The following is a 57671-nucleotide window of genomic DNA, read 5'->3' on the forward strand; positions in this document are numbered from 1 at the left end:
GACCATGCCCGGCCGGCCGAGCGCGACGACGACCATGCCCGGCCGGCCGAGCGCGACGACGACCATGCCCGGCCGGCCGAGCGCGACGACGACCACGTCCGACCGGCCGAGCCCGACGACGACCTCACCCCCCTGGAACGGGCTTTCCTCGCCGCTTCGCTCGCCGCCCGGGACGCCGAGCGGGAGGGCGAGAGCCGTGCCGCGCGGCGGACGCGTTTTCTCGCTGTCGGGCTGTCCGTGGTCCTCGTGCTGGCGCTCGCCGCCGGCCTGGTCGCCTGGCAGCGTGACCGGGTGAGTGAGGAAGAGGCCGCAAAGGCCACCGCCCGCCGCCTGGCCACCGTGGCCGATAGCCTCCGGTCCACCGATCCGCGCACGGCCGCCCTGCTCGGGGCCGCCGCGTGGCAGACGGCCCCGCTCACCGAGTCCCGCTCGGCGCTGCTCGGTGCTCTGGCGCAACCGGAACGCGACGCCTTCACCGACCCCCGGGTCGGCAGAGACGTCCGGCGCTTCCTCACCGACGGCGGCCGGACCCTGCTCAGCGTCGACGACGGCACGGTGACCGTCCGGAACGTGGCCGACCACAAGGTCACCGCCACCCACCACCTGCCGAGCGGTACGGACGTGGCCGCTGCCGGTCCCGACTCCCGCTTCCTCGACGTCACGGGGCCGGACGGGGACGAGGAACTGTGGAATCTTCCCCGGGGCAGGTCCGCAGCCGATCTGGGCGATGTGTCGTTGCAGGGCAGCGCGGACGACGGGAGCGCGTACCTCACCGGTTCCCTGGACGGGCCGGGCCCGGTCCGGCTGCACCGGGCGAACGACGGCAGGGTTGTTTTCAGCACCGGCATTCCGCGCCCCCTCTCCTCGGGGGCCGTCGGCCCCGGCGGACGCCTGCTCGCCCTCTGCCCGGCCGACGGGCCGCTCCAGCTGTGGGACGCAGCCGGCGGGAAGCGACTGCCGGGGGACTGGGAGAAGGCCGACAAGACCCTGTGCGGGACCGGCACCGGCGCGGACGGCGGCTCGCGCCTGCTGCGGTTCAGCCAGGACGGCAAGCGGCTGGCCGCCGTCTACGGGACGACGGCCGTGGTGTGGGACGTCGCCAGTGGCCGCACACTCGACGACTTCACCAGTGGCGGTGACGCCGGCTTCACGCAGGCGGGTCTCTCTCCCGACGGGGAGTTCCTGGCCACGGCGGACGACCACGAGCTCGCCGTATGGCGGCTGGCCACCGGCGGCACCCAGGTCTTCCACCGGCCGCTGTCCGGTGCGGACATGAGGGGCCTGACCTGGGACGCGGGCAGCCATCGCCTCCTGCGCTACCTCGACGGAGCCACGGTCCACACCCTCGACCTGACCGACCGCCTCGCCCCGCGGTGGCAGAGCACGCCGGCCGACGGGAGCCTGCTCAGCCCGGACGGCGCCGCCCTGGCCACCGTCACCCGGTCCGGCGGCGGCTACCGCTTCGAGCTGCGTTCCACGCGCACCGGCACCGTCCGCGCCCAGGCCGCGCTCGGCCCGCTGTCGAACCTGTCCGACGAGGAAACCCCGCTGCTGGCGTTCAGCCCGGACGGCCGTGCGCTGGCGGTCGCCGACACAGTGTCGTCGCACGGTTCGCTGCGGCTGCGCTTCACGGTGTGGGACGTGGCCGGGCACCGGGTGCGTGCGGTCCTCGACACCTCCGGCGCGGCGGACCGCCCGGCCACCGCCCTCGCCCTGGGGCCCGGCGGCCGCACGCTGCTGGCCGTCCGCGACGCTGCCGGCAGCTCCGCGACGGAGGTCTGGGACACCCGGACCCATCGGCGGTCGCGGGCCATGCCCGGTCCGTCCGGCGCGGCGCTGGCGGTACGGCCGGACGGAAGTCTGCTCGTGGGTTCCGACGACCAGTACGCCGATCCGGTGTCCGGGAAGGTCACCGGGCGGGCGCTCGCCGACGGCCGTGAGGTCACCGCGCTGGCCTTCAGCCCCGACGGCTCCCGGCTCGCCGTCGGTGACACCACCGGGCACGTCACGCTGTGGGACGACGGCCTCCGGCACCGCGCGGGCGCCCTGACCGGCACCTCCGACACGGTCTCCGAGGGCGAGCCGGAGGCGGTGGACGCGCTCGCCTTCTCCTCCGACGGAAGGACGCTGGCCGTGGGCGGCGCGAACGGGACCCTGCGGTTGTGGGACACCGAGGGCCGGCAGCTCCTCGGGTCGGACCTGCCCACGCCCGGCGACGAGATCCGGTCCCTCGCCTTCGCCGAGGACGGCGGCACCGTGTACGCGAGCGGCCCGTACGTGCCGCTCCAGCGTTTCCCCGTCGCCCCGGACCAGGCCGTCCGGAGCATCTGCGCCCGTACCGGTGGCGGACTGACCGAGGCGCAGTGGCACACCTACGTCCCTGACGCGCCGTACGAGCCCGTCTGTGGGGCTTGATTTTTTTTCACAGGCCCTTCCGGGTCGCTGAAAAACGCCTCTGACCTGCACGCTCCATGACCAGAACGACCGCGGCGTCCCGTCGGCGGTGCCCGCGAATCCCCTCAGTCAGGTTCTGGTCACACTCATGCGCATTTACCCCTTGGTCCCCTCCCTTCTGCTGCTCGGCACCCTCTCCTTCACGGCGGCCTGCTCGTCCGGACCGGGCGGACCGTCCGGGTCCGCGGGCGCTGCCTCCGCGCAGCCCGGCCCCGCCCCCGGTCCCTCACCCGTCCGCGGCGTCGACCCGTCGAAGATCAAGGGCCTGGAGATCGTCAACGACAGCAGCGAGGACAAGTCCTGCCCCTTCGCGACGAGCTATCCCGACGTGCCCGGCGCCGACGCGATGACGGCGGCGATGAAGACGCACGTGGAGCGGCGCCTGGCCGCCTTCCGCTCGGACTCGGCGATCTGCCAGGACGGCACGGGCGACGCGGAGAGCGGCGAGCTCAACATCAGTCACCAGTTCCTGGTCGCCTCCGGCGACGTCCTCGGCGTCCGGCTCAGCACCCAGGACCCCGGCAGCGCCGGGTCCGGGCAGTCGGCGACGACGTACTGGTACGACGGCAAGGCCGGCGCGTACCGAACGGCCCTCGGACTCGTCGCCGACGGCTCCCGCGACGCCTTCCTCGGCGCCTTGAAGGACCGGCTCAAGGGACGCGAAGGCGTGGACGCCGCCTCCCTGGACGACACGTTCTCCGACCCGGCCTCCCGCGCCGGCGCCCTGGACGACATGGCGTTCACCGCCGACGGCGCACTGCGGGTGGCCTTCGACCGCGGCGACGTGGCCGTACCGCCAGCCGGTGCCGTCACGGTGACTCTCCCCAAGGAGACGGTCACCACCTGGCTGTCCGCGTTCGGGAAGCGCGCCCAGGAGCAGACGGTGACGCCCAGCGGCTCGCTCGACCTGGGCGCGACGCACGTCCCCCCGCAGGCCGTCCCCACCCACACCGCTCCCGGAGACGACGACACCGACTGCAAGAAGGTCCGGTGCGTCGCGCTGACCTTCGACGACGGACCGGCAGCGCCGGAGACCGCGACCCTGGTGACCTACCTGGCGCGGTACAAGGCGCGCGCCACCTTCTTCACCGTCGGCCAGAACGTCGCCGCCCACCCGGGCCTGGTCCGCGCCGCCGCCCGCGCCGGGAATGAGATCGGCAACCACTCCTGGAACCACCCCGACCTCACCAAGCTCGCCCGCGGGCAGGTCGTCTCCCAGCTCAACCGCACCAGCGCCGCCATCGAGGCCGCCACCGGCAGGGCCCCCACCCTCTTCCGCCCGCCCTACGGTGCCGTCGACCGCCGCGTCCGGGCCGCCACCCGTCTCTCCCCGGTGCTGTGGGACGTGGACACCGAGGACTGGAAGTACCGCGACGCCGACAAGGTCGCGCGGACCGTCATCGACAAGGTGCGGCGCAACGACGTCGTCCTGATGCACGACATCCACCCCACGTCGGTCGCCGCGGTCCCGCAGATCCTGCGCACCCTGACCGCCCGCGGCTACCACTTCGTGACCGTCAGCCATCTGCGCGCCACCCTCTGAACCGCCAGTACGGCCCTGACGGCCTCGCATTGCGGGTCGTCCAGACCGCGGCGGAGACTGAAAGCAAACGGCGGCATCCCGGAAGGGCCAGGGGCGATGGGTGACTATGTGGAGCTCCCCGGCGTCAGGACGTGGTACGAGACCGACGGCGCCGGTGACCCGTTGCTCCTTCTCCACGGCGGCCTCTGCACGAACGAGACGTGGCAGGCGCAGCGGCCCGATCTCGCGGCGAACTTCCGTGTGCTGCTTCCCGAGCGCCGTGGGCACGGGCACACGCCCGATGTCGACGGGCCGCTCTCCTACCAGGACATGGCCGACGACACCGTCGCGTTCATCGAAAGGGTCGTCGGCGGTCCCGCCCATCTCGTCGGGTGGAGCGACGGCGGGGTCATCGCCCTGCTCGTCGCCATCGCCCGCCCCGACCTGGTCCGGAAGGTCGTAGCCATCGGGGCCAACTTCCTGCCGGGCCCGGAGAGTGGTGCGGCACCGGAGACGCTCGACCAGATTGCGCCCGACGCACCCGACCTGACCATGTTCCGCGAGGCGTACGAAGCCGTGTCGCCCGACGGTGCCGCCCACTGGCCGGTCGTGGTGGGCAAGCTGGCCGCCATGTTCCGCACCGAACCGAACATCCGCACCGAGGACCTGGCTCGTATCACGGCGCCCACGCTCGTCCTGGTCGGGGACGACGACCTGATGACCCTCGAACACACGATCGCCCTGTATCGCGCGATCCCCGGCTCCCAACTGGCCGTCGTGCCGGGAACGTCGCACGCGCTGCTCATGGAGAAGCCCAGCGAGGTCAACCGCATCATTCTCGACTTCCTCACCCAGGAGCCGATCCAGACGATGCTTCCCCTACGGCGTTCCCCGGCGGCAACCACTGGGGGCAGCGGGGCCACCGCGGGCACCGGGGGCGGCACTCCGGTGGACGCTACTCGTCGGAGAGCGTGAGGTCGGGGACCCGCCAGGCCGCCAGCGCGAAGGCCGCCAGGGACACCGCGGCGCCCACGAGGAAGACCAGGCGCATCGAGGTGACGTAGCCCTCCAGGAACGGCAGTGCCGTGCCCGGGTCGAGGGTGCGCAGGAAGGCGGAGTCCTCCAGATCGACGCCGCCGCCGGGCCGGAGGACGCCCGACAGGGCGTGCGCGGTGTCGGGTCGGCTCAGAAGATGCCGGTAGGCCGGGTCGCTGCGGGCCTCGGCCAGTCGCTCGGCGATGCTGCCGGCCGCCGTGGTGAACAGGATCGACAGGAACGCCGCGGTGCCGACCGTGCCGCCGTTGGAGCGGAAGAAGTTGACGGACGCCGTCGCCGCGCCCATGTCCGTACGGGGCACCTCGCTCTGCGCCAGCGTGGTCAGCGTCTGCATCGACGCGCCGAGTCCCGCGCCCATCAGGGCCATGCCGAGCGCCGGGTGCCACAGCGGGCTGTCCACGCGCAGCGTGGCGAACACGAGCATCGCGGCGGTGAACGAGCCGATACCGGCTACGAGATGGAGCTTGAACCGGCCGGTCCGGGAGATCATCCGGCCCGTCAGCAGCGTCACCGCAAGGTTCGCGGCGACCGTGGGCAGGGTGGCCAGGCCCGCCTCGATGGGGCTCATGCCGCGCACGAGCTGGAGATAGAGCGGCACCGTCGTCATCGCGCCGAACATGCCGATGCCGACGACGAAGTGCAGCCCGACGCCCAGCCGGAAGGTCCGGATGCGGAACAGGCGCGGCGGCAGCAGCGCGGCGTCGCCCGACCGCCGCTCCACCGCGATGAACACCGCGAGCCCTGCCCCGCCGATCGCGTACATCAGCAGGGCCCGGGGCGAGTCCCACCCCCAGACGCGGCCCTGCTCGGCGACCGTCAGCAGCGGCACCAGGCCCACGGCCAGGGCGAGCGCCCCGGCGTAGTCGAGCCGGTGCCGCACCCGCCGGTGCGGGAAGCGCAGCACGCGCATGATCGCCACCGCGGCCGCGGCGGCGAGCGGCACGTTGATCAGGAAGATCCACCGCCAGCCCGCTGTGCCGAGCAGCTCGGCCCGGTCCGCGAACGCCCCGCCCACCAGCGGCCCGACGATGCTGGCGCCGCCGAACACGGCCATGAAGTAGCCCTGGTAGCGGCCCCTTTCACGCGGGGTGGTGATGTCGGCGACGATCGTCATCGCCAGCGACATCAACCCGCCGCCGCCGAGACCCTGTACGGCGCGGAACGCCGCGAGTTCGTAGATCGACGTGGCACCTCCGCACAGCAGCGAGCCGACGGTGAACAAGGCGATCGCGGCGAGGTAGACGGGCCTGCGGCCGTGGATGTCGGAGAGCTTGCCGTAGAGCGGCGTCGCGATGGTGGCGGTGATGAGATACGCCGTGGTCACCCACGCCTGGGCGGTCAGCCCGTGCAGATCGTCGGCGATGGTCCGCAGCGCGGAGGAGACCACCGTCTGGTCCAGTGCCCCCAGGAACATGCCGAGCACCAGCCCGGACATGACGGTGGTGATCTGCCGGTGACTGAGCCGCGGGGGCATGTCCCCGGCCGCGCCCTGTTGATGGGTGTCGGAGAAGGTCACGTGTCGTCCTCGGGGTGGGGCGGGTAGGGCGCGCGGGCGCGGACCACCCCGGGGTTCCGGAGCGGCCCGCGCCGGGGCTGGGGAGAGGCGGCGGGCCGACTTTGCGGAGCCCGGCCGGACTGCCTGCCTCGTCAGGGAGGCGGGCAGGAGCTGCCGGGGCGGCAGGCAGGCGTCGCCGGGGCTGCCGGCAGGCGTCACCGGGGCGGCCGGCAGGTATTGCCGGGGCGGCCCGCAGGCGTTGCCGGCGTGGCTAGCCTGTGAGGCCGGCCAGGTCGTCGACCGCCTGCTCGACATCCGGCAGTGTCAGCATCGCCAGCTGGGCCGCGCGGGCCCGCGCCCGGGGCCCGGGATCGGCGAGGAGCTTGCGGCACACCTCGGCGATGCCGGCCGCGCTGCGGTCCGCGATGCGCCGGCCCAGGCCCAGCTCCTCCACGCGCTCCGCGTTGGCGGGCTGGTCCCCGAAGTGCGGCAGGACCGCCAGCGGCGTGCCCGTGCGCATGGCCTCACGGATGCTGTTGAAGCCGCCGTGGGTGATGAACAGGTCGACCGCCTCCAGCAGCAGCGGTTGCGGCACCCGCTCGGCGACGCGGACGTGCCCGGGCAGGCCCTCGGTGTCCACCGCCAGTCCGGACGTCGACACGACCACCGTGCAGTCGTCCAGCTCGGCCGCCGCCCTCACGATCGCGCCCAGGCTCTCGCGGGCGTCCGGCAGCTTCACGGGCAGAGGCGTCTGCCCGTCCTCCATGCGCGCCCGCATCTTCGGCAGGGCGGTACCGATCGCGGCGTACACCAGCGGCCGGTCCGTGGGCAGTGCGGCGGCCCACTCCGGCAGCACCGTGCCGTGCTCGACGTCCACCGTCTGCCGGTACGCCCACGTCCTGGGCAGGTGCCGGGCGAAGGAGAAGGCGGGCGGCGCGTAGTCGACGCGGCCGTGCGGCACGAGGGACAGCGGGTCGTCCCGTACGGGCAGTCCCAGCTCCTCCCGCCGCTCGTTGAGCTGCGGCAGCACCTCGGCGGGATCGAGGACGTTGCTGAACCCGGAAGGCGTCGGCAACTGCGGCACGCCGAGCAATTCGGCGGTGAGCACCGCGCCCATGTCCATACCGTCCCGCAGGATCACATCGGGCCCGAACTCCCGGGCGAGAGGGAGCAGGACGTCCAGGTGCGGCTTGATCCCCGGCCCGGCCACGTTGCGCATCAGCAGCCGTGCCAGCGCGTCGGTCGGCTCGGTCAGGTCGGGGGTGTCGCCGAGCTCGGCGAGGTAGGGGCCCATCGCGGCGAGCGGGTCGAACTCCGGTAAAGCGGCGGTCACTTGTACGTCGTCGTCACGGAAGACGGGGACCAGGGCCTCGGTGGTGACCACCAGCACCTGATGCCCGGCTCTGGCGAGGGCGCGCAGCAGGGGCAGCTGAGCGCGCCCGTGGGAGGGACTGCCGAGCGTGGTGCACAAAACCCGCATGGGTGAGCCTTTCTCTCGGATTTCTTCTGGGACTTGTCTTCTCGCGCTTGTCTTCGTCCGCGGAGGCGGGGAGGAAGACGTCACGCCACCCGCGCCGGTGCCTGCGCCCGCCCGAGGCCCTGCCAGTTCAGCCCGGCCCGCGCGAGCCGGTCCGCGTCCAGCAGGTTGCGGAAGTCGTGGACCTCCCGGCCGGACATCCGCGCGGCGATCGCCGCCCAGTCGAGGTCGCGCAGCTCGGGCCACTCGGTGAGGACGAGGCAGGCAGCCGCTCCCTCCGCCGCCCGCACCGGGTCGTCGACGAGGTCCACGAGATCGCTGAGGTCGGGCCGCTCCTCGCGCAACGCCGGGTCGTACGCCGTGAGTTCGGCGCCGCGCTCGCGCAACAGCCGGGCGACGCAGAGCGCGGGCGAGTCGCGCAGGTCGGAGGTGCCGGCCTTGAAGGTCAGGCCGTACAGGGCGAGTCGTACCCCCTGGAGCGAACCGTCCGCGCCGTGTCCGCAGGCGGCGGCGACCCGGTCGACGAGCTGCCGCTGATGGGTGACGTTGGTCTCGATGGTGGCGCGCAGCAGGGGGAAGTCGACCCCGGCCAGCTCACACACGGTCAGCAGGGCGTGGGTGTCCTTGGGCAGGCAGGAGCCGCCCCAGCCGGGCCCGGGCCGCAGGAACGCGGAGCCGATGCGCGGGTCCCGGCCGATGCCCTCGGTGACATCGTTGATGTCGGCGCCGAAGCGGTCGCAGACCGTGGCCAGGTTGTTGGCGAAGGACAGCTTCATCGCCAGGAAGAAGTTCGCCGCGTACTTGGTCAGTTCGGCACTGGCGGGGTCGGTGAGTACCAGCGGAGCGTCCAGCCCGGCGTACAGGTCGGCCACGCGCCGGGCGGCGTCCCGGTCCGCGGCGCCGATGACGATCCGGTCGGGGTGCAGGAAGTCCTGGACGGCGCGGCCCTCGCGCAGGAACTCCGGGTTGCTCACCATGGCCACGTCGTCCCGGCCGAGCAGCGCGGCGACGCGCTCGCACGTTCCGACCGGCACGGTCGACTTGTTGACGACGACGCAGCCGGGCGGCAGGACGTCGCGGATCTGTGCGGCGACGGCCTCCACGGCGGCGAGATCGGCGGCGCCGCCCGCCCCCATGGGCGTGGGCAGGCACAGGAGCACGACCGCGGCCTCGGCGACGGCGGCGGCGGTGTCGCCGGTGAAGTCGAGCCGGGCCGCGTCCAGGGCGTCCCGGACGGTCTCGGGCAGACCGGGCTCCAGGATGTCCACCCGGGCCTCGCGCAGTCGCTCGACCTTGAGCGGGTCGGCGTCCGCGCACACCACGGAATGCCCGAGGGAGGCCAGGCAGGCGCCTGTTGTCAGTCCGACGTAGCCGGTGCCGATCACGGTGACGCGTCGAGCAGGCACAGAGGATCACCTTTTCCGGTCGGTGGGGGTGCCCGCGTGCGACGGTCCGAGGGCGCGTGAGGGCGCGCTCGATCGCGTCGTACGGGCGGACCTGGAAGGGCCGACTCCGTCGTGCGGCCCGGGCAAGCGAGGACTCAAGTCATCAATCGTTGACCTGAGTCAGGTATCGCACGCGGCGAGAACGTAAGTCAACGATTGATGACATCGGTCGGTGACTTTGAGACAGGCGCCGCAGACTGGACCATGGGCGGATGGCCAGAGGGCCGTGGACCACGGAGGTGCGGTACGTGACCGGAGTACACAACGGCGAGGCGGCCGAGGCGGTGGCCCGCCGGCCCGCCCGTAAACGTTCGGCTTCGGCGACGCGCACCGCGCTGCGGGCCGCGGCGGCCTTCCGCTTCGGCAAGTACGGCTACGAGGGCACGAGCGTGCGCGACATCGCGGGCGACGTGGGTGTGGACGCCGCCCTCGTCTATCGCTACTTCGGCTCGAAAGAAGCGCTGTTCAACGACGTTTCGGGGACGGGCAAGATATTCGAGCCGCTGCTGGACGAACCGGTCGAGGCGATCCCCGACTGGTTCTGCGCGCTGCTCATGGGGCCGCCGAGCGAGGGAGACTTCCCACACCCGGTGCTGTCCGTGCTGCGCTCTTCCGGCCGGGACGAGGCGGTGGCACGGCTGCGGGCCGACTTCACGGACGTGTTCTCCCACCGGCTGGCCGCCCGCCTCGACGGCCCCGACGCCGACCTGAGGGCGGAACTCCTGGCGGCCTGGATGCTCGGAACCAGCCTGATGCGCACGGAGATACGCCCGCCTGCCCTGGCGTCGGCGCCGGACGCCACACTGGAGCGCTATCTGCGCGCGGGCATCGAGGTCCTGCTGGGTCCGGCACCCGAAGGCGACGACGTGCCGACCGGGGACGAGGAACGCGCCGCCGGTTGCGACTAACGCGAGGGGGCGGCACGGTGACGGCCCGTCGGGCAGCGGGTCAGTCGTGTGGCGCTCCAGCCGCCGGCCAGTGCTGGGGCCACATCGCTCGCTGCGGATGCATGTGTCTGCCAGGCCCGGAAATGAACCGATTCAAAAGGTAACGAAAGTCGCAGGGTCCGGCGGGGCGCGAGAGTGGGGGAGAGCGTCACGCCGCGGGGACGGACAGTCCGGCCACGGCGACCGCTGTCGGGCGGCATCACGCCGATGGTGCAGTTCTGCCCGCGCAGGCCCCGGGCGCCCGCGTGCGGCCGGTAGTCCAGCTCGTCGATCGCCCGGCGCACCTCGGCGCGCATCGCCGGGCTGGCGCCGTAGGTGGCGCGCGGCACCTTGGGCGCAGCGGTGGTGGACACCTGGGCGTGTTTGCCCCTTGGGGAAACGGGTGCCGCCGAGTGTACGCCGGGCCTCTTGACGTCACTCCGGCCGCTCCCTAGGGTCTGGCCACACGCCTTTGGGAAACGTTACCCAAAACAGCGATTCTGAATCGATTCAGACAGGCGGGAGCCGACTGTGCCCGATGTCCCCAGCGGAGCGCTGAGCCGTAGACAGGTGGTCGGCACCGTGGCCGGACTGGCCGTGCCCGCCCTCTCCGGGCTGCCCGTACCAGCGGCTCACGCCGCTGAGGCGCCACGGAAGGGGAGCGAGGGTCACCGGCCTCGCCGTCGACATCCACCGCCGCCAACCCTCGCCCGGTCGGCGGGCTCACCCGCGCCGAGGGCAGCTACCGCACGCCGTACGGCGTGGTGTCCGCGCGGTGGTCCCGCGAGAACGGCACCTTCCGGCTCGATGCCGAGCTCCCGCCCAGCACCACGGCGGAGGTGCGGCTGCCTGGCGGTGCCCGGCACCTCGTCGGCTCGGGGACGCACACGTTCACCAGCCGCGATCTCCCGGCCGATGACCGGACAACCGAAAGGAATCAGAGGTGAGGCATGAAGGGCACAGTGCGGCCGGAACCGGCCGGGAGGCGGGCGAGGGGAATCCTCCCCGCGCGCGCAGCACGGAGGTGCGTCGTCGCACCGTCCTCGCCGCGACGGCCGGTGTCATGTCGGTAGGGGCCGGGGCCGCTGGAGGCGGCACGAGCGCGGCGGCGGAGCCGGCCCGCGCTCCGGAAGGCGCCGCGGTGTGGGGGCTGACCGTCGAACACCGCACCAACCCCCTCGGCATGGACGCGAACAGGCCGCGCTTCGGATGGCGCATGCGGTCGGCGACCCGCGGCCGGAGCCAAGGGGCGTACCGGATCCTCGTGGCGAGCTCCCCGGACAAGCTCTCCACCGCCCGCGCGGACCTCTGGGACAGCGGACGCGTCCGCTCCGCCGACTCCGTGGCCGTCCGCTACGACGGCGAGCCGCTCAGCTCCTCGACGCGTTACCACTGGACCGTCACCGTCTGGGACACCGAGGACCGTCCGGTCGGGGTCGCCGCCCCGGCCACCTTCGAGACCGGCCTGATGAGCACCGACGGCGTGACCGGATGGGACGGCGCGCAGTGGATCGGGATGCAGGGGAAGGCCCCCGGCTCGGCCGGCGCTCCCATGCTGCGCAAAGAGACACCCCTCGATGCCGATGGCCGGCGGCAGGTGCGCGAGGCACGGCTGTACGTGTCTGCCCTCGGCGTCTACGACGCCCACGTCAACGGGGAGCACGTCACCGTGCCGCAGGACGGCGGCACCACGATCGAGCTGCTGCCCCCGGGCTGGACCAACTACGACAAGCGCGTCACCTACCTGACGTACGACGTCACCGACCTCGTGACGCGGCAGCGGACCGTCGCCCTCGCCTTCGTCCTGGGCAACGGCTGGTACAACGGCCGTGTCTCCGAGGGCAGCACGTACTACTCGAAGGACGGCAACGCCCTGGCCGTGAAGGCCAAGCTCCTCGTCCGCTACACCGACGGCACGGCGCAGACGGTCGTCACCGAGCCGGACGGCGGCTGGAAGGCCACGGACACCGGCCCGTACCGGGCCGACGACATCTACGACGGCCAGACCTACGACGCCCGCAGGGAACTGCCCGGCTGGACGGCGCCCGCATTCGACGACAGCGCGTGGGCGGACGTGGAACGCGTCGCGTTCGACGACAGGTACCCGGAGGCGCGGCTCCTCGCCTACCCGGCCGAGACGGCACGCCTGATGCCGCGGGGGGACCGGCGGCCGCGGTCGATCACCGTCGCGACGGGAGTGACCGGCCAGGACGGCAGTCCCAACGGCAAGGGGCGCATCGTCGTGGATCCCGCCCGGACGGTGACCGACCCGGAGCGCGCGGCCTCCGCCGCCGTCACCATCGGCAGCGGCGAGACGGCGATCTTCGACCTCGGCCAGAACATGGTCGGCGTCGCCCACTACGGCCTGCGCGGCCCGGCCGGCACCCGGGTCGAGTTCAGGTTCGGCGAGATGCTCAACGACGAAAGCGCCGGCGCGGACGGCCCCGAGGGCTCCGTCTACCGGGCCAATCTCCGCAGCGCCAAGGCCACCAGCACCTACATCCTCAAAGGCGACCGGCACGGCGAGACGCACCAGGACGCCCTGACCTTCTACGGCTTCCGCTACGTCTCCGTCACCGCGGCCGACACCGTCACGATCACCGGTCTGACCGGCAAGGTCGCCACGTCCGCGATCCGCGAGACCGGCACCCTCACCACCGACGACCCCGACATCAACCGGTTGATGAGCAACATCCGCTGGGGCCAGCGCGGCAACTACCTCTGGGTGCCGACCGACTGCCCGCAGCGCGACGAACGCCTCGGCTGGACCGGCGACACCCAGGTCTTCGCCACGACCGGGCTGTTCAACGCCGACGCGGGTGCCTTCCTCGGCCACTTCCAGACCACCGTCGTCGACTCCCAGGCCGTCTACGGCACGGACGGAGCGCAGTTCACCGGCGTGGCCCCCGGCGGCCGGTACAACTTCCCCGGCGGCGGCAGCGGCTGGGCGGACTGCGGGGTGATCCTCCCGTGGACCGTCTGGCAGATGACCGGCGACGCGAGCATCGTCGAGGACAACTGGCCCGCGATGACCCGCTACCTGGACTGGATCCACGAGGAGACCGGCGACGCCCACACAGGGCAGGGCTCCCTCACCGGCGACTGGCTGGCACCGCAGAAGACCAGCGCCCAGCTCATGAGCGACGTCTACTACGGCTACTCCGCGCGGCTGATGGCCCAGATGGCCCGGGCGATCGGCCGGACTGCGGAGGCGGAGGAGTACCAGCGCCTCTTCGGGCGGATCAGGCAGGCCTTCATCAGTACGTACCTGGACACCTCGGACGGCCGGGTCACGGTGAAGTCCAGCCTGGGCGACGCCTCCCCGATCGAGCCGGGCGCCGACCCCGACCAGAAGACGGAGGACAACAGCCAGACAGCACTGCTGTGGGTCCTCAAGCTCGGCTTCTACGAGACACAGGCACAACGCCGGGCCTTGCTCGGGCACTTGGCCGACAACATCGGCAACGACGCGGCCTACAAGGCGGCGAACCCGGACAGCAGCCGGGTCCGGTACGCCGAGAACACCCTGTCCGTCGGTTTCCTCGGGGTCAACGTCCTCGCCCCCGTCCTCACCGACGAGGGCCGCGCCGACCTGGCGTACGCACTGCTGCACCAGGACGCCCTGCCGTCCTGGCTGTACTCGGTGCGCAACGGCGCCACCACGGTCTGGGAGCGCTGGAACTCCTACTCCGACGACGCCGGCTTCGGCCCGGTCAGCATGAACTCCTTCAACCACTACGCCTACGGCGCGATCATGGAGTGGATGTACACGCACATGGCCGGCATCACCCCCGACCCGGACAGCCCGGGATTCCGGCACTTCCTGCTCCGGCCGCACCTCGATCCCACGGGAAGGATCACGCGGGTGTCGGGCTCGTACGAGTCGCCGTACGGCGAGATCAGGAGTGCCTGGGAAGTCGTCGAGGCGGGCCGGACCCTGGTGTACGACGCCGTCGTGCCCGCCAACAGCGAGGCCACCCTGCGTCTTCCGGCGACCTCCGCCGACACCGTCCGCGAGGGACGCACGCCGCTGGCCCGGGTGCACGGGGTGCGTTTTCTCTCCGCCGCGGACGGGGTCTGCTCGTACCGCCTGCCGTCGGGGCGGTACCGGCTGTCCGCCGCGCTGCGCTGACCGGGCCCGCCGGGCGGGCAGCACGGCGGGGTCACCTCACGGGGAAGTGATCCGGGTGTTCATCCGCCGCATCCAGTCCCCGTCGGTGTGCCACATGGGGTGGTGGGGTGCCGCGTTGGACGTCAGGACGACGCCGTGGAAACCCGCCGCGAGGCAGCACGTCGCCGACACGGCCGAGGGCACGATTTTCCGCTGCCGGGTCGATCCCGTCTCGGGCGGCCTCATCGGCGGCCCGGATACCTTCGCCCGCCTGCGCGAGGGCGAAGGAAGCCCCGACGGAATGACCGTCGACGGGGAGTTGCTGTCTGTGGGGCGCCGGCGCGGTCCGCCGGTACCACGCCGACGGCCGCCTGCTCCACACCTTGGCCGTGCCGGCCCCGCACCCGACGTCGGTCTGCCTGCACCCCGACGACAACGGCCTCCTCGTCACCACTGCCCGGTACGGCGTGAAGAACCCGGACGCGACCTCCGGTGCGGTACTCAGTGTCCCCGTACCGGTCAAGGGCACGGCGGCGTGTTCCTGGCGAGGCTGAACACGGCATCCGCCACTACGCGGAGCCTGCCCCGGCTTCCGTGAACTGGTTGGTGTCGAAGAGCCGGTTGATGTGGCCGCCGAGCTCGGACCAGTGCCGGCCGGAGAGTTCGGCCGCGGCGCGGGCGTCGCCGCCGGCGCAGACGGTGATGAGTTCGTCGTGGTGCTCGATGGTGTTGCGGCCACCGAGGAGGCCGGAGAACTTCCGGTAGAGGATGCGGTGGATCTGCGGGTGGAGCTGCTCGACGATCCGGCTGAGGACGGGGTTGTCCGCCGCCGCGATGGGGACGGCGTGGAAACGGTCGTCGGCGGCCAGAGCGGCGTCGGTGTCGTTGGCCGCGACGGCCCGTTCGAAGTCCCGGTTGGCCTCGCGCATCCGCTGAAGATCCTGTTCGGTCATGGCGGGCACGGCCGTCTCGACGGCGAGCTGGTCCAGGGAGCGCAGCACAGCCAGGGTCTTCTCGACGTCGCGGCGGTTGAGGGTGGTGATGCGTGTGTAGACGCCGGGCTTCGCCTCGACCAGGCCGATGTCCGCGAGCCGGGCGAGCGCCTCGCGCACCGGTGTGCGGCTGAGACCGAGGCGCTCGGCGAGTTCACCGTCCTTGACCTTTTCCCCGGGGGCGAGTTCTCCGCGCACGATGGAGTCGCGCAGGCGGTGGAAGACCTCGTCGCTGAGGAGGCGGCGGGAGACAGGACTGTCCAGTGACATATTGCGTACAGTACATCGGCTAGGCAGCCTCTCCGGCTGTGGTTCCGTTTCTGACCCGGCGGACGAGTGCCTGGGCCAGGATCAGCGCCGGGTCGACGAGGGGGACGTCCACGGCGTCGGCGGGCAGGCCGAGGGGGATCTCGGTGCAGCCCGCGATCACCGCCTGGGCGCCCTGTTCGACCAGGCGCCGCGCGGCGCGGTCCAGGGCAGCGGCCGCGCCGTCCCGGTCACCGGCCTTCACCGCACGGATGCCGGCCATCACCTCACGGTCCTGGCTGCCGTCGTCGGGCAGTACGAGGCGGATCCCGAAGCGGTCCAGCCACTCCTGGTACAGGCCCGCGCGCAGGGTGCCGGTGGTGGCGAGCAGTCCGGCGGTGTGGATGCGCGGGCTCACGGTGGTGAGGTGCCGGGCCACTTCGCCGATCATGTGGACGATGGGCAGGCCGACATGGTGGGCGATGCGCGGGACGAAGGCGTGCGCGGTGTTGCAGGGGATGGCGATGACGGTGGCGCCGGCCTCGCGCAGGACGCGGCTGCCGTCGAGGAGCCAGGGCGTGGGATCGGGGCCGTCGCCGAGCAGGGCGTCGGTGCGGTCGGGGATCGTGGGGTCCGACCAGATGACCGTACGGAGGTGGTCCTGGTCGCTGCTGCCCGGAGTCATCGACACCAGCTTGGCGTAGAAGTCGGCGGTGGCCGCCGGCCCCATGCCGCCCAGGATGCCGATGATCTCCGAAATGGGGGTGGTCACTGGGCGGGTTCCTTCTCGAAGGACGGGGCGTCGGCCTCGGCCGGCCCGGCGGAGGTGTCATGCCCGCCGCGTTTCACCTCACGCCGCTTCTCGGAGCTGTCGACGACGGCGGCGGCGAGCGAATTGCCGATGACGTTCACGCCGGTGCGGGCCATGTCGACGATGAAGTCCACGCCGAGGAGCAGGGCGATGCCCTCGGCGGGCAGCCCGACGGAGTTGCCGGCGGCGATGAGGACGACGATGGACGCGGAGGCGACCCCGGCCATGCCCTTGGAGAGGATCACCAGCACGCCGACCATGAGGAGCAGGGCGGGCAGGGACGTGTCGGCGCCGTAGGCGTTGGCGAGGAAGACCAGGGCGGCGGCCTGGTAGAGGACGGAGCCGTCGGTGTTGAAGGAGTAGCCGAGGGGGACGACGAACGAGGTCGTCGAGCGGTTGAGGCCGAACGCCTCGAGCTTGCCCATGAGCGGTGCCAGGACGGACTCGGAGCTGCGGGTGACGAAGGCGATCCCGGCCAGCCCGGCGATCGACTTCATCAGCTCGACGTAGCGGATGCGGTAGAGCGCGGCGATGAGCGGGAACAGCACGCCGACGACGATGGCCAGGCCGGCGTAGACCACGGCGATGAACCCCAGCAGGCTGCGGAGGTTGCCGAAGCCGTAGTGGGCGACGTCGTAGGAGATGAAGCCGAGCACGCCCAGCGGCGCGATGCGGATGACGTAGCCGACGACCTTGAACATCACCGCGGCGACGGACTCCAGGACGGAGGCGAAGGGCTCGGACTTCTCCCCGATCGCGGCCATGGCCACGCCGACGAGGAGGGCGAAGACGATCGCGCCGAGCAGGTTGCCCTCGCTGAACGCGGCGAAGATGTTCTTCGGTACGGCGTGCAGGAGCAGTTCGTGGAAGTCGATGCCCTGGCTCATGCCGTCCAGGTCCTTGGCGTCGGCCCCGTGCACGGGAGCGCCCTTGCCGATGCCCGTGAGCTTGGCCAGGCCCACGGCGATCAGCAGGATGACGGTGGTGACGATCTCGAAGTAGAGGATGGCCTTGCCGGCGATCCGGCCGACCTTCTTGACCGACTCCATGCGGGCGATGCCCAGCACGATGAGCGGGAAGACCAGCGGCAGGACCACGACCTGCACCAGGTTCAGGAACACCTCCCCGAGGATCTTCATCTGCTCGCCGGCCGTCGGGGCGAGGGTTCCGATCAGGGCGCCGAGGCCGACGGCGATGACCGACTGGACTCCGATCGGCATCCGCAGACAGCGCCGCCAGAAACCCGAGGGCCGGGTCGCTGGAGTGTCCGTGCTGGTGGGGTGAGGGTGAACGCGATTCATGATGCTCCTGCCATGCAATATATTGCGTTCTGCGTGTTGGCCGGTAACACTGAGGGCGGAAGCGGTGACCTGTCAAGGGGCCCGCAAGGACGAGGAGCATCGGATGACGCCGACCACACGCGTGGAACACGACCTGGTGGGGGACAAGGAGGTGCCGGCCGACGCCTACTACGGCGTGCATACGGTGCGGGCGGTGGAGAACTTCGCGATCACCGGGTCGACCATCGCGCAGTTCCCCGACCTGATCACCTCACTGGCCGCCGTCAAGCAGGCGGCTGCCCGGGCCAACCGCGACCTGCGCCTGCTGCCGCCGGACATCGCCCGGGCGATCATCCGGGCCTGCGAGGAGATCGGCTCCGGCCGGCTGCGCGAGCAGTTCGTCGTCGACCCCGTGCAGGGCGGGGCCGGCACCTCGACGAACATGAACGCCAACGAGGTCATCGCCAACCGGGCCCTGGAGATCCTCGGCCACCCCCGCGGCCGCTACGACGTGATCCACCCGCTCGATCACGTCAACCTCGGCCAGAGCACCAACGACGTCTACCCCACCGCCGTACGTCTGGCCCTGGTCGCCTCACTGCGCCGGCTCGGCGCCTCCCTGGGTGCGCTGGCCACGGCCTTCACCGCCAAGGCGACGGAGTTCGGCGACGTCCTGAAGATGGGCCGCACCCAGCTCCAGGACGCCGTCCCCATGACCCTCGGCCAGGAATTCACCACCTACGCCGTCATGATCGAGGAGGATCGCCAGCGCCTGAACGAGGCCGCCGCCCTCCTGCTTGAGTCCAACCTCGGCGGCACCGCGATCGGCACCGGCATCAACGGCCATCCCCGCTACGCCGAACTCGCCTGCCGCCACCTCGCCGACATCAGCGGCGAACTCGTCCGGCCCGCGGGCGACTTCATCGAGGCCACCCAGGACTGCGGCGCGTTCGTCCAGCTCTCCGGCGTCCTCAAGCGCGTCGCGGTGAAACTCTCCAAGACGTGCAACGACCTGCGCCTGATGTCCTCCGGTCCCACCGCCGGCCTCGGCGAGATCAACCTGCCGCCCGTGCAAGCCGGTTCGTCCATCATGCCCGGCAAGGTCAACCCGGTGATCCCCGAAGTCGTCAACCAGGTCGCGTTCGAGGTCATCGGCAACGACCTCACCGTCACCATGGCCGCCGAAGCCGGGCAGCTCCAGCTCAACGCCTTCGAACCCGTCATCGCCTACAGCCTGCTGCGCTCCCTGACCCACCTGCGCGCCGCCTGCGACACGCTCGCCACCCGCTGCGTCCCCGGCATCACCGCCAACCGCGAACACCTCCACGCCACGGTCCACCGCTCCATCGGCCTGGTGACCGCGCTCGCCCCGCACATCGGCTACGCCGCCTCCACCGCCCTGGCCCGCCAGGCCCTCGCCACGGGACGCGGCATCAAGGAGCTGGCCACGGAGGCGGGTCTGCTCACGACGGAGCAGCTGGACACGATCCTGCGCCCGGAGAACCTGACCGGCCGGACACCGCTGCCGGAGGTTCTGACCATGCTCTGAGGGAGGAACGGGACGGGATGACCCGATCGCTAGAGTGGCCGGTATGAGTCCTGGCGCCCAGCAGTCCGACGGTTCCGCCGCCCAGCCGCTGCGCAAGGACGCCGAGCGCAACCGGGAGCGGATCATCGCCGCCGCGCGCTCGGTGTTCGCGCGGGACGGACTGAGCGCCTCCATGGCGTCGGTGGCCCGTGAGGCGGGCGTGGGGATCGCCACCATGTTCCGCCGTTTTCCGACGAAGGAGGCGCTGGTCGACGCCGTCTTCTCCGACCGCATGGACGCTTACGCCGACGCGGTCGCGGCCGCCCTGGACGACCCCGACCCCTGGAACGGTTTCGTCGGTTACGTCGAGGCGGCCTGTGCGATGCAGGCCGCCGACTACGGCTTCGCCGACGTCCTGACCACGACCTTCCCCACCGCCAAGGCCCTGGAGCAGCGCCGCGACGAGGCGTACGAGGCCATGCTGCGCCTCATCGACCGTGCCAAGGCCGCCGGCCGGCTTCGCGAGGACTCCGACCCCTCGGACCTGGTGCTGATCCACATGGCCAACGCGGGTGTCGTCAACGCCACGAGCGACGCCGCCCCGGATGCCTGGCGGCGTGTGGTCGCCCTGATGATCCAGTCGTTGGAGGCCCCCGCCCGCGGCCCCCTGCCCGACCCACCCGAGCACGACGCCCTCTACAAGGCGATGCTCCGCGCCGGCCCGGACGGCCCCACCGCGCCCGCGCCGGACAAGAGCTGACGACCGGGCCGGTCCGCCTACCGCGTGGCGGAGCCCGCCTCCTGAGCGGCGGCCCCATGAGCGGCAGGACGGGCCCTGGCGTCGCACTCGACTGACCGCTACCCCTTCCCGGCCGGCCCGGCCTGCGGGGTGCCGTCGGCCGACGTGACCGTGGTGGCCGTGGTGCGGCCGTCCGGCATGACCCGCAGGACGGGGATCGCCTTGTCCTGGGCGGCGCCGTCGTTGCCGAGGGCGATCCAGCCGCTCGCGCCCGGCAGCGGACCCTCCTGCCGCAGCCGGGCCAGCGTCCGGTGCACGTCGGTGACCGTCGGATCCGGCACCGCGGGAGTCACCCGGACCGCCCGCACCGCGGTGAGCAGGGCGTCGTGCATCATGACGGCCCTGCCGTCCTCCAGGTCGCTGTGCGGGAACACGGCGCCATGAAGGCCGGGGCGCCCACCAGCGCGCCGCTGCGGGTCAGCGCCCGGCTCTGCGCCAGGGAACGGGCGATGCCGAAGTCGATGACCCGTACGCCGTCCTCGGCGAGCAGGACGTCGCGGGCTTCAGATCCCGGTGCACGATGCCCTGCCGGTGGATGTCGCGCAGTGCCTCCGCGAGCTGTCCGGCCAGCCGGACGACGTCGGCCACGGGCAGCGGACCACCGGACCGCACCCGGTCGTCCAGGGAGTCGCCGACGACGTACTGCGTCGCCAGCCACGGCGGATCGCCGTCCGGGTCGGCGTCCAGGACGGACGCCGTGAACGCCCCGCTCACCTTGCGTGCCGCCGCCACCCCGCGCCGGAACCGGGCCCGGAAGTGCGGCTCGTCCGCGTACTCGGGCCGGATCACCTTCAGCGCCACGCGCCGCCCGGCGGCACTGCGCGCGAGGTACACCACCCCCATCCCGCCGGTACCGAGGCGCCGTTCCACGGTGAACTCCCCGATCCGCCGCACCGTGCCAACGTACCGGCGCCGGGAGTCCCGGGTTTCCGCGTTCCGGGCGTACGGCCTCCCTCATCACACCTGTGGGTGACGTGCCGCGCGGCCGCTGACGCGCGGGGCGAGGCGCCGACCGGCTTTCCGGATCGGCGCCTCGCGTTCACCAGGGGCTACTTCGCCGCCATCGGCGTGACGGCGAGCCGGTCGATCACCGGTGCGTACGGGGACCGCTGGTCGTACTGGTTGTAGGTGTCGCCGTTGAAGTCGGGGAGTTCCTCGGCGGTGAAGGTGAGCCGGTTCGTGCCCTTCTTCAGGGTGACCGGGACGGTCAGGTCCCAGAAGTTGTTGAAGTGGAAGGTGGTCGGGAACAGCACCCGGCGGGCCGGTCCGCCGTTGACGGACAGGTCGGCGTGGCGGGCGATCGGGTCGGGGTTGTAGTGGGTGGCGGGTGCCTGCTCGGCGTTGGAGTAACGGATGGTCAGCGCGTGCCGCCCGGCCTTGGCGGCCACCACGTCGACGGTGAGGGCGTTGCCCTTGCCGTCGCCGATGTCCGTGACGGCCTTGCCGTTCGCGGCGAACGGGTAGGCACCGGTGACCTTCGCCGCGCCGGTGAGCGTGCCGTTCTCGGCCTGGTAGACGGTGGGCACCAGGGTGCCTTTCGACGGGGCGACCCGCAGCCGGTCGAGGACCAGGTCGCCCGCCGTACCGGTGACGGTGATCTTGTTGATGCCGCCGGACAGGAACAGCCGGACCGTGTCCGTGCCCTTCCCGGTCCCGCCGGCCAGGGGCAGGTCGAGCTTCTCGCCGTTGAGGGCCAGGCTCGCCCGGCCGCCGCCCAAGTGGTCGACCGACACGGTCGATTCACCGTCGGCGGGGGAGTGGACCCAGAACGTCGCGGAGGCGCCCTTCGGCAGCGGCACGGCACCGGGACCGGAGGCGCCGCGGTGGGTGTAGCCCGGCCTGGTTCCGGAGAGGGTGGCGTACTCGGCCTCGTAGATCGCCGGGGCGGTCACCGTCTCGTCGCGCAGGGACAGGTCGATCTTGTCGATGATCGCGTCACCCTTGGTGACCCCGAGGTCGGGGTCCTGAGCGGCCAGCGTGATCCGGTGCTTGCCCGCGGTGAGCTTCACCGTCGTGTCGGTGTGGCCCCAGACCACCCACTTGTAGCCCAGCGGCAGCCTCAGTTCCTGCGGCTCCTTGCCGTCGACCCGCAGGAAGACGTTGGTCGGGCCCTGCTCCTTCACCAGGTCGTACAGGTTGTAGGAGTTGGCGAAGACGCTCAGGTCGTACGTGCCGTCCTGCGGGACCTCGACGTCGAAGGCGAGGACCCCGTCGGAGCCGGTGCGCAGACCGCCCACGTTGTAGGCGCCCGACGTGGCGAACTTGCCGACGTCGGAGGGCGTGCCCTCGGGGCCGTTCTTGGAATAACCCCTGCCGGTGTAGGTGGCGTTCTCCGCCTCGTACGTCTTGCGCCAGCTGACCGAAGGCGCGGCCGGCGTCGCGCCGTTGCCGCCGGGGGAGAGGATGACCTGGTAGGCGGACATCTCGTTCATGCCGGTCATCGGCAGCGTCACCGAGCCGTCCGCGCCGACCGGCAGCTCCTGGTCCGCGAGCCGCGCCGGCTGGGCGGAGTCGCCGACCTGGCCGGTCCAGGGGATCTCCTGGACGGTGGCGCGCACGGTCTTCCCGAACAGCTTCGGGTCGATGTGGTCGAAGACGATGTCGGCGTCGCCGCTCTTGCCGCCGAAGAGGGCCCGGGACTGCCTCTTGTCCTTGTCGAGGGTCGCCACGCCCTGGAGGGTGTACTGCTGGTTGGGGTGCGGGGCGGTCACCTCGACCGTGTGGCCGGACATCTGCCCGTAGGCGTTGAACAGCCACCACTGGCCGTTGCCCTTGTTGGCCTCCACGGCGGAGTCGTTGAGGTTGCCGTCGATGTTCCAGTACGCCAGGTCGGCGTCGATCTTCGACTCCTCGATGGCGGAGACCCACTGGACGACCTGGCCGGGCACGGACAGGTGGTAGTTGTGCCCGTACTCGTTGACGTTGACCGGCAGCGGGCCGACGCCGACGTCCTTCTCCATCTGGCGGTACTTCGCCACGCTGGTGCGGACCGCGGCGGGCGACGACAGCTCGTGCCAGGTCATCACGTCCGGCACCACGTCGTTGGTCTTGGCGTACTGCAGGAAGCCCTTGACCTGGTCGTAGAGGACGCTGGTGTTGGGGCCGGCGATGCGGGCGTCCGGGTCGAGGTCCTTGATGAGGTGGTAGACCTCCTTCCAGGCCGCGAAGTAGTGCTGCGGGTCGTTCAGCCAGGAGACCTTGTTGTAGCTCCACTCGCCGGTCCCGAACATGTTGCCTTCGGGCTCGTTGAAGGGCACGTAGACGACGTGGTCCTTGTACTCGCCCATGGTCAGGACCTGCTGGACCTGCTTCTTGATCTTCGCCTTGAAGTCCGCGAGCCGCTCGGGGCCGCTCGCGCCCGGCCACTGGTACGGGAAGCCGCGGTAGATGTCGGTCATGTAGACGTAGACGTCCTTGCCGCCCGAGTCCACGAACGGCGGCAGCATCTCCAGCGCGTCCGCTCCCGGGTGCTGCGGACCGTCCTGCGCCTTCGTCGACACCGTGCGCAGGTGCATGCCCTCGATGAGGTTGCGGCTCGGCACGCCGTCGCCGTACACGCCGTACAGCGAGCCGGCGGCGCCGCCGTGGAAGGCGCCGGTGTCGGTGGCGAGGTCGATGACGAGCCGTTCCCGCTCCACGGCCCCGGCGGTGCCCGCGGACGGGCCGGCCAGGAGCGTGGCGAGGGCGGCCGTCGCGACGGCTCCGGCCACAGTCGTTCTGCTTTGTCGCACTGAGGTCTCCGTGGGTTCCGTACTGCTTCGGACGCTGAATCGGACACTGAAGGAGTCGAACCGGTTCGACTCATCCGTGGGACCGCCACCCGTCGAACCGGTTCGCAGGAAGCTAGCACCGGCGAAATCCCCCAGCAATACCCCCGTCGCAGCCCAAGAAGTGCTGTGCGGGGTGTTGACAGCCGCCCGGGCAGTTCCTAGCTTCACTTCACGCGAACCGGTTCGACACTCGCCGGCTCGACAGTCACCGCTTCGGCAGTCCATGCGAGGAGTCCCCGTGAACATCGGTGAGATCGCCCGGCGGGCCGGTGTCTCGCGGAGCACCGTGTCCTACGCGCTGAGCGGCAAGCGTCCGGTGTCGGACGAGACCCGCCGGAAGATCCAGGACGTCATCGACGAACTGGGCTACCGGCCCAACGCCAGCGCACGCGCCCTGGCCAACGGCCGGACCAGCACGATCGGCCTGGTCTTCCCGCCCGCCGGGAACCACTACACCGGCATGCAGCTGGACTTCCTCGGCAGTGTCGTCGAAGCCGCCGCGGCCCACGACTACGACGTGCTGCTGTCCCCGAGCGGCGTGGACAGCGACCGCTCGTTCCAGCGGCTGCTGGGGGAGCGGCGGGTCGACGGCGCGATCCTGATGGAGATCCGGCTGGAGGACGACCGGGTCGACCACCTGGCCGCCCTGGACTTCCCGGCCGTCGCCATCGGCCGCACCGCGCACCCGGAGAGGGGCTGGTGGGTGGGCCTGGACCACACCGCACTGGCGGCGGCCTGCGTGCACCACCTCGCGGACCTCGGTCATCGCCGGGTCGCCTTCGTCAACCGGCCGGAGCAGCTCCTGCGGGCGGGGTACGAGTCCGCGCACCGGGGGCTGGACGGCTTCACCAAGGCGGCGGCCGAGCGCGGGCTGACGGTGCGGACGTACTGCTGCGGGGACGACGCCGCGTCCGGTCAGGCCTGCCTGGAACAGATCCTGCACGACGATCCGGCGACGACGGCCCTGGTCACGCTGAACGAGGCTGCCCTGGGCGGCCTCTACCGAGGGCTCTCCCAGGCCGGCCGTCACGTGCCGCGGGACTTCTCCGTCACCGGAGTCGTCGCCGGCCGGTGGGCGGAGACGGTGACCCCGCAGCTCACGGCGGCGGACGTACCGGCCGAGGAGATGGGCCGCCGCGCCGTCGACCTCCTCATCGAACGGCTCGACCACCCCGGCGCGCCGCCGCGACACCACCTTCTGGCACCGCCCATCTCGCTGCGGGCGAGCACCGGTCCCGCCGGCGGTACGCCCGCCTGATCCTCGATCCCTCCTCGCACCCCCGCCCGACTCTCGATCGCTCCTCGCACTCTCCTCACCTCACCCGGCACCACGCCGCCCCCCGGCGTACCCGCACACCCTCGTCACCCCGCCCACCGCACCCGTATGCCAAGAACGAAGGACCCGCCATGCACAGCTCCTCCAGACGGCGCCTCGCGGCCGTGGCCCTGTCGACCGTCGTCGCCGTCGTCGGCACCGCCTGTTCCTCCGGCGCGGGCAGCACCGACGCCAAGGACGCCGACAGCGGCACGTACACGATCTGGGACCCGTACCCGCAGTTCGCCAAGGGCTCGGCCTGGACGAAGCTGCTCGACAAGTGCGGCAGCCAGGCCGGCGTGAAGGTCCAGCGGACCGGCTTCGACACCAGCGACCTGGCCAACAAGACACTGCTCGCGGCCCAGCAGGGCAACTCCCCGGACGTCCTGATCGTCGACAATCCGGTCGTCTCGACCCTGGCCGAGGCGGGCGTGCTCACCACGACCGACGAGAACAAGCTGGACACCTCCAAGGTGGACCCCAACCTGCTCGCGGCCGGCCAGTCGGGCGGCAAGACGTACGGCACCCCCATCGGCGCCAACACCCTCGCCCTCTACTACAACAAGAAGGTGCTGAAGGAAGCCGGGGTGGACATCGCCTCGGTCAAGGACTGGAAGTCGCTGACGGCGGCGCTGCAGAAGGTCAAGAAGGCGGGCAAGAAGGGCATCACCTTCTCGGCGATCGGCACCGAGGAGGGCAGCTTCCAGTTCCTGCCCTGGTTCTGGGGCGCGGGCGCCGAACTGACCGAACTCGACTCCGCCCGGGCCGTGTCCGCACTGTCACTGTGGAAGGACTGGCTGAAGCAGGGCTACGCCCCCAACTCGGTCATCAACAACACGCAGACGACCAGCTGGCAGGAGTTCGCCGGCGGCGACTACGCCTTCGCCGAGAACGGCACCTGGCAGCTCGCGAACGCCGAGAAGGCCGGCTTCGACTACGGCGTCCTGCCGATCCCGGGCTCCGGCGGGGGCCCGGCCGCCGCCCCGACCGGCGGCGAGTTCGTCACCCTCCCGGTCCAGGAGGACACCGGCCGGTACACCACCTCGCAGAAGCTGGCGACCTGCCTGACCAGCACCCAGAACCTGTACGACACCGACACCACCCTGTCCTACGTGGCCCCCACCGGCGAGGTCCAGGGCAAGCAGGTGGCGGCGAACCCCGCACTGAAGCCGTGGGTCGACGCGGTCAAGTCGGCCAAGGGACGCACCAGCGGCGACCTCGGCACCAAGTACCCCAAGATCTCGGAGCAGTTGTGGAAGGCGGTCCAGTCCGCCCTCAGCGGGTCCAAGTCGCCCGAGGACGCGCTGACGTCGGCGCAGGCCGCGGTCAAGTGACATGGGCCCGATGAAGCAGACGGCACATCCGCCGGACCACCGGCCCGTGCGCACCCCGACCGGGCCGGCGGAGGTATCCGACCCACCGCAGGCCCGTCCCGGAACGCGACGCCGTCCGACCTCCCGGCAATGGGCCGCCTGGGCGTTCCTCACCCCGGTGACCCTCTACCTCGTCCTCTTCTACGCCTATCCGCTGTACCGCAACCTCGACCTGAGCCTGCGCGACTACACGGTCCGCTCCTTCGTCCAGGGCAACGCGCCCTTCACAGGCCTGGAGAACTACGCGAAGGTCCTCGACGACCCGACCTTCGCCCCCGCCCTGCTCCACACCGTGGTGTTCACGGCCGTGTGCCTGGTCTTCCAGTACGCCATCGGCCTGGCCCTCGCGGTCTTCTTCCACCAGAATTTCCGGCTGTCGGCGACCCTGCGGGCCCTGTTCCTGGTGCCCTGGCTGCTGCCGCTGATCGTGTCGGCCTCCACCTGGTCGTGGATGCTCAACAGCGACTCCGGCATCGTCAACGCCCTGCTGAGCACCGTCGGCGTCGGCCCGGTGAACTGGCTGACCTCACCGTCCTGGTCGCTGACCTCGGTGATCATCGCCAACATCTGGATCGGTGTCCCCTTCAACCTGGTCGTGCTCCACAGCGGCCTCCAGTCCATCCCCGCCAGCCTGTACGAGGCGGCGGCACTGGACGGGGCGAACGCCTGGCACCGCTTCTGGCGCATCACCTTCCCGCTGCTGCGCCCGGTGTCCGCGATCACCCTGCTCCTGGGCCTCGTCTACACACTCAAGGTCTTCGACATCATCTGGATCATGACCAAGGGCGGCCCGGCGGACTCGTCCACCACCTTCGCCACCTGGTCCTACCAGCTCGGCTTCGGCAACCTCCTGCCCGCCTTCGGCCCCGGAGCGGCCGTCGGCAACCTGCTCGTCGTCGCCGCCGTGGTGTTCGGCCTCGTCTACATCCGGGTCCAGCGAAAGCAGGCGCTGTCATGAAGCGAAGCACCGGCCGTTCGTGGTGGAAGACGGCCATCGGTCTGCTGCTGACCGGGGTCATGCTCTTCCCCGTCTACTGGATGCTCAACGTCTCCCTCACCCGCGACCAGGACATGCGCAAGAGCCCGCCGGACCTGCTGCCGCTGAACGGCACCCTGGCCGGCTACCGCACCGTCCTGGACGAGCAGTTGCCCTACCTCGCGACCAGCCTGGTCATCGGCTTGGGCACGGTCGTCCTGACCGTGGCGCTGGCCGCCCCCGCCGGCTACGCCCTGGCCAAACTGCGCCCGCGCGGCGGTGGTCTGCTCGGCTTCCTCCTCCTGGTCGCCCAGATGATCCCCGGCATCATCATGGCGATGGGCTTCTACGCGATCTACCTCCAGCTCGGCCTGCTCCGGTCCGTGCCCGGCCTGATCGTCGCCGACTCCACCCTGGCCGTCCCGTTCGCGGTGCTCATCTTCACGGCGTTCATGTCCGGTATCCCCGGCGAACTGCTCCAGGCCGCGACGATGGACGGCGCCGGGCCCCTGACCACCTTCCGGTCCATCGTCCTGCCGATGAGCCGCAACGCCGTCGTCACGGTGTCCCTGTTCGCGTTCCTGTGGTCGTGGTCCGACTTCGTCTTCGCCGGCACCCTCGTCAACGGCGGCGCCCACGAGCCGATCACCCTCGGCATCTACCACTACATCGGCAACAACAACCAGGAGTGGAACGCCATCATGGCGACGGCCGTCGTGGCCTCGCTGCCGGCCGCGGTGATCCTCGTCCTGGCCCAGCGCTACGTCGCCGCCGGCGTGACCGCCGGTGCCGTCAAGGACTGACCTCCCGCGGACCTTCCCTTCCGCCGACGATCCCCGCTCCAGCCGACGATCCCTGCTCGAGAAACGAGTCACGCCTCCATGACCGCCGCCCCGTCGTCCGGACCTGCCTTCTCCGTCCACGACATCCCGTTCAGCACGTTCGGATCCTGGTTCGGCATCTCACCCGTGGTGGCGGAGAAGACGTACGCCGAGGACCTCCACCTCGTCTCCCACCAGAACGGCATGCACGCCGTCCTGCGCCTCGTCCCCCTGGACCCGGAGACGGGCGAGCGAACCGGCACCCGTGTCGAGGCGACTGTGGGACTGCTCAGCTGGGTCGGCCCCGCCGGGCGCGTCGACCTCGCCTACGAGTCGCCGGACACCGTGCGCCTGCGGGGCAGCGGACTGGGCCTCGGCGTCCGTGCGGCCGCGCAGGTCCTGACGCCGTTCAGCGGGACGTACTTCTTCCACGACCCGGCGGCGGACGCCCACGTGTTCACCTCGTACGAGACGGGACGCCGCTACCGCGTCACCCTCCTGTCCGGCCGTATCGCCCACACTGCCGGAGCCCAGGCCCTGGGCGGCGGCGACCGCGGCCTCGCCGTGGCCGCGACGGCGGACGGCGAGTGGGAGATCGCCGTCGAGGAACTCGACACCGCTCGCCCGCCCTACGCGTCCCCGGCCGCCTTCGGCGAGATCGTGGCGGCGGCCCGCGGATCCTTCGCGGCCTTCGTCGACGCGGTGGCCCCCTGGCGCTCCTCCGCCACCCCGGCCGCCGAACTCGCCGCCTACGTCCTCTGGTCGGCGACCGTACGCCCGGCCGGACTCGTCCCCCGGCCCGCCGTCCTCATGTCCAAGCACTGGATGGACAAGGTCTGGAGCTGGGACCACTGTTTCAACGCCCTGGCCCTGGCGCCGGGCTGTCCCGGACTGGCCGTGGACCAGTTCGCCCTGCCCTTCGACCACCAGGACCGCAGCGGAGCCCTGCCCGACTCGGTCACCCACTCCGAGGTCCTCCACAACTTCGTCAAACCGCCCATCCACGGCTGGGCGTCGGGCCGTCTGCGCCGACGGCTGCCGGTGCCTCCCGGCCGGACGGAACTGGCCGAGACGTACGACCGGCTGGAACGCTGGACCCACTTCTGGCTCAGCGCACGACGCGCACCGGGCGACGCCCTGCCCCACTACCAGCACGGCAACGACAGCGGCTGGGACAACGCCACCACCTTCGACCCCGAGCGGGTGGTCGTCACCGCCGACCTGGCCGCCTTCCTCGTCCTCCAGCTCCATGAACTCGCCGCCCTGGCAGCGGAGTTGGACATGCCGGACGAAGAGAGCCGGTGGACGCGCACGGCCCGCGAGGTCCAGTCGGCGCTGCTGGACGAGCTGTGGACCGGTGAACGGTTCGTCGCCCGGGGAGCCGCCACCGGGCACACCTGGAGCAGCTCCAGCCTCCTCGACCTGATGCCCATCGTGCTGGGCGAGCACCTGCCCGGCGAGGTCGGCAGCGCGCTGGCCGACCACATCAAGGCCCATCTGACCCCGTACGGCCTCGCCACCGAACTGCCCACCTCACCGCACTACCTCTCCGACGGCTACTGGCGCGGCCCCGTCTGGGCCCCCGCCACCGTCCTCATCGAGGACGGCCTGCGCCGCGCAGGACACGACCGGCTCGCCGACGACATCAGCGCCCGCTTCCGCGCCCTGTGCGAGACCCACGGCTTCGCCGAGAACTTCGACGCCCTCACGGGCACGGGTCTGCGCGACCGCGCCTACACCTGGACCGCCGCGAGCTACCTCCTCCTCGCCGAAGCGCACGCACACCGGGGCCGCCACTGACCGTGCGTCACCGCAGCGGATGCAGCGCCGTCAACTCGGCGGCCCCACGGCCCGTGACGATCGACTCCGCCAGCAGCTTGCCGCTCAGGGGTCCCAGGGCGATGCCCCACATGCCGTGGCCGCCGCAGACGTGGACGCGGGGCGAGCGGGTCGGGCCGACCAGGGGCAGGCCGTCCGCCGTGCACGGCCTCGGGCCGGCCCACTCGTCGGTGCGGTGGGTGAGGTCGGCCGACGGGAGCAGATCGCGGACCGAGTCGACGATCGCCTCGATACGGCGGGGATCCGCAGGGCGGTCCGGTGCCGTGAACTCCATCATTCCCGCCACCCGCACCCGGTCCCCGAGCGGTGTGCAGACCACCCGCCGCTCGGCGAAGTACGTGGGCCGGGTGGGCAGCCCCGCCGGAGGCAGCGAGAAGCTGTAGCCGCGTCCGGACTGCACCGGGACGCGCACCCCGAAGGGCGCGGCCAGGCGGCCGAGCCACGCCCCGGGGGCGAGCACGGCGGCGTCGGCCCGCACGGACGTGCCGTCCGGGGCGAGGGCGACGACCCCGGTGCCCAGGTCCCGTACGCGGGTCACCTCCAGGCCGGTGACGATCTTTCCGCCCCGGTCGCGGACCGCGTCGGCCAGCGCGTCGACGAAGGCCCCGGGGTCGAGGTGACGCTGGCCGTGCAGCAGTACGGCCGCGCCGACCCGCGACGAGAGGGCGGGCTCCCACGCGCGTGCCTCGGCCCCCGTGAGCAGGTCGTAGTCGACCCCCTGCCCCGCCGCGCGCACCGCGTCCAGCTCCGCCACGAGCGGGGCACGGCCGGCCGCGGAGGTGAAGGCGAGCAGACACGCCTCGTCCGAGCGCGTCGGCTCGGTGACCCCGCCCGCGGCCAGATCGTCGTACGCCGAGAGCGCCCGGCGGTTCAGCGCGGCGAGGGCCGCCATCCCCACCTGCCAGCGCTGGTGGGTGCAGTTGCGGGTGAACTCCAGCAGGAAGCGGGCCAGCCGCGGATCCGGGCGGGGCGGGATGTAGAGCGGGGAGGTGGGGGACAGGAGCGTGCGCAACCCCAGCTTCAGGGCGGCCGGTTCGGGCAGGGGTACGGTCAGGGCGGGGGACAGCCAGCCCGCGTTGCCCCAGGAGGCGCCGGCCGCGACGCCGCTCCGGTCGACCACGGTGACCTCGACGCCGGCCTCCTGGAGGAACCAGGCCGTCGCCAGCCCGGCCATGCCCGCACCCACCACCACGACACTGCGCGGGCTCATGACCGGCCGCCTTCCGCCATGTCCAAGTTCACCGCGACGTCCGGTCGCCGTTCGCCGAACCGCGTCGCCTGCTCGAACGCGTGCCCCACCCTCAGCACGGCCGCGTCGCCCCGGTGCGGCCCGACCACCTGGAGCCCGACCGGCAGCCCGGCCGGGGTGAAGCCGGCCGGGACCGACAGGGCCGGGCAGCCGGTCATGGTGATCAGGGAGGCCGAGCGCATCCAGTCCAGATACGTCTCCATGGCGACGCCGTCCACCGACGCCGGGTAGGGGAGACGGACATCGAAGGGCGCGACCTGACTCACCGGCAGCAGCAGGACGTCGTACCTCCCGAAGAACTCGCGCACCCGGTGGAACAGCGCCGCCTGGAGCAGCTGGGCGCGGCCCAGGTCCGGGCCGGTGAGCTCGCGGCCCTCCTCGATGTTCCAGACGACGTCCGGGGCCATGCGGTGCCGGTGCTCGTCCAGCAGGGGCCCGTAGGCGAGCTCCATCTGCCAGGCACGCTGGGCGAGGAACGCCTCGTCGGCACCGGACAGGTCGGGGCAGGCCTCCTCGACCTCGCAGCCCAGCGCGGTGAACACCTCCACCGCGCCCCGCACCACGTCCCGGACCTCCGCCTCGACGGGCACGCTGCCGCCGAGGTCGGGCGACCAGGCGACCCGCCAGCCGCGCACATCGCCGTCGAGCCGGCCCGAGAAGAGGGAGCCCGGCGTCTCCAGGGCGAGCGGGCTGCGCGGATCCGGCCCGGCCAGCACCGACAGCGTCAGGGCGACGTCCTGCACGGTCCGCGCCATGGGGCCCTTGACCGACAGCTGCCCCCACGGCGCCTTGTCGGGCCAGGAGGGGACCCGGCCGGGGGAGGGGCGCAGGCCGACCACGTTGTTGAAGGACGCCGGGTTGCGCAGCGAGCCGCCGGTGTCGCTGCCGTCGGCGATCGGCTGCATGCCACAGGCGAGCGCGGCCCCGGCTCCGCCGCTGCTGCCGCCCGCGCTGCGCGAGAGGTCGTAGGGGTTGCGGGTCGCGCCGAAGACGGGGTTGACGGTGTGCGAACCCATGCCGAGTTCGGGCACGTTGGTCTTGCCGAGTGTGATGGCCCCGGCCCGCTTGAGACGCTCGACGACCAGGTGGTCCCGGGCCGGGACGTGGTCGGCGAGCACGGGGGAGCCGTACGTCGTGCGGATGCCGGCGGTGTCGTGGAGGTCCTTGTGGGCGACGGGCAGTCCGTGCAGCGGCCCCAACTCGGCCTGCGAGACGGCCAGTTCGTCCGCCTCGGCCGCCGCGTCGAGCGCCCGGTCGGCGACCAGGGTGACGATCGCGTTCACCGACGGGTTCACCCGGTCGATCCGTTCCAGATGGGCGGTGACGACCTCGCGGGCGGAGATCTCACGGCGCCGCAGGGCCGCGGCGAGCTCGGTCGCGGTGCCGAAGCACAGGTCGGCGGGGTTCACAGTCCTCCCAGGGTTTCCTTGAGCTGCGCTGCGGCGAGCACCCCGAACAGGACGAAGGAGCCCGACAGCAGCACGTTCGACAGGGTCTTGTTGCGGTGCGGCGGCTGCAGACCGCGCCGGTTGAGAAGGACCAGCAGCGCCCCGGACAGCAGCGGCAGGACGAGGGAGCCCACGGCGGCGTAGGTGAGCAGCAGGGGGACCGGCTTCCCGGCGAAGGTCACCGCCACGGATGTGGCCGCGCAGTAGAGCACGAACAGGCGGAACGGGAGGCTGCGCTGGCCCATGTGCCGCTCGGCCTCGTCGTCCGGCACTGCGCGCAGGGTGCGCAGCGAGTCGGCCAGCAGGTAGCACAGGGCGTTGAAGCCGCCGACCAGGGCGCTCAGGGTGACGAGGAAGAAGGTGCCGAGGAACAGCACCCGGGCCGTCGATCCCAGGTCCGCGCCGAGCGGTTCGGCCAGGGCCGCGAGTCCGTCGTTGCCGGTGATCGTCCGGCCGCTGCCGTACAGCAGGCCGGTGCCCACGATCGAGGTGCACACCACGAACAGGAACGTGACCGTGTAGCTCACCGCCGTGTCGGCCCGCATGACGGGCAGCCAGCTCGCGTGCCGCCAGCGCTTCTCCCGCACCCAGTAGCTGTACGAGGCCACTCCGGCCGTGCCGCCCACCCCGCCGACCAGCGCCAGCACGGTGATCACGTCGCCCTCGGGCAGCCGCGGCCGAAGCGAGGACACCAGTTGGGACGGGTCGTCCATGGTCACCAGCGTGACCACGGCCAGCACGACCATGCCGACGAACTTGGCCAGCATGAACCCGCTCATCACCCGCTCGAACAGCGCGTACCGGCCCACGTACACGATCCCGGCCGACGCCAGCGCGATCACCAGGGCCATCGGTCTCACCGGCAGCGCGGGGAACAGCGTCGACAGCGCGAGCGACGCCACCGAGCTCAGGGCAGCCCCGTACAGCAGTCCGATGACCAGGACGAACGCGAAGAAGGCGTACGGCAGCCAGCGGGCGGCCGAGCGCAGGCTCGCGATCACCGTCAGCCCGGTCGCCAGATACAGGCGTCCCACCGCTTCGGTCAGCGCGTACTTGAGCACGACGCCGATGAGGATCGCCCACAGCAGGGCCATGCCGTAGCCGGCGGCGCCCGCCAGCGACGTCACCATGTCGCCGGCGCCCACGCTGGCGGCCGCCAGGACCAGCCCCGGCCCTAGGACGGCCAGCCGCCCGCGCCGGGTGGCGGGGGCGGGGAAGGACTCGGGGGACGGGGCAGCCGCGGGCGGGTGAGGGGGACTTCCGGGTGTCGCGGTCACGTCGGCCACCTCCGGGGATAGGGACAGCGTGGTCCGGCTTCCCGGCAGGGTCGGTCAGGCCGACGGATGGGAACAAGATTCCCTGGGAAATCGACGGAATCAGCCATACGCTCAGGCCGATGGACGCACCGCACACCGGCTTCGTGGCCGATTCGCTGGACCGGCGCATCATCAGCGCACTGCAGATCGACGGCCGTGCCTCGTGGCACCGCATCGCGACGGCGCTCGGCGAACCGGAACGCACCGTCGTCCGGCGGGGCACCCGGCTGCTGGAATCCGGGCTGGTACGGATCGGCGCCATGGCGGTGCGCGGGCGCAGCACCGTGATCGGAGTGCGCTGCGCGCCCGGCCAGGCGCGGGTGGTCGCCACCGCGCTCGCGCGCCGGCCCGACTGTGCCTTCGCCCATGTCCTGACCGGGACCTGGGACTGCGTCGCCGAGGTGCAGTGCCCACGCGACCGTCTCGCGGGACTCGTCATGGACGAACTCCCGGGCCTGCCGGGGGTGGTACGGACGCTGACACTCCCGGTGCTGCGGCACGTGCGGACGATCCGCGAGTGGCACGCGGGCCTGCTCACCGAGGCCGAGATCGCCGTCCTCACGGAGGGGACGGGTGCCGCCCCGGCGTCGGCGGACGTGTCACCCGCGTCCGACGGCGTCGGGGAACTCTCCCGCGCCGACCGGCTGCTGGTGCACGCCCTGGCCGAGGACGGGCGGTGCACGTTCGACGAACTGGCCCGGGTGTCCGGGGTGTCCGAGGCCACCGCCCGGCGCCGGCTGGGCGCCCTGCGCAGGGCGGGGCGGGTCCGCGTCCGTGCCGTGATCGAACCGCTGCTGCTCGGGCTGCCGGTCGAGGCGGTGCTGTGGGTTCGGGTCGTGCCGACGGAGGTCGACGCGGTGACAGCGGCGCTCGCCGACTCCCCGCACGTCCGGTACGTCAGCTTCCTCACCGGCGAACGCCAGTTGCTGGTCCTGACCGCGTTTCCGGACGAGGCGGCGCTCCACGACTTCGTCACGCGTTCCCCGTGGCTGCGCGAGGCGGTGTCGGTGGATGTGTCGATGGTCCTGGGCTCGCTGAAACGGGGCGGCATGCTCGCGCCGTGGCTGCGTGACTGACGTCCTGTTCAGACCGGGCCACAGGGCTGAGTCTCCGCAATACATCGGAGGGTTCAGCCACATGGACCGTGTTCATGTCATTGACAGGTGCATGAGTGCTGCTTAGGTTCGCCGATACACCCGATGTATCGATGATCCGTCAGGTCTGGAGGACACGATGACCTCACAGCCGGAGCAACGTTCGCAGGTGGCCCGCAGAGCCGTACTCGGCACCGCCCTCTCGGGCGCCGCGGTGGCGGCCCTGCCCGGCACGGCCGAGGCCCGGGAACGCACCGGGACCGTGCCGTCCGACGCCGGCGGCGGCAGACGCCCCTGGAAGCTCCGCGACACCATGACCACCGACAGCGCCTGGTCGACGTTCCTGCGCGGCCAGGACCTGCTGTGGACCAGGCTCCCCACCCGCTGGTACGAGGGCCCGTTCCTCGGCGACGGGCTGCTCGGCAGCATGATCTACCGGGAGCCGGACGCCAACCAGGTCCGCTTCACCGTCCAGCACGGCCGGGTGCAGGACCACCGCCCCGAGTTCGGCAGCGGCTGGGGCACCTGCCGACTGCCGGTGGGACACCTCACGCTCGAACCGGCCGGCACCATCACCGCCGTCGACTGGCGGCTGAGCCTGTGGAACGCCGAACTCACCGGCACCGTCACCACCTCCGCGGGCAGGCTCACCCTGTCCGCCCTCATCCACGACGAGGTGCTCGCCGTCCGGGTGCGGGCCAGCGGCGGCGAGCGCGCCGTGTGGACCTTCCACCCCGAGGAGGCCATCAGCCCCCGGAAGATCCAGGAGGCCCCGCCCGCCGACTACACCCCCAACCCGCCCTGGACCACGAAGACCGCCGCCGACGGCACCGAGCAGGTGCTCCAGCCCCTCACCGGCGCCCAGACCGCCACCGCCTACCGGCGCGACGGCGACGAACTGCTGCTCAGCGTCGGGCACAGCGCCCCGTCCACCACGGTGGCCGAGGCCGACTCGCTCCGCAACCTACGGCGCGCCGGGTCGTATGGCACCCTCCGGCGACGGCACGTCCGCTGGTGGCACGCCTTCTACAAGAAGAGCTTCGTCTCGTTCCCCGACCAGCGGCTGCAGAGCTTCCACTGGATCCAGCTCTACAAGGTCGCCTCCGCCAGCCGGGCCGGCGGTCCCGTCATGGCCACCTGTGGCCCGTGGCTGGAGCCCACCCCCTGGCCCGCGGTCTGGTGGAACCTCAACGTCCAGCTGGAGTACTGGCTCATCCACGGCTCCAACCACGTGGAACTCGACGCGCTCGCCACCACTCTGCGCCAGAACCAGGAACAGCTCATCGCCAACGTGCCGACCGCCTACCGCGCCGACAGCTCGGGTGTCGGCCGCAGCTCCGACATGTTCGCCAATCGGGGAGTGGGCAGGCCCGGCAGCGGCACCGAGGTCGGCAACCTCACCTGGGCGCTGCACAACGTGTGGCTGTCCTACCGGCACTCCATGGACAAGGCCCTCCTGCGCGACACGGTCTTCCCCGTCCTGCGCCGGGCCGTCAACTACTACCTGCACTTCCTCACCCCGGGCAGCGACGGCAAGCTCCACCTGCCGAGCACGCTCTCGCCCGAGTACCCCGTCGTACCCCCCCAGGACACCAACTACGACCTGGCCCTGATCCGCTGGGCCTGCCAGACCCTCATCGAGTCCGCCGAAGACCTCGGCATCGACGACGAACTCGCCCCGCGCTGGCGGGAGGTGCTGGCCAAGCTCACGCCCTACCCGGTCGACGACAACGGCTTCATGATCGGCGCCGACACGCCGTACGAGCGGTCCCACCGGCACTACTCGCACCTGCTCATGGTCTACCCGCTGTACCTCGTCAACTGGGACCAGCCCGAGAACCGCGACCTGATCACCAAGTCCGTCGAGCACTGGCACGCGCTGACCGGCGCCCACCGCGGCTACAGCTACACCGGCGCCGCCTCGATCTACGCGATGACCGGCGACGGTGACACCGCGATCGGCTACTTACGGAAGTTCTTCGACACCTCCACCCGCTACCCCTGCCAGGCCAACACCCACTACACCGAGGCCGGCCCGGTCATCGAGACACCGCTGTCCGCCTCGCAGTCCCTGCACGACATGTTCTGCCAGAGCTGGGGCGGCGTGATCCGCGTCTTCCCGGCCGTCCCGACCGCCTGGGCCGACGTCACCCTGCACGACTTCCGCACCCAGGGCGCTTTCCTAATCAGCGCCGTCCGCAAGAAGGGAGCCACCCGGTTCATCCGGATCAAGAGCCTGGCGGGCGAGCCGCTCAAGCTCCGGCACGGCCTCACCGGCACCCTCACCGTGCTGCTCGACGACGGCACCCCGGCCCGCACCCGTGACCTCGGCGGCGGCACCCTCGCCATCGACCTGCCCAAGGGCCGCGAGGTGCTCGTCCACTCCGGAGCGCGCCCCGACCTCGTCATCGCGCCCGTCACAGTCGGCGAACCAGGTCCGGCCTGGGGACTGCCGTAACCGCCACTCACCTCGGAGGGTTCACATGGTTGTTCCGATCAGAACCGTGGTCGCCGCGCTGTGCACCGCACTGGCGGCCACCCTCCTCACCACCGCTCCTGCCGGGGCCGAGCAGCGGGAGCACGCCTGGACGGTGACCGTCGCCGCGAACGCACCCCGCGCACGGATAGCCCTGGACGACAGCACCGGCACACTGAGCCTGTCGGTGACCCGTGGCGGCCGTACGGTCATCGAGCCGTCGCCCGTCGGCCTCGTCACCGAACGGGCCGACTTCTCCAAGGACCTGCGCTTCCTGCGGAGCAAGAACCGGACGGTCGAGGAGCGTTACCGCACCAAGTCGGGCAAGCGGCTCGACCGCCGCGTCCGCATGAACGAGACCCGCCTGGCCTTCGCCACCCCCGCGGGCGCCCGGATCGACCTGCTGGTCCGTGCCGCCGCCGACGGCGTCGCCTACCGCTACGTCCTGCCCGCCGGACACGGCGACGTGCTCGGCGAGACCTCCGCCTTCAACCTGCCGCCGAACGCCGGGGCGTGGCTGGGCACCTACCGGCCCGACAACGAGGGCCAGTTCGCCGAGTACACCGCCGCCACGGCTCCCACCGGCGCGTACTCGCCCCAGGCGCTGTTCGCGACCGACGGCGGGTACGCCCTGCTCGCCGAGTCCGACCTCACCGGCGCCTACTCCGGCGCCCGCCTCGCCCACGACCAGGGCACCGGCACCTACCGCGTCGAGCTGGCCGACGACCGGGTGAAGACCGACGGCCCCCTGGCCACGCCCTGGCGCGCCATGGTCACCGGCGACCTGGCCACCGTCACCCGGTCGACCTTCACCGACGACCTCGCTCCCGCCTCCAAGGTCGCCGACCCCTCCTGGATCAGGCCCGGGACCGTGCTGTGGACCTGGCTGGCGGGCGGCCGCCCGGCCGGGCAGAGTCTCGCCGCGCAGAAGGCCTACGTCGACTACGCCGCCGAGCGGAACTGGCCCTACGAGGCCGTCGACGCGGGCTGGTACTTCAAGGCCGACGAGTGGGACGTCACGGACCCGGACTGGCAGACCAACAGCTGGCTGCCGGAACTCGTCGATCACGCACGCCCCAAGGGCGTCGGGATCATCGTCTGGATCCACCGGCGCGACCTCGACACACCCGAGGAACGCGCACAGTGGCTGCCCACGCTGGAGCGGTGGGGCGTCAAGGGAGTCAAGATCGACTTCATGGACTCCGAGGAGCAGGCCACGCTCCAGTGGTACGACGCCATCCTCCGGGAGACGGCCGCCCACCACCTCATGGTGAACTTCCACGGCTCCACCATTCCCAAGGGCATGCAGCGCACCTGGCCCCATGTCATGACCCTGGAGGGCGTCGCCGGCGAGGAGAAGCGGACCAACACCGCCGCCCACCTCACCACCCTGCCCTTCACCCGCAACGTCATCGGCTCCATGGACTTCACGCCCGGCGCGTTCCAGCGCGTCGGTCTGCGCCCCAACTCCGACGCGGCCGAGGTGGGTCTCGCCGCCGCCTACGAGTCGGGCCTGCAGATGTTCGCGGGCACCCCCGAGTCGTACGACGCCCGGCCGCTCGCCCGGGACTACTTCGACCAGGTCCCCGCCGCGTGGGACGACACCCGACTGCTCGCCGGCCGGCCCGGCCGGGAAGCCGTGCTCGCCCGCCGCAGCGGCGACCGCTGGTTCCTGGGCGGGGTGTACGCCGGGACCGCCCGCAAGGCCGAGGTGCCGCTGACCATCGGCTCGGGGAAGTGGCTGGTCGAAACGGTCCAGGACGGTCCCGACGGGCTCGTCGGGAACCGCCAGGTGCTGCGCGGCGGCGACACGTTCGCCGTGGACGTGGTCGCGAACGGCGGTTTCGCCGGGATCGCCTGTCCCTGGCGTGCGGGCGTCACCACCTGCCACCGCTGAGCCTGTTCACCCTGTGCATACCTAGTTGGAGGGATCAGCATGAGTGTTTCCCGGCGTACCGTGCTGGCCACCGCGGCCGGCGCCGCCGCGTTATGCGCTTCCCCGGCACCTGCCGCGGCCGCGGACACGACCGCCGGCCGGACACCGGCGGCCACCCTGCGCACGCTCCGCGCGGCGGCCGACTACGCCGTCGAGAAGGTCGCCGCCGTCGCACCGGACGTGACCGCCTTCCCGGTCGGCACGAAGTTCGAGAAGTGGGTCTATTCGCAGAACGGCGACTGGGTCGGCGGATTCTGGCCGGGCACGCTGTGGATGGCCTGGCTGTACAGCAAGGACGAGGCCTTCCGCACGCAGGCCGTGGCCTCGGCGCGGAAGCTCGCCCCCCGCCAGGACGACACAGGCACGCACGACCTCGGCTTCCTCTTCTACCCCTCCTGGGTCACCGCCTGGCGGCTGACCGGCGACGAAGCCTGGCGGACGGGCGCCGTGCGGGCGGCCGACTCCCTGATCCAGCGGTACAACCCGCGCGGGCGCTTCATCAGGGCGTGGGGCGCGCTGAACGATCCGAAGAACGCCGGCCGCGTCATCATCGACACGATGATGAACCTCGACCTGCTGGCGTTCGCGAGCCGGCAGACCGGCGACGGCAGGTACCTGGACATCGCCGTGGAGCACGCGAGGACCACCCGGCGGGTCTTCCCCCGCCCGGACGGATCGACGCCGCACGTCTACGACTTCGACCCGGACAACGGCGCGCCCCTCGGCCCGAACACCGTGCAGGGATACAGCCCCACGTCCTGCTGGTCGCGCGGGCAGGCGTGGGGGTTGTACGGCTTCACCACCATGTACCGGAGAACCGGGAACCGCGACTTCCTGACCACCGCCCGCGCACTCGCGGACTACGCGATCGGAGCACTGACCCCGGACCACGTCCCGGTGTGGGACTACCGCGCGCCGCAGCAACCTCACGACATCAAGGACGCTTCGGCCGGAGCGATCACTGCCTGCGGGCTGCTCGACCTGTCCGCCGCCACCGGCAGACAGGCCTACCGCGAGGTGGCGCTCCGGCTGCTCACCGCACTGGCGCAGACGTGCCTGACGAGGAACTCGGCCCGGGCGGAAGCGGTGGTGGCCCGCTGCACCCGCAACCGCCCGGCCGAGGACGGCATCGAGATCTCCCTCCCGTACGCCGACTACTACCTGCTGGAAGGCATCCTGCGCGTGCTTCGGCCGCAGGACGTCGACCGGGCGATCGACCTCTCCACGGTCTGACCGGCAGGCGTGCCGCTCAGCCCGCGATGGAGTCCAGCTGTTCCGCCGCCGGGCGCAGGACCCACAGGTCGCCGCCCGGCGGCTCCTCCAGCGACCGGACGGCCCGCTGCGCCCGCCTGTCCCCGGCATCGGCCGCCGCGTGCACGACGTCGGTCGCCGCGTACCGGCGGAACTGAAGCTCCGGATGCGGCCAGGCGGCGGCTCCCGTCGCGGCGGGCAGGAGGTAGCCGACCGCCTTGAACAGGCTCTCCTCCTCCGGTCCCTGATAGGCCCACAGGTCCGCGCCGGCGTTCCGGCCGATGGCCGCCAGCCGCGCATGCGCGACCAGGGTGAACGTCGAGTAGTGCCAGCTCCTGGTCCGGGTCAGCTCCTGGGGCTGGCTGCCGTCGGCCGCGATCTGCGGCGCGATGCGCTTGTGCCGGGCGTCCAGGACCGTTCGGCGGGCCAGTTCCCGGTCGCCGGTCGCGTAGGCGAGGCCGGCGAGCAGCAGGTCGTAGAAGGTGCCGTGATTGTTGATGGCGGCGGCCTCCTGCCGGCCGAAGTCGCTGTTCCTGAGCCAGTCGAGGAAGGAGGTGTTCCAGCGGGCCATGCCCCTGCGGTCCTTCGCGGTCCAGCCCGGGGCGCCGCTCTCCAGCAGGGCGAGCGCGTCGAGGACGCTGGTGTAGGACTGCGAGAAGTCGATGATGCCGATGGCGCGACCGTCGTACTTGCACGGGATGAACTGCGCGTGGTTCAGGTGGGGGTTCATCCTCGTGGCCGGATCGAGGAACCAGGTGCGCAGCACCTGCCCGGCCTTCTCGGCGTACCGCGCGTCGCGGGTGTAGTACCAGGCGAGGGAGAGGTCGTACGCGGAGTCGAAGGTCTTCTCGACGTCCTGGCGGTCGGTGCCGGAGTCGACCTCGGGGTTGCGCTCGCCGTCGCGCTGCACGTACGGACAGCCCCACGGATTGTCCGGGGCCGGGGTCTTGGTGGGCCACCAGTACGGAGCCTGACTGAGGTAGTCGTGCGGGTCCCCGCTGGGGGCGGGGCGGGGTTTGTCGACGACGGTCCAGGGCCCCTGGTCCAGCCATCGGTCGGCCCGGCCCCGCAACACCGCTACCGCCCGCCGGAGTTGAGGATCACCGTGTTCCAGCCGGACCTTGGTCCGGTGCAGACGGGCACCGTCCATGACGGTGGTGTGCGGGACGCGATACGTGTGCTGGGCCTCCGCTCGGGCCGAGGCGGCGGGGGCGGCTCCCGTGACGAGCGCTGTGAGCACCGTCAGCAGGACGCCTAAGCGAGACCTTCTCCTCATGATCCACTCCCTTCGAGTTCATGGCTGTGAACAACGTTCAGGTGGTGGGTGGGCGTGAGCATGTCATGACGGTTTCCGGTGGGGAAGAGGGCTCGCAGGCCGGAGCGGCTGTCACAGATCCGGACCCCGCCCTGTCTCTCTGGTGAGTCAACCCCTCAGCGAAACGGAGACAGTGATGAAGATCGTGGTCGTCGGCGGTACCGGACTCATCGGCTCGCAGGTGGTCGCGCTGCTGCGCGGCAAGGGGCACGACGCCGTGGCCGCCGCTCCCTCCACGGGGGTCGACACCCTCACCGGCGAGGGACTGGCCGAAGCCCTCAAGGGCGCGGACGTGGTCGTGGACGTGTCCAACTCGCCGTCCTTCGACACCGAGCCGGCACTGGACTTCTTCACCCGCTCGGCGTGGAACCTGTTCGCCGCCGAGAAGGAGGCGGGCGTCCACCACCACGTCGCGCTCTCCATCGTCGGCGTCGACCAGGTGCCCGGCTACGGCTACTACGAGGCCAAGGTCGCCCAGGAGAACGCCGTGCGCGGCAGCGGCGTGCCCTACAGCATCGTGCGCGCCACCCAGTTCTTCGAGTTCGTCGCCCCGGTGATGGACATGTCCACCCAGGACGGTGAGGTGCGGCTGCCGTCCACGCGGCTGCGACCGATCGCCGCCGCCGATGTCGCGGCGGCCGTCGCCGAGGCCGCCCAGGGCGAACCGTCGAACGGCATCCGGAACATCGCGGGACCCGAAGTGCACCGGCTCGACCGGCTCGGTGAACTCACCCTGGCGGCGAAGCCGGACGGCCGCACCGTCGTCACCGACGAGACCGCCGGCCTGTTCGCCGGCATGCCCGACGTACTCACGGGTGACGGCACCGCGCACCTCGCGTCCACCCGCTACGAGGAATGGGCCAAGCAGAACTGACCGCTGCCCGGATCCGCTATGGGCGGTCGGTGAGCCTGCGCGCCGACCGCTCGTACGCCCTCAGCTTGTCCGGCGCCAGGACCCAGTAGAGCCCGTCGATGCCGTCCGGGCCCACGGTGGCGCTCGCCAGGGCGACGGCGGCCCCGTCCCGGGCGAGCAGCAGGCTGGGCCGCCCGTTCGCCTCGACGATGGCGTACTCGGCACCGGGGAAGAACTTCCGGGCGAAGGCGGTGACCCTGGCCACGCGCTCGGGCCCCACGATCTCCAGCCGTGCCACACCGCGCATGCCGTTGCCGTCCGCGTAGGCGACGACGTCGGCCGACAGCACGTTCTCCAGCGCGGCGACATCGCCGTGCCGTGCGGCGGCGACGAAGGCCTCGAGCAGGCGCCGGTGCTGGGCTGAGTCGACCGGTTCACGGCGCTCGGCGGACAGGCGCTTGCGGGCCCGGCTGACGATCTGCCGCGTGTTGGCCTGGCTCAGCTGGAGCATGCCCGCGATCTCGTCGTACGCGTAGTCGAACGCCTCCCGCAGCACATAGGCCGCCCGCTCCACGGGGTTCAGCCGCTCCAGGACCAACAGCACGGCCAGCTCCAGCGCCTCGCCCCGCTCCGCGCCGACCTGCGGATCCACACTGGTGTCCACCGGCTCCGGCAGCCACGGCCCCACATACGCCTCGCGGCGCACCCGTGCCGACTGGGCCACGTTGATCGCCAGACGTGTGGTGATCTTCGCCAGGAACGCCCCGTGATCCAGCACGGCGCCACGGTCGACGCCCTGCCAGCGCAGCCATACGTCCTGCACCACGTCCTCGGCCTCGGCCACACTGCCCAGAACGCGGTATGCGATCCCGAACAGCCGGGGACGCAGGCGCTCGAACGCGTCCGCCGCCGCGTTCAGCGCGCCGTCGGTGAGGGGTTGTCCCTGGTCCATGCTGCCGATGCCTCCGCGGGTCGACCGTCGTGCCTCAGACAGTACGACCCTCGGAGCCGGCACACGTGGCGGCGCTCAGCCCTCGTAACGGGGTGTCCACTGCGCCTGCGCCACTGCCTTGCGCAGTTCCTCCTCCGTGGCCTGTGGAGCGACCCCGTCCTCCACGGCGGCGAGAGCCGCCGCCAGGGCGATCTCGCGGGCGGACTCGCGCATCCCGTTCAGGGGCGGCAGCAGCGGCACGGGACCGTCGGCGCCGCGCGCCGCCCGTACCGCGCACTCGGCGACGGCCCGGGCGGCGGCCACCATCATGCGGTCGGTGACGCGCGTGGCCCGGCTCGCTGTCACCGCGAGCCCCATGGCCGGGAAGACGTACACGTTGTTCGACTGCGCCACCGGCACCTCGTGCCCGTCCACCGTCAGCGGCGGGAAGGGCGAGCCGGTGGCGATCAGCGCCCGGCCGTCGGTCCAGCGGGTGAGGTCCGCCGGATCGGCCTCGGAGTGGGAGGTGGGGTTGGAGAGCGGGAAGATGACGGGCCGTTCGCAGGTCGAGCCCATCTGCCGCACGATCTCCTCGGTGAACGCGCCGTGAGCCGTCGACAGTCCGATGAGCGCCGTCGGCTCGACACGGCGCACCACCTCGGCGAGGCCGGTGCCGTCCCAGCCGGTCACCTCGTCGTCGTCGCGCGCGAACATCCGCTGCTGCGGCGTCAGCTCCGTGCGCGAACGCACCAGCATACCCTCCACGTCGAGGATCCAGAACCGTGCCGTGGCCTCGTCCTCGGACAAGCCCTCCTCGATCATGGCCGTCCGGATCATGTCGGCGACACCGATGGCGGCCGACCCCGCCCCCAGGATCACCAGGCGCTGCTCGGACAGCGCAGTGCCGGACACGTTCGCGGCCGTGGACAGGGCGCCGAGCGTGACGGCCGCCGTGCCCTGGATGTCGTCGTTGAAGGTGAGCAGCCGGTCCCGGTAGCGGGCCAGGATCGGGTACGCGTGGGCGGTGGCGAAGTCCTCCCACTGCAGCAGCGTGCCGGGCAGCTCCGCCTCCACCGCCGCGACGAACGCCTCGATCATCTCGTCGTAGTCGGCGCCGGTCAGCCTGCGGTCGCGCCGGCCGAGGTAGCGCGGGTTGCCGAGCAGGTCCTCGTTGTCGGTGCCGACGTCCAGCAGGATCGGCAGGGTGCGGGCGGGGTGGATGCCGCCGATCGCCGTGTAGAGGCTGAGCTTGCCGATCGGGATGCCCATCCCGCCGACGCCCTGGTCGCCCAGGCCGAGGATGCGCTGCCCGTCGGTGACGACGATGACGTCCACGTCCTTGTCGCGGTGCGGGCGGTTGCGCAGGATGTCCCGGAAGCGGTGCCGGTCCTCCCACGTCAGGAACAGCCCGCGCGGCCGCCGGTAGATCTCGCTGAAACGCTGACAGGCCTCGCCCACGGTCGGCGTGTAGACGACCGGCAGCAGCTCCTCGAGGTACTCGGTGACCAGACGGTAGAACAGCACCTCGTTGGTGTCCTGGAGCTGGCGCAGGTAGATGTGCCGGTTGAGGGGCTTGTCGTAGCCGTGGAACGCCTCGTAGGCGCGGGCGACCTGCTCGTCCAGGGTCTCCACGGCGGGCGGCAGCAGCCCGTCGATGCCGAGCTCGGCGCGCTCCTGCCGGGTGAAGGCGGTGCCCTTGTTGACGAGCGGGTCGGCCAGGGTGGTGAGGGCGGGGCTGGTGGTCGTGCGGGGGTGCTGGGTCTGGTCCATGGGTGACGCCTTCCCTGGACTCACCGGTTCGTGCAGGCGACTTGCGCTGTTCGGCGGATGGCCGTGCCGGTTCTCGGCGCACCGATGAGTTCCGGCGCCTCGCCCGGTCTACCTCTTCGTAAGGCGTACCGAGCCCAACACCGAGCAGGAGAAGGCGACATGAGCGTGACGACCCCTCAGAAGCAGACCCCGACCGGCTCCCGGCCCACCACCGGCTTCCTCTCCACGCGCCCCGTGTGGCTGGTCGGCGTCCTGGCGACGCTCGCCGGTGCCGTCGTGACCGAGGCCTTCGCGCTCGTCGCCCGGGCCGCGGGCGTCCCGATGGAGGCGGCCGGCCCCGGGGCCGAGGAGGCCGCGGAGATCCCCGTCGGCGGCTTCGCCGGCGGCGTGGTCTTCTGGTCGGTCGCCGGGATCGTCCTGGCGGTGGTGCTCGCCCGCTGGGCCAAACAGCCCGCCCGGACCTTCACCGTGACCACCGTCGTCCTCACCGCCCTGTCCCTCGCCGGCCCGGCCGTCGCCCCGCACACGGCCACGTCCACCCAGATCGTCCTCGCCCTGTCGCATGTCGTGGCCGCCGCGGTGATCATCCCCCTGGTGGCACGGCGGCTGTCCCACGTGCGGAGGTGACGCCCTCGACTCCCACGATTCGCACGTTCCCGACACCGGCCCGTCGCGCTCTTTGCCGACGGGCCGTCGTCGTGTCCCACGCGAGCCCCCGAACGGCCCAACGGCACTGCGCCGGAGGAGGCGCCCGGGGATGAGCGGTGTGACGGTGGTGGAAGGGATCCGCGTGCACCCCCTGGATGCGTGCGCATCCCTGGACCCATGCGCACACCCGGACGAGGAGACGCGATGGCGGAGGGACTGGCCGAGGGCGGCACGACGCACGCTGCCACCAGAGGCGGCGACGACCTGCCCCCGGGCCGGACCCCGGACCCCTTCGAGCGGGTGAGCGCCGTCGCCGACGCCGTCCTCTACGAGGGTTACCTCCTCTACCCCTACCGCCGGTCCTCGGCCAAGAACCGCGTCCGGTGGCAGTTCGGGGTCCTGTTCCCGAGGGACTGGGCGGAAGCGGACGGCCCCGTGGTCCCCGGAGTCTCCGGCAGCGCCGACTCCTGGTACCAGCAGACCGAGTGCCTGCTGAGGATCCGGCAGCCCGGCAACGCGTCCGTACGGATGCGGATCCGTCACCTCCAGATGCAGCGCAAGCAGGTGGAGGAGACCCGGGGGGGCCGTCACCACGCCGTCGCGTCACTGCGTACCGCCGACGGCACGACGCATCTGACCTTCGACGAGGCCGTGCCGCGTGAACACGAGGTCGAGGTCCCGCTCGACGAACTCCTTCAGAGCGGACACACCGTTCCCGTGGTCGCGCCGGCCGGCGTGGACGTCGAGCCGCTGCCCGGCGGCGCCGGGCGGGTGGTGCGGTACCGCGACGAGGTACGGGCCGACACCACCGTCACCGCCGAGCGACTCGCGGACGACCTCTGCCGGCTCCGCCTGCGCACCGCGAACACCGGGCCCGCGCCGGAACCGCGGACCGCTCGTGACGAGGCACTGCGCCGCGCCCTCATCGCCACCCACACTCTCATCGGCGGCGCCGGCGTGGAGTTCGTCTCGCTGACCGACCCGCCGACGGACCTGCGCGAACTCGCCCGCTCGTGCCGGAACGAGTTCACCTTCCCCGTCCTCGGGGACGACGACGGCCACGTCCTGCTCTCCGCCCCGATCATCCTGCCCGACCACCCCCAGGTGGCCCCCGAGAGCCCGGGCGATCTGCACGACGCCGCCGAGATCGACGAGATCCTCACGCTGCGCACGATGCTGCTGACCGACGAGGAGAAGCGCGAGGCCCGGGCGACCGACCCGAGGGCGGCCGCGATCCTCGACCGTGTCGACACGATGCCGCAGGAGATCTTCGAACGCCTCCACGGCGCGATCCGCTCCCTGACACCGACCCCCGCGGCGCCCCCAGCACCCGAGGCTGCCACACCCACGCCCCCGGCACCCGCGCTTGCCGGCACCGCCGTCCCCACGACCTCGACGCCTGGGCCTGCCGCGCCTGCGGCCTCGGCGCCCGGGGCTCCGGCATCCGGGGCTGCCGCGTCCGCGCCTTCGGCGTCCGGGGGTGCTGCGTCCGCGCCTTCGGCGGCCGGGGCTACCGCGCCCCCGTCACGGGTGCCCAGGGCTACCGGGTCCGCGCCATCGGCGCCCGGGGGTGCCGCGCCCCCGCCATCGGCGTCTGTGGCTGTCGCGTCCGCGCCTGCGGCACCTGCGCTTGCCGGGACTGCCGCGCCTGCGGCCTCGGCGCTCGGGGCTCCGGCGTCCGGGGGTGCCGCGCCCGCGCCTGCGCCACCCGCGCTTGCCGTGCCCGGGGCTGCCGTCCCCGGGGCCTCGGCGCTCGGGATTGGCGCGCCCGGGGCCTCGGTTGCCGTTCCCGGGACGTCTGCGCCCGGGCTTGACGCGCCCGGGACTGCCGTCCCCGCGACCTCGACGCCCGGGGCCCCGGCGCCCGGGACCCCGGCCCGCGGCGCTGCCGCGCCCGCGCCACCGGCGCCCGCGACTACCGCCCCTGCGCCCCCCGCCGCCACGCCCCCCACCCCCGCCAACCGCCCCACCTGGTGGCAGGAGGCTGCCGACGACGGCCTCTCGCCGGCGAGCGACGTCGTGTTCGTCGACGGTGTTCCGCTCGGTCGCGGCAGTCGTGTCCGGCTGCGCCCCCGGGGACGGGGTGCCGACGCTCAGGACATGTTCCTGGCCGGCCGTACCGCCGAGGTCGCCGCCGTGTTCCACGACGTGGACGGCAGCGTGCATCTCGCCGTCACCCTCGACGACGACCCCGCGGCCGAACTGCACACCTGGTACGGCCGCTTCCACTACTTCCGGCCCGACGAGCTCGAACCCCTCGGGCCCGCCGGATCCCCGGACGAGCCGTCGGCACCGGCTCCCGCCGCAGCCCCCTCGCGGCACACGACCGACTCCGAGACCCCCGCAGCGGAGGCCGAGTGACATGACAACGCACAGCAGCACCACCGAAGTCAGCAAGGAACCCGACCGGTCCGAGGAGCGGCAGGGCATGGAGGAGATCCACATCCTCTGGATCTCCGAAGGCATGAGCTGCGACGGCGACACCGTCTCCCTCACCGCCGCCGGCCAGCCCTCCATCGAGGACCTGGTGCTCGGACTGATCCCGGGCCTGCCCAAGGTGAACCTCGTCAACAAGGTGCTCTCCCCGAGCCTGGGCGGCGAGGACTTCCTCGCCCCCTACCGGGCGGCCGTACGCGGCGAACTGGGCCCGTTCATCCTCGTCATCGAGGGCTCGGTCCCCAACCAGAACATCATCGAGGGCGACGGCTACTGGACGTCCTTCGGCAACGACCCGGAGACCGGCGAGCCGCAGACCCTCAACTGGTGGATCGACCAACTGGCCCCCAAGGCCTGGGCGGTGGTCGCCGCCGGCACCTGCGCCACCTTCGGCGGCATCCACGCCATGTCCGGCAACCCCACCGGCTGCATGGGCCTGGCCGACTACCTGGGCTGGGACTTCACCTCCCTGGGAGGCCTGCCGATCGTCAACGTGCCCGGCTGCCCCATCCAGCCCGAGAACTTCATGGAGACCCTGGTCTGGGTCCTCTACCACGCGGCCGGCTCCGCACCCCCGCCCCCGCTGGACCACATGCTCCGCCCGCAGTGGCTGTTCGGGAAGACGGTCCACGAGGGTTGCGACCGCGGCGCGTACTACGAGCAGGCCAGCTTCGCCAAGGACTACAACTCGCCCAAGTGCCTGGTGAAGGCGGGCTGCTGGGGACCGGTCGTCAACTGCAACGTGCCCAAGCGCGGCTGGATGGCCGGCATCGGCGGCTGCCCCAACGTCGGCGGCATCTGCATCGGCTGCACGATGCCCGGCTTCCCCGACGCGTTCATGCCGTTCATGGACGAACCCCCCGGCGGAACCCTGTCGTCCCTGGCCATCAAGCCGTACGGGGCCGTCATCCGCCGCCTGCGCGGCATGACCAACGAACTGGTCAACCACGAGCCCAGGTGGCGCCACAACAAGCGCAAGCTGACCAGCGGTTACGACCCGCACTGGCGCCCCTGATGAGACCCGCGACCCATCCCACCACCGACAGCGAGGGGCAGTACCGCACATGACCACCACCGAGGCCCGGCCCACCGAGCGCAAACCGCCACAGCTCGTGGACATGTCCTGGGATCCGATCACCCGGATCATCGGGAACCTGGGCATCTACACGAAGATCGACTTCGCCAACCGGGAAGTCGTCGAATGCCACAGCACCTCGTCGCTCTTCCGCGGCTACTCGGTGTTCATGAAGGGCAAGGACCCGCGCGACGCGGGCTTCATCACGTCCCGGATCTGCGGCATCTGCGGCGACAACCACACCACCTGCTCCGACTACGCCCAGCAGATGGCCTACGGCGTCAAGCCGCCCCCGCTGGCCGAGCACATCGTCAACCTCGGCGAGGCCGCCGAGTACATGTTCGACCACACGATCTTCCAGGACAACCTGGTCTTCGTGGACTTCTGCGAGGCGATGGTCAAGGCCACCAACCCCGGTGTCCTGGCCCGCGCCGAACGCACCGACGCGCCCCGCGGCGACATCCACGGCTACCGCACCATCGCCGACATCATGAAGGCCTTCAACCCCTTCGAGGGCGAGGTCTACAAGGAGGCCCTGAAGGTCAGCCGGGTCACCCGCGAGATGTTCTGCCTGATGGAGGGGCGGCACGTCCACCCGTCCACGCTGTACCCGGGCGGCGTCGGCACGATGCCGCAGCCGACCACCTTCACCGACTACCTCAGCCGCCTCATGCGGGTCATCGACTTCGTGAAGAAGGCCGTCGCCATGAACGACGACGTCTTCGACTTCTTCTACGAGGCGCTGCCCGGCTACGAGGAGGTCGGCCGCCGCCGCGTCCTGCTGGGCTGCTGGGGCGCCTTCCAGGACCCCAAGGTCGTCGACTACCGGTACGAGTCGATGAACACCTGGGGCAAGGCGATGTACGTCACCCCCGGCATCATCGTCGACGGCGAACTGGTCACCAACAACCTCGTCGACATCAACCTCGGCCTGCGGATCATGCTCGGCAGCTCGTACTACGAGGACTGGGTCAACGAGGATCCCTTCGTCACCCACGACCCGCTCGGCAACCCCGTCGACATGCGCCACCCGTGGAACCAGACCACCGTCCCGGTGCCGCAGAAACGCGACTTCGACGACAAGTACAGCTGGGTGATGAGCCCCCGCTGGTTCGACCAGCGCACCGGCGACCACCTCGCCCTCGACACCGGCGGCGGTCCGCTGGCCCGCCTGTGGTCGACCGCGCTGAGCGGCCTGGTCGACACCCCGTACGTCAAGTCCACCGGCCACAGCGTGCGCATCTCCCTGCCCAAGGGCGAGTCCCTGCCGGAGACCACCCTGGAGTGGCGCATCCCGCGGTGGAGCAACACCATCGAACGCGACCGCGCCCGGCCCTACTTCGTCGCCTACGCCGCCGCCATGGCCCTGCAGTTCCTCGAAGAGGCCATGGGCATGGTCCGCGCGGGCGAGACCAAGGTGTTCGAGAACTTCGAGGTGCCCGACGAGGCCATCGGCTGCGGCTTCCACGAGGCGGTGCGCGGTGTCCTCTCCCACCACCTGGTGATCAAGGACAAGAAGATCGCCAACTACCACCCGTACCCGCCCACCCCGTGGAACGCCAGCCCCCGCGACATGTACGGCACCCCCGGCCCGTACGAGGACGCCGTCCAGGGCCAGCCCGTCTTCGAGGAGAACGGGCCGGACGACTTCAAGGGCGTCGACATCATGCGCACGGTCCGCAGCTTCGACCCCTGCCTGCCGTGCGGCGTGCACATGTACGTCGGTAAGGGCAAGACGCTCACCACCCTGCACTCGCCGACGTACGGGGCGAACCATGGCTGAGCCCACCGGCACCGGCACCCGGCTGGCCGACCCGGACGTCGAGGCCCGGCTCGCCCGGCTCGACGACGTGCTGGCAGGCCTCGAACCCCTGCCCGGCGCGGCCACGGAGGCGGTCCGGCTGCTGACCGAGGTCTACGGCGAGGCCCTGGCCCGCGTCCTGGACCAGGCGGACGAACAGCTGGCGGAACGCCTGGCCGACGACGAGCTGCTGGGCCACCTGCTGGTGCTGCACGACATCCACCCCGAGCCCCCCGAACGCCGGGCGGCCCGCGCCGTCGAACGGCTGCGGCCCGCCGTACGCGAACGGGGCGGCGACGTGGAGTGGGCCGGTGCGGAAGGGCAGGTCGGCCGGGTGCGCCTGACGACGGGCGGCGGCTGCGGCTCCGGCTGCGGCGGTGGAGGCTCCGAGGTCACCGACGCGGTCCGGGAGGCGGTGCTCGCCGTCGCACCCGAACTGACGGCGGTGGAACCGCTGCCGAGCACGCCGGCTCCCGCGTTCGTCCCGCTGTCGACACTGACGCACCGAGGCGCGCAGTGACCACCGACGGCGCGCTGGCCCGCCTCATCCGCTCCTCGGCCGACCGTACGGCGGCGGCCGGGGTGGAGAAGTGCGACCTGTGCGCCGCGCCGGTCGCCGACGAGCACGCCCACCTGTACGACACCGGGCAGCGAGAGGTGCACTGCGCCTGCGGCCCCTGCTCGGTGCTGTTCGCAGAGGCCGGGGCGGGCGCCGGGCACTACCGGCTCGTGCCCCGGCGCCGGGTCCGGCTGCCCAAGGTCGACACGGCCGTGCTGGGCGTACCCGTCGGCCTGGTCTTCTTCGTGCCCCGGGAGGACGGCACGGTCACGGCGGAGGGCCCGAGCCCGGCGGGGGCCATGCGGTGGGAGGTGGACGCGACGGCCTGGCAGGAGCTGGCCGGGACGTGTCGGCAGCTCGCCGGCGTGGAACCCGAGGTGGAGGCCCTGCTGGTGAACACGGTCCACGGCCTCGACCACCACTGGATCGTGCCGGTCGACGACTGCTACCGGATGATCGCCGTCGTACGCCGGGAGTGGCGCGGCCTGTCCGGCGGTGGCCGGGTCTGGCCGGCCGTCGAGCGGTTCTTCGAGGAGCTCACCGAGCGGCCGTGAACACGTCTCCGCAGGTCGGAGGCGAGGAAGGAGAGCACCCCCATGGGCAGCATCAGAGTAGGCCGGGCGCAGGCGAAGCCCGACACGCCCACGCACGTCGCCGGCATGCACCAGGGCAACAAGGGACGGTACGACGACCAGAAGGGGCACCACGAGGACGGCACCGCCGACGCGCGCCGCTCCACGGGGATCCACTGGAAACGGCATGACGCCCTCGCGGAGACCATGCCGAACATCTCGCCGGGATGAGAGCCGGGATGAGAGCCGGGATGAGAGCCGCCATGAGAGAGCAGAAAGGCGCCGCAATGAAGGTCCGACGAGCACGCAGACCCGTCGCGCGCAGGCGGGGCGGGATGAACGGACAGCGGGTGCTGAAGGCCGAGGCCGCCCTGGTGGGCGGTGCGGCCCTGGCACTGTTGTGCCGGGAGTTTCCCAGTCTGAGGCGGGAGATGCGGATCTGGCGGATGGCCGGCGGTTTCCGTGCCGGCCGCCGCTACCCGTGAGCCGGCCGTGCACGAACTGTCGATCGCGACCGCGATCATCGAGCGGGCCGGCGAGCTGGCCCGGGCGGACGGGACGCACGCCGTCTCGGCGGTGACCGTCCGGGTCGGAGAACTGGCGGGCGTCGTCCCCGACGCGTTGGACTTCGCCTTCGAGGTGGCCCGCGACGGCACGGCCCTCGCCGGGGCCCGGCTCGTGGTCGAGCAAGTCCCCGCGCAGGCCTGGTGCGGCCCGTGCGCCGAGGAGTTCCCGGTGGGCATGCCCCCGTTCTTCTGGTGCCCGCGCTGCGACCAGCCCACCAACGATCTGCGCAGCGGCCGGGAACTGGAGATCACCGGGATCGAGCCGTCACCGGCACCGGCATAGGGAATAGGGAAAGGGCCCCGCCGATCCTTCGGCGGGGCCCTTTCGCGCTGCTCAGCAGATCCGCGGCAGCTGCTCCCCGAGCGGCAGATCCACCACCCGGGTCCCGCCCAGGCCGGTGGCGGCCACCACCATTCCGGGGTGTTCGGCGACGCACTCGCCGATCAGCGTGGCGCCGGCGCCCTGCGGGTGGGCACGCATCGCGGCGAGCACCTCCTCCGCCTCCGCCGGCGGTACGAAGGCGACCAGCCTGCCCTCGTTCGCGACGTAAAGGGGATCGAGACCCAGGAAGCCGCAGGCGTTCGCCACCGCGTCCGGCACCGGAATGGCGCGCTCCCGAAGCCGGACCCCGGTCCCCGAAGCACGGGCGATCTCGTTGAGGGACGCCGCCAGGCCGCCCCTGGTCGGGTCGCGCAGCACATGGACGTCCGGGGTGACGGCCAGCATGGCCGCCACCAGATCCGCCAGTGGCGCGGTGTCGCTGGCGATCTCGACCCCGAACTCCAGCCCCTCCCGCACGCTCATGATCGCCACGCCGTGCAGACCGATCGGCCCGCTGACGATCACGGCGTCCCCGGGCCGCGCACGCTGCGGCCGGATGTCCACCCCGTCCGGGACGAGCCCGACACCGGCCGTGGTGACGTACACACCGTCCCCGTGCCCGGACTCCACCACCTTGGTGTCACCCGTGGCGATGGTGACCCCGGCGGTCTCGGCCGCCGCACCCATCGCGCGGGCGATCCGCTCCACGACGGTCAGTTCGACGCCTTCCTCCAGCACGAACGCGGCGGAGAGATACGTGGGCCGCGCACCGCTCATCGCCAGGTCGTTCACGGTGCCGTTGACCGCGAGATCGCCCAGGCTGCCGCCGGGGAAGAACAGCGGCCGGACGACGTAGGAGTCGGTGGAGAAGGCCAGCCGCGCGCCGCCCAGTTCGAGGACGGCGGAGTCGGCGAGACCGGCGAGGGTGTCGTTGCCGTAGGCGGGGGTGAAGACCCGCTCCATCAGCTCCGCCGACAGGGCTCCGCCGCCGCCGTGGCCCATCACCACGACACCCTGGTCGCGCAGCGGGGCAGGGCAGGTCCAGTCGGCCGGGTCGACCACCTCGGCGCGTTGCTCAGGCAACGGGAGCCACCCCTTCCTGCGTGGCCCGGCCGGCGTGCGGCGTCGGGGCGTTCATCCGGCGGTACAGGTAGTAGGCCGCGCAGGCGCCCTCGCTGGAGACCATGGTGGCGCCGAGCGGGGTGCGCGGGGTGCACGTGGTGCCGAACGCGGCGCACTCGGTCGGCTTGATCAGCCCCTGGAGCACCTCACCGCTGCGGCACTCCGCGGGTTCCTCGGTACGGATTCCCGTGACGTCGAAGCGGTGCTCGGCGTCGTACGCCCGGAAGGCGTCGCGCAGCCGCCAACCGCTGGCCGGGATCCGCCCGATACCGCGCCAGTTGCGGTCGGTGACCTCGAACACCTCCTCGATCATGCGCACGGCGGCCGGATTGCCCTCCTCGCGCACGGCACGCGGATACGCGTTCTCCACCCGGTGCTCGCCCCGCTCCAGTTGCCGGACCGCCCGGCGGATGCCCTCCAGGATGTCCAGCGGCTCGAACCCGGTCACCACCATCGGCACACGGAACCGCTCAGCCAGCTCCGGGTACTCCGCCGTGCCCATCACGCTGCACACGTGCCCGGCGGCCAGGAAGCCCTGCACCCGGCAGGCCGGTGCCGTCATGATCGCCTCGACGGCCGGGGGCACCCGCACATGCGACACCAGCAGGCTGAAGTTGTCCAGACCCAGCCTGCGCGCCTGGTGCACGGCCATCGCGTTGGCGGGCGCCGTGGTCTCGAAGCCGATCGCGAAGAAGACCACCTCCCGGTCCGGGTGGCGGCGGGCCAGTTCCAGGGCGTCGAGCGGCGAGTAGACCACGCGGACGTCGCCGCCCTCGCCCTTGACCCGGAACAGGTCGCGGCCGGTGCCCGGCACCCGGAGCATGTCTCCGAAGGAACAGAAGATCACCCCGGGCCGCGAGGCGATCTCCAGCGCCTTGTCGATGACCTCCAGCGGCGTGACACAGACGGGGCAGCCGGGGCCGTGGATCAACTCGACCTGTTCGGGGAGCAGTTGGTCGATGCCGTGCCGGATGATCGAGTGGGTCTGCCCGCCGCACACCTCCATCAGGGCCCACGGCCGGGTCGCGGTGGCCCGGATCTCGTCCAGCAGCCGCCGGGCCAGTTCCGGGTCGTTGAACTCGTCGATGTACTTCACGCCGTTCCCGCCTCCTTCGCAGCCTGCTCCCAGGCGTCGCCGAACTCCTCCTCCAGCAGCCCCAGTTCCTCGAACAGCTTCAGCGAGGCCAGGGCCGACTCCTCGTCCAGGCGCTGGAGCGCGAAGCCGACGTGCACGATGACGTACTCGCCCACCCGCACCTCGGGCACGTACTCCAGACACGCCTGTTTCTGCACTCCGCCGAAGTCGATCAGCCCGGTGAGCGGATCCGCGCCGTCGTCGATGGCCACGACCTTGCCGGGCACTGCCAAACACATGGGTCACTCCTCCTGTCGTAGGTGCGCCGCGACCACCAGCTGGCCGAGGGCCAATCCGCCGTCGTTCGGGGGGACTTCGCCGTGGCGGAGCACCGCGAAGCCGTCACCGTCCAGCAGCCGTGCGCACTCCTCCTCCAGCAGCGCGTTGGTGAAGACCCCGCCGCTGAGGGCGACGGTGGCCAGGCCGGTGTCCCGGCGCGCCCGCCGGCAGATCTCCGCGACGGCCCGTGCCACCGCGCGGTGGAAGCGGGCGGCGAGTACGGGGGCCGGTGTGCCGCGCCGCAGATCGGCTACGAGTGCGCTGAGCACGGGCGCCGGGTCGAGATCGCCGGCGAAGGCGTACGCCGAGGTCTCGGTGTCCCAGGCCGAAGCGGCCGCCGCCTCCAGTTCCAGGGCGGCCTGGGCCTCGTACCCCGCGCGATGGCACACGCCGACGAGCGACGACACGGCGTCGAAGAGCCGCCCCATGCTGGAGGTCGCCACACAAGCCAGTCCGCGCTCCAACTGCCTTTGAATCAGTGCCAGTTCATCGGGTGCGCAGGCCTCGACGCAGGGCAGGCCCGCCTCCCACGGCAGGCCCGCCGCCCACAGCCGGGCGAGCGCCAGACGGCGCGGATTGGCCACGCCCGCGTCGCCGCCGGGCAGTGGGGCGGGGGCGAGGTGGGCGTAGCGCCGGAAGCCGCCGTAGCCGGCGAGCAGGATCTCGCCGCCCCAGACGGTGCCGTCGTCGCCGTAGCCCGTGCCGTCGAAGGCGATGCCGATCACGTGGGCGGTGCCGTCGAGACCGTGCTCGGCCATCGCGGAGGCGATGTGCGCGTGGTGGTGCTGCACCAGTTCCGGGGCGCGACCGGCCAGCCGGGCGGCCCACCTCGACGAGTGGTATCCGGGGTGCCGGTCCGCGGCGACGACCTCGGGGGCGACGCCGGTCAGGCACCGCAGGTGCGCCTCCGCCCGCCCGGCCGCCTCCAGGGTGGTCAGATCGCCCATGTCCCCGATGTGCGGGCCGAACCAGGCCTGGTCGCCCTCGCCGAGGCACAGGGCGTTCTTCAGATCGCCGCCCACGGCGAGCGCGGGCCGCACCGGGACCGGCAGCCGCAGCGGGCGGGGCACGTACCCCCGGGAGCGACGCAGCACCTGCTCGGTGCCGTCGGCGCGCACCCGCAGCAGCGAGTCGTCGCAGGGCGAGGCGATGGGCCGGTCGTGGGCGAGCCACGCGTCGGCCACCCCGGCGAGCCGGGTCAGTGCCTCGTCGTCGTCCGTGACGATCGGTTCCCCCGAGCGGTTGCCGCTCGTCATGACCAGCACACGCGGCCCCGGCGGA

The 57671-nt window shown here is 71.8% G+C and carries 47 protein-coding genes and 2 pseudogenes (1 of these 49 running past the window's edge); 28 read left to right on the forward strand and 21 right to left on the reverse strand.

Annotated features, from left to right (window positions below):
* The 3 genes from ABZ192_RS32790 to ABZ192_RS32800 all read left to right on the forward strand — a co-directional run.
* A partial coding sequence (locus ABZ192_RS32790; RefSeq protein WP_356928105.1) for a WD40 repeat domain-containing protein occupies positions 1 to 2415 on the forward strand: 2415 nt, incomplete at its 5' end.
* A 127-nt stretch (positions 2416 to 2542) separates the two neighbouring features.
* The gene (locus ABZ192_RS32795) at positions 2543 to 3997 is read left to right on the forward strand and encodes a polysaccharide deacetylase family protein (RefSeq protein WP_356928106.1); all 1455 of its coding nucleotides are present in this window, start codon (positions 2543 to 2545) and stop codon (positions 3995 to 3997) included.
* Positions 3998 to 4093: 96 nt separating this feature from the next.
* Positions 4094 to 4951, forward strand: coding sequence for an alpha/beta hydrolase (locus ABZ192_RS32800; RefSeq protein ID WP_356928107.1), 858 nt, complete (start codon positions 4094 to 4096; stop codon positions 4949 to 4951).
* Here ABZ192_RS32800 and ABZ192_RS32805 read toward each other — a convergent pair.
* From ABZ192_RS32805 to ABZ192_RS32815, 3 genes are all read right to left on the reverse strand, one after another.
* Positions 4932 to 6548, reverse strand: a complete 1617-nt coding sequence (locus ABZ192_RS32805; RefSeq protein ID WP_356928108.1) for an MDR family MFS transporter — start codon at positions 6546 to 6548, stop codon at positions 4932 to 4934. The two genes, ABZ192_RS32800 and ABZ192_RS32805, sit on opposite strands and share 20 nt — an antisense overlap.
* A gap of 250 nt (positions 6549 to 6798) precedes the next feature.
* Complete coding sequence (locus ABZ192_RS32810; protein WP_356928109.1) at positions 6799 to 8007, reverse strand: glycosyltransferase; 1209 nt, start codon at positions 8005 to 8007, stop codon at positions 6799 to 6801.
* A gap of 80 nt (positions 8008 to 8087) precedes the next feature.
* The gene (locus ABZ192_RS32815; RefSeq protein WP_356928110.1) at positions 8088 to 9410 is read right to left on the reverse strand and encodes a UDP-glucose/GDP-mannose dehydrogenase family protein; all 1323 of its coding nucleotides are present in this window, start codon (positions 9408 to 9410) and stop codon (positions 8088 to 8090) included.
* Positions 9411 to 9697: 287 nt separating this feature from the next.
* On the opposite strand from ABZ192_RS32815, the gene ABZ192_RS32820 reads away from it, so the two are divergent.
* Complete coding sequence (locus ABZ192_RS32820) at positions 9698 to 10357, forward strand: TetR family transcriptional regulator (RefSeq protein ID WP_356928111.1); 660 nt, start codon at positions 9698 to 9700, stop codon at positions 10355 to 10357.
* Between the two features lie 227 nt (positions 10358 to 10584).
* On the opposite strand, the pseudogene ABZ192_RS32825 reads toward ABZ192_RS32820, so the two are convergent.
* Positions 10585 to 10749: pseudogene (locus ABZ192_RS32825) on the reverse strand (LacI family transcriptional regulator); the annotation flags it as partial.
* 339 nt (positions 10750 to 11088) lie between these two features.
* On the opposite strand from ABZ192_RS32825, the pseudogene ABZ192_RS32830 reads away from it, so the two are divergent.
* Both ABZ192_RS32830 and ABZ192_RS32835 read left to right on the forward strand, forming a co-directional pair.
* Positions 11089 to 11322: pseudogene (locus tag ABZ192_RS32830) on the forward strand (alpha-L-rhamnosidase C-terminal domain-containing protein); the annotation flags it as partial.
* A 116-nt stretch (positions 11323 to 11438) separates the two neighbouring features.
* The gene (locus tag ABZ192_RS32835) at positions 11439 to 14507 is read left to right on the forward strand and encodes a family 78 glycoside hydrolase catalytic domain (protein WP_356928183.1); all 3069 of its coding nucleotides are present in this window, start codon (positions 11439 to 11441) and stop codon (positions 14505 to 14507) included.
* Between the two features lie 36 nt (positions 14508 to 14543).
* Here the strand turns inward: ABZ192_RS32835 and ABZ192_RS32840 are convergent, their stop codons facing one another.
* Positions 14544 to 14732: a hypothetical protein gene (locus tag ABZ192_RS32840; RefSeq protein ID WP_356928112.1), complete on the reverse strand. Its 189-nt coding sequence runs from the start codon at positions 14730 to 14732 to the stop codon at positions 14544 to 14546.
* Positions 14733 to 14857: 125 nt separating this feature from the next.
* On the opposite strand from ABZ192_RS32840, the gene ABZ192_RS32845 reads away from it, so the two are divergent.
* A complete protein-coding gene (locus tag ABZ192_RS32845) occupies positions 14858 to 15040 on the forward strand; it encodes a hypothetical protein (protein ID WP_356928184.1) in 183 nt (60 codons plus the stop codon).
* 15 nt (positions 15041 to 15055) lie between these two features.
* On the opposite strand, the gene ABZ192_RS32850 is transcribed toward ABZ192_RS32845, so the two are convergent.
* The 3 genes from ABZ192_RS32850 to ABZ192_RS32860 are packed head-to-tail and all read right to left on the reverse strand — an operon-like array spanning position 15056 to position 17755.
* Positions 15056 to 15748: a GntR family transcriptional regulator gene (locus ABZ192_RS32850; RefSeq protein ID WP_356928113.1), complete on the reverse strand. Its 693-nt coding sequence runs from the start codon at positions 15746 to 15748 to the stop codon at positions 15056 to 15058.
* A 19-nt stretch (positions 15749 to 15767) separates the two neighbouring features.
* Positions 15768 to 16496 (reverse strand): amino acid racemase, encoded by a 729-nt coding sequence (locus ABZ192_RS32855; RefSeq protein WP_356928114.1) that lies wholly within the window; start codon positions 16494 to 16496, stop codon positions 15768 to 15770.
* The gene (locus tag ABZ192_RS32860; RefSeq protein ID WP_356928115.1) at positions 16493 to 17755 is read right to left on the reverse strand and encodes a dicarboxylate/amino acid:cation symporter; all 1263 of its coding nucleotides are present in this window, start codon (positions 17753 to 17755) and stop codon (positions 16493 to 16495) included. The genes ABZ192_RS32855 and ABZ192_RS32860 overlap by 4 nt, the downstream gene beginning before the upstream one ends.
* A 184-nt stretch (positions 17756 to 17939) precedes the next feature.
* Between ABZ192_RS32860 and aspA the strand changes: the two genes are divergently transcribed.
* Positions 17940 to 19364, forward strand: a complete 1425-nt coding sequence (gene aspA, locus ABZ192_RS32865) for an aspartate ammonia-lyase (protein WP_356928116.1) — start codon at positions 17940 to 17942, stop codon at positions 19362 to 19364.
* Positions 19365 to 19407: 43 nt separating this feature from the next.
* Positions 19408 to 20103, forward strand: coding sequence for a helix-turn-helix domain-containing protein (locus ABZ192_RS32870; protein ID WP_356928117.1), 696 nt, complete (start codon positions 19408 to 19410; stop codon positions 20101 to 20103).
* 98 nt (positions 20104 to 20201) lie between these two features.
* Here ABZ192_RS32870 and ABZ192_RS32875 read toward each other — a convergent pair whose 3' ends face one another.
* The 3 genes from ABZ192_RS32875 to ABZ192_RS32885 all read right to left on the reverse strand — a co-directional run bounded on the left by ABZ192_RS32875 (position 20202) and on the right by ABZ192_RS32885 (position 23873).
* Positions 20202 to 20516, reverse strand: a complete 315-nt coding sequence (locus ABZ192_RS32875) for a hypothetical protein (RefSeq protein WP_356928118.1) — start codon at positions 20514 to 20516, stop codon at positions 20202 to 20204.
* 43 nt (positions 20517 to 20559) lie between these two features.
* The gene (locus ABZ192_RS32880; protein WP_356928119.1) at positions 20560 to 21036 is read right to left on the reverse strand and encodes a serine/threonine-protein kinase; all 477 of its coding nucleotides are present in this window, start codon (positions 21034 to 21036) and stop codon (positions 20560 to 20562) included.
* A gap of 155 nt (positions 21037 to 21191) precedes the next feature.
* Positions 21192 to 23873 carry a cellulosome protein gene (locus tag ABZ192_RS32885; RefSeq protein ID WP_356928120.1) on the reverse strand — a complete coding sequence of 894 codons (2682 nt, stop codon included), beginning with the start codon at positions 23871 to 23873 and terminating at the stop codon, positions 21192 to 21194.
* Between the two features lie 277 nt (positions 23874 to 24150).
* Here ABZ192_RS32885 and ABZ192_RS32890 point away from each other — a divergent pair, with 277 nt between their 5' ends.
* The 5 genes from ABZ192_RS32890 (at position 24151) to ABZ192_RS32910 (ending at position 30197) form a co-directional block, all read left to right on the forward strand.
* A complete protein-coding gene (locus ABZ192_RS32890; RefSeq protein WP_356928121.1) occupies positions 24151 to 25170 on the forward strand; it encodes a LacI family DNA-binding transcriptional regulator in 1020 nt (339 codons plus the stop codon).
* A gap of 149 nt (positions 25171 to 25319) precedes the next feature.
* On the forward strand, positions 25320 to 26561 hold the full coding sequence (locus ABZ192_RS32895; protein WP_356928122.1) for a sugar ABC transporter substrate-binding protein: 1242 nt from the start codon (positions 25320 to 25322) through the stop codon (positions 26559 to 26561).
* 10 nt (positions 26562 to 26571) lie between these two features.
* Positions 26572 to 27558, forward strand: a complete 987-nt coding sequence (locus ABZ192_RS32900; RefSeq protein ID WP_356928123.1) for a sugar ABC transporter permease — start codon at positions 26572 to 26574, stop codon at positions 27556 to 27558.
* Positions 27555 to 28379 carry a carbohydrate ABC transporter permease gene (locus tag ABZ192_RS32905; RefSeq protein WP_356928124.1) on the forward strand — a complete coding sequence of 275 codons (825 nt, stop codon included), beginning with the start codon at positions 27555 to 27557 and terminating at the stop codon, positions 28377 to 28379. Before ABZ192_RS32900 ends, ABZ192_RS32905 begins: the two co-directional genes overlap by 4 nt.
* 78 nt (positions 28380 to 28457) lie before the next feature.
* A complete protein-coding gene (locus ABZ192_RS32910) occupies positions 28458 to 30197 on the forward strand; it encodes a trehalase family glycosidase (protein ID WP_356928125.1) in 1740 nt (579 codons plus the stop codon).
* 7 nt (positions 30198 to 30204) lie between these two features.
* Here the strand turns inward: ABZ192_RS32910 and ABZ192_RS32915 are convergent, their stop codons facing one another.
* From ABZ192_RS32915 to ABZ192_RS32925, 3 genes are read right to left on the reverse strand one after another with little or no spacing between them, the layout of a single operon-like run.
* Positions 30205 to 31446 carry an FAD-dependent oxidoreductase gene (locus ABZ192_RS32915; protein WP_356928126.1) on the reverse strand — a complete coding sequence of 414 codons (1242 nt, stop codon included), beginning with the start codon at positions 31444 to 31446 and terminating at the stop codon, positions 30205 to 30207.
* Positions 31443 to 32894 carry an amidase gene (locus tag ABZ192_RS32920; protein WP_356928127.1) on the reverse strand — a complete coding sequence of 484 codons (1452 nt, stop codon included), beginning with the start codon at positions 32892 to 32894 and terminating at the stop codon, positions 31443 to 31445. Before ABZ192_RS32920 ends, ABZ192_RS32915 begins: the two co-directional genes overlap by 4 nt.
* Complete coding sequence (locus ABZ192_RS32925; RefSeq protein WP_356928128.1) at positions 32891 to 34210, reverse strand: Nramp family divalent metal transporter; 1320 nt, start codon at positions 34208 to 34210, stop codon at positions 32891 to 32893. The genes ABZ192_RS32920 and ABZ192_RS32925 overlap by 4 nt, the downstream gene beginning before the upstream one ends.
* Before the next feature lie 119 nt (positions 34211 to 34329).
* Here ABZ192_RS32925 and ABZ192_RS32930 point away from each other — a divergent pair, with 119 nt between their 5' ends.
* From ABZ192_RS32930 to ABZ192_RS32945, 4 genes are all read left to right on the forward strand, one after another.
* On the forward strand, positions 34330 to 35325 hold the full coding sequence (locus tag ABZ192_RS32930; protein ID WP_356928129.1) for an Lrp/AsnC family transcriptional regulator: 996 nt from the start codon (positions 34330 to 34332) through the stop codon (positions 35323 to 35325).
* Between the two features lie 157 nt (positions 35326 to 35482).
* On the forward strand, positions 35483 to 37801 hold the full coding sequence (locus tag ABZ192_RS32935; protein WP_356928130.1) for a Tat pathway signal sequence domain protein: 2319 nt from the start codon (positions 35483 to 35485) through the stop codon (positions 37799 to 37801).
* 25 nt (positions 37802 to 37826) lie between these two features.
* Positions 37827 to 39716, forward strand: a complete 1890-nt coding sequence (locus ABZ192_RS32940; RefSeq protein ID WP_356928131.1) for a glycoside hydrolase family 97 catalytic domain-containing protein — start codon at positions 37827 to 37829, stop codon at positions 39714 to 39716.
* Positions 39717 to 39755: 39 nt separating this feature from the next.
* Positions 39756 to 40988, forward strand: coding sequence for a glycoside hydrolase family 88 protein (locus ABZ192_RS32945; protein WP_356928132.1), 1233 nt, complete (start codon positions 39756 to 39758; stop codon positions 40986 to 40988).
* Between the two features lie 16 nt (positions 40989 to 41004).
* On the opposite strand, the gene ABZ192_RS32950 is transcribed toward ABZ192_RS32945, so the two are convergent.
* Positions 41005 to 42282: an alginate lyase family protein gene (locus ABZ192_RS32950; protein WP_356928133.1), complete on the reverse strand. Its 1278-nt coding sequence runs from the start codon at positions 42280 to 42282 to the stop codon at positions 41005 to 41007.
* Between the two features lie 175 nt (positions 42283 to 42457).
* Between ABZ192_RS32950 and ABZ192_RS32955 the strand changes: the two genes are divergently transcribed.
* Entirely contained in the window at positions 42458 to 43195 is a 738-nt protein-coding gene (locus tag ABZ192_RS32955) for an NAD(P)H-binding protein (RefSeq protein ID WP_356928134.1), read from the forward strand.
* Positions 43196 to 43211: 16 nt separating this feature from the next.
* Here the strand turns inward: ABZ192_RS32955 and sigJ are convergent, their stop codons facing one another.
* Together sigJ and ABZ192_RS32965 are read right to left on the reverse strand one after the other, a co-directional pair.
* The gene (gene sigJ, locus ABZ192_RS32960) at positions 43212 to 44126 is read right to left on the reverse strand and encodes an RNA polymerase sigma factor SigJ (protein ID WP_356928135.1); all 915 of its coding nucleotides are present in this window, start codon (positions 44124 to 44126) and stop codon (positions 43212 to 43214) included.
* A gap of 75 nt (positions 44127 to 44201) precedes the next feature.
* Entirely contained in the window at positions 44202 to 45875 is a 1674-nt protein-coding gene (locus ABZ192_RS32965) for an NAD-dependent malic enzyme (RefSeq protein WP_356928136.1), read from the reverse strand.
* A 159-nt stretch (positions 45876 to 46034) separates the two neighbouring features.
* Here ABZ192_RS32965 and ABZ192_RS32970 point away from each other — a divergent pair, with 159 nt between their 5' ends.
* The 9 genes from ABZ192_RS32970 (at position 46035) to hypA (ending at position 53815) form a co-directional block, all read left to right on the forward strand.
* Positions 46035 to 46502 carry a DUF6069 family protein gene (locus ABZ192_RS32970; RefSeq protein WP_356928137.1) on the forward strand — a complete coding sequence of 156 codons (468 nt, stop codon included), beginning with the start codon at positions 46035 to 46037 and terminating at the stop codon, positions 46500 to 46502.
* 225 nt (positions 46503 to 46727) lie between these two features.
* Entirely contained in the window at positions 46728 to 48884 is a 2157-nt protein-coding gene (locus ABZ192_RS32975) for a hypothetical protein (protein ID WP_356928138.1), read from the forward strand.
* A 1-nt stretch (position 48885) separates the two neighbouring features.
* Positions 48886 to 49974, forward strand: a complete 1089-nt coding sequence (locus ABZ192_RS32980; protein ID WP_356928139.1) for a hydrogenase expression protein HypE — start codon at positions 48886 to 48888, stop codon at positions 49972 to 49974.
* Positions 49975 to 50023: 49 nt separating this feature from the next.
* Positions 50024 to 51817: a nickel-dependent hydrogenase large subunit gene (locus ABZ192_RS32985; protein WP_356928140.1), complete on the forward strand. Its 1794-nt coding sequence runs from the start codon at positions 50024 to 50026 to the stop codon at positions 51815 to 51817.
* Positions 51810 to 52355, forward strand: coding sequence for a NifU family protein (locus ABZ192_RS32990; protein WP_356928141.1), 546 nt, complete (start codon positions 51810 to 51812; stop codon positions 52353 to 52355). Before ABZ192_RS32985 ends, ABZ192_RS32990 begins: the two co-directional genes overlap by 8 nt.
* Positions 52352 to 52948 (forward strand): DUF5947 family protein, encoded by a 597-nt coding sequence (locus ABZ192_RS32995; RefSeq protein WP_356928142.1) that lies wholly within the window; start codon positions 52352 to 52354, stop codon positions 52946 to 52948. Before ABZ192_RS32990 ends, ABZ192_RS32995 begins: the two co-directional genes overlap by 4 nt.
* A gap of 42 nt (positions 52949 to 52990) precedes the next feature.
* Positions 52991 to 53197, forward strand: a complete 207-nt coding sequence (locus ABZ192_RS33000) for a hypothetical protein (protein WP_356928143.1) — start codon at positions 52991 to 52993, stop codon at positions 53195 to 53197.
* Positions 53198 to 53301: 104 nt separating this feature from the next.
* Positions 53302 to 53451 (forward strand): hypothetical protein, encoded by a 150-nt coding sequence (locus ABZ192_RS33005; RefSeq protein ID WP_356928144.1) that lies wholly within the window; start codon positions 53302 to 53304, stop codon positions 53449 to 53451.
* 7 nt (positions 53452 to 53458) lie between these two features.
* A complete protein-coding gene (gene hypA, locus ABZ192_RS33010) occupies positions 53459 to 53815 on the forward strand; it encodes a hydrogenase maturation nickel metallochaperone HypA (RefSeq protein WP_356928145.1) in 357 nt (118 codons plus the stop codon).
* Positions 53816 to 53866: 51 nt separating this feature from the next.
* Here hypA and hypE read toward each other — a convergent pair whose 3' ends face one another.
* The 4 genes in view from hypE to hypF are tightly spaced (at most 3 nt apart) and all read right to left on the reverse strand, a layout consistent with a single transcriptional unit that may run on beyond the window.
* Positions 53867 to 54937 (reverse strand): hydrogenase expression/formation protein HypE, encoded by a 1071-nt coding sequence (gene hypE / locus ABZ192_RS33015; protein ID WP_356928146.1) that lies wholly within the window; start codon positions 54935 to 54937, stop codon positions 53867 to 53869.
* On the reverse strand, positions 54930 to 56072 hold the full coding sequence (gene hypD, locus ABZ192_RS33020; RefSeq protein WP_356928147.1) for a hydrogenase formation protein HypD: 1143 nt from the start codon (positions 56070 to 56072) through the stop codon (positions 54930 to 54932). Before hypD ends, hypE begins: the two co-directional genes overlap by 8 nt.
* Positions 56069 to 56350, reverse strand: a complete 282-nt coding sequence (locus ABZ192_RS33025) for a HypC/HybG/HupF family hydrogenase formation chaperone (RefSeq protein WP_356928148.1) — start codon at positions 56348 to 56350, stop codon at positions 56069 to 56071. The genes hypD and ABZ192_RS33025 overlap by 4 nt, the downstream gene beginning before the upstream one ends.
* A gap of 3 nt (positions 56351 to 56353) precedes the next feature.
* A protein-coding gene (hypF, locus tag ABZ192_RS33030) for a carbamoyltransferase HypF (protein ID WP_356928149.1) crosses the window boundary here: on the reverse strand, positions 56354 to 57671 show its 3' portion. Its footprint extends 995 nt past the window's final position; the window shows 1318 of its 2313 coding nt (coding positions 996-2313); its start codon lies beyond the right edge, outside the window; the stop codon is at positions 56354 to 56356.

The sequence above is a fragment of the Streptomyces sp. NPDC006235 genome, assembly GCF_040613735.1.
Classification (GTDB): Bacteria; Actinomycetota; Actinomycetes; order Streptomycetales; family Streptomycetaceae; genus Streptomyces.

Coding starts and splice junctions, on each gene's coding strand:
- ABZ192_RS32795 (WP_356928106.1), top strand. CDS start 2,543: ATGCGCATTTACCCCTTGGTCCCCTCCCTTCTGCTGCTCGGCACCCTC.
- ABZ192_RS32800 (WP_356928107.1), top strand. CDS start 4,094: ATGGGTGACTATGTGGAGCTCCCCGGCGTCAGGACGTGGTACGAGACC.
- ABZ192_RS32810 (WP_356928109.1), bottom strand. CDS start 8,007: ATGCGGGTTTTGTGCACCACGCTCGGCAGTCCCTCCCACGGGCGCGCT.
- ABZ192_RS32835 (WP_356928183.1), top strand. CDS start 11,439: ATGTCGGTAGGGGCCGGGGCCGCTGGAGGCGGCACGAGCGCGGCGGCG.
- ABZ192_RS32840 (WP_356928112.1), bottom strand. CDS start 14,732: ATGAGGCCGCCCGAGACGGGATCGACCCGGCAGCGGAAAATCGTGCCC.
- ABZ192_RS32850 (WP_356928113.1), bottom strand. CDS start 15,748: ATGTCACTGGACAGTCCTGTCTCCCGCCGCCTCCTCAGCGACGAGGTC.
- ABZ192_RS32860 (WP_356928115.1), bottom strand. CDS start 17,755: ATGCCGATCGGAGTCCAGTCGGTCATCGCCGTCGGCCTCGGCGCCCTG.
- aspA (WP_356928116.1), top strand. CDS start 17,940: ATGACGCCGACCACACGCGTGGAACACGACCTGGTGGGGGACAAGGAG.
- ABZ192_RS32870 (WP_356928117.1), top strand. CDS start 19,408: ATGAGTCCTGGCGCCCAGCAGTCCGACGGTTCCGCCGCCCAGCCGCTG.
- ABZ192_RS32895 (WP_356928122.1), top strand. CDS start 25,320: ATGCACAGCTCCTCCAGACGGCGCCTCGCGGCCGTGGCCCTGTCGACC.
- ABZ192_RS32900 (WP_356928123.1), top strand. CDS start 26,572: ATGAAGCAGACGGCACATCCGCCGGACCACCGGCCCGTGCGCACCCCG.
- ABZ192_RS32905 (WP_356928124.1), top strand. CDS start 27,555: ATGAAGCGAAGCACCGGCCGTTCGTGGTGGAAGACGGCCATCGGTCTG.
- ABZ192_RS32910 (WP_356928125.1), top strand. CDS start 28,458: ATGACCGCCGCCCCGTCGTCCGGACCTGCCTTCTCCGTCCACGACATC.
- ABZ192_RS32915 (WP_356928126.1), bottom strand. CDS start 31,446: ATGAGCCCGCGCAGTGTCGTGGTGGTGGGTGCGGGCATGGCCGGGCTG.
- ABZ192_RS32930 (WP_356928129.1), top strand. CDS start 34,330: ATGGACGCACCGCACACCGGCTTCGTGGCCGATTCGCTGGACCGGCGC.
- ABZ192_RS32935 (WP_356928130.1), top strand. CDS start 35,483: ATGACCTCACAGCCGGAGCAACGTTCGCAGGTGGCCCGCAGAGCCGTA.
- ABZ192_RS32940 (WP_356928131.1), top strand. CDS start 37,827: ATGGTTGTTCCGATCAGAACCGTGGTCGCCGCGCTGTGCACCGCACTG.
- ABZ192_RS32945 (WP_356928132.1), top strand. CDS start 39,756: ATGAGTGTTTCCCGGCGTACCGTGCTGGCCACCGCGGCCGGCGCCGCC.
- ABZ192_RS32950 (WP_356928133.1), bottom strand. CDS start 42,282: ATGAGGAGAAGGTCTCGCTTAGGCGTCCTGCTGACGGTGCTCACAGCG.
- ABZ192_RS32955 (WP_356928134.1), top strand. CDS start 42,458: ATGAAGATCGTGGTCGTCGGCGGTACCGGACTCATCGGCTCGCAGGTG.
- sigJ (WP_356928135.1), bottom strand. CDS start 44,126: ATGGACCAGGGACAACCCCTCACCGACGGCGCGCTGAACGCGGCGGCG.
- ABZ192_RS32965 (WP_356928136.1), bottom strand. CDS start 45,875: ATGGACCAGACCCAGCACCCCCGCACGACCACCAGCCCCGCCCTCACC.
- ABZ192_RS32970 (WP_356928137.1), top strand. CDS start 46,035: ATGAGCGTGACGACCCCTCAGAAGCAGACCCCGACCGGCTCCCGGCCC.
- ABZ192_RS32975 (WP_356928138.1), top strand. CDS start 46,728: ATGGCGGAGGGACTGGCCGAGGGCGGCACGACGCACGCTGCCACCAGA.
- ABZ192_RS32980 (WP_356928139.1), top strand. CDS start 48,886: ATGACAACGCACAGCAGCACCACCGAAGTCAGCAAGGAACCCGACCGG.
- ABZ192_RS32985 (WP_356928140.1), top strand. CDS start 50,024: ATGACCACCACCGAGGCCCGGCCCACCGAGCGCAAACCGCCACAGCTC.
- ABZ192_RS32990 (WP_356928141.1), top strand. CDS start 51,810: ATGGCTGAGCCCACCGGCACCGGCACCCGGCTGGCCGACCCGGACGTC.
- ABZ192_RS33000 (WP_356928143.1), top strand. CDS start 52,991: ATGGGCAGCATCAGAGTAGGCCGGGCGCAGGCGAAGCCCGACACGCCC.
- ABZ192_RS33005 (WP_356928144.1), top strand. CDS start 53,302: ATGAACGGACAGCGGGTGCTGAAGGCCGAGGCCGCCCTGGTGGGCGGT.
- ABZ192_RS33025 (WP_356928148.1), bottom strand. CDS start 56,350: ATGTGTTTGGCAGTGCCCGGCAAGGTCGTGGCCATCGACGACGGCGCG.